At 43.9% G+C, this 57671-nt stretch carries 48 protein-coding genes, 2 tRNA genes and 2 riboswitches (2 of these 52 running past the window's edge); of the genes, 39 read left to right on the top strand and 11 right to left on the bottom strand.

The window, feature by feature from the left end:
* The 14 genes from tpiA to pnp form a co-directional block, all read left to right on the top strand.
* Nucleotides 1-283: the 3' portion of a triose-phosphate isomerase gene (tpiA, locus tag M917_RS07175; protein WP_021814139.1), read on the top strand. It extends 530 nt beyond the left edge of the window; 283 of the gene's 813 nt are visible here — the last part of the coding sequence; its start codon lies beyond the left edge, outside the window; it ends in the stop codon at nucleotides 281-283.
* A gap of 354 nt (nucleotides 284-637) precedes the next feature.
* Nucleotides 638-946: a preprotein translocase subunit SecG gene (secG, locus tag M917_RS07170; protein ID WP_021814138.1), complete on the top strand. Its 309-nt coding sequence runs from the start codon at nucleotides 638-640 to the stop codon at nucleotides 944-946.
* A gap of 141 nt (nucleotides 947-1087) precedes the next feature.
* A tRNA-Leu gene (locus M917_RS07165) sits at nucleotides 1088-1171 on the top strand.
* A gap of 125 nt (nucleotides 1172-1296) precedes the next feature.
* Nucleotides 1297-1373 (top strand) — tRNA-Met (locus M917_RS07160).
* A gap of 453 nt (nucleotides 1374-1826) precedes the next feature.
* A complete protein-coding gene (gene rimP, locus M917_RS07155) occupies nucleotides 1827-2327 on the top strand; it encodes a ribosome maturation factor RimP (RefSeq protein ID WP_021814136.1) in 501 nt (166 codons plus the stop codon).
* Nucleotides 2328-2463: 136 nt separating this feature from the next.
* Nucleotides 2464-3948, top strand: a complete 1485-nt coding sequence (nusA, locus tag M917_RS07150) for a transcription termination factor NusA (RefSeq protein ID WP_021814135.1) — start codon at nucleotides 2464-2466, stop codon at nucleotides 3946-3948.
* A 151-nt stretch (nucleotides 3949-4099) separates the two neighbouring features.
* Entirely contained in the window at nucleotides 4100-6829 is a 2730-nt protein-coding gene (gene infB / locus M917_RS07145) for a translation initiation factor IF-2 (protein ID WP_021814134.1), read from the top strand.
* Between the two features lie 215 nt (nucleotides 6830-7044).
* On the top strand, nucleotides 7045-7434 hold the full coding sequence (locus M917_RS07140) for a ribosome-binding factor A (protein WP_021814133.1): 390 nt from the start codon (nucleotides 7045-7047) through the stop codon (nucleotides 7432-7434).
* A 9-nt stretch (nucleotides 7435-7443) separates the two neighbouring features.
* Complete coding sequence (gene truB / locus M917_RS07135) at nucleotides 7444-8532, top strand: tRNA pseudouridine(55) synthase TruB (RefSeq protein WP_021814132.1); 1089 nt, start codon at nucleotides 7444-7446, stop codon at nucleotides 8530-8532.
* A 333-nt stretch (nucleotides 8533-8865) separates the two neighbouring features.
* Nucleotides 8866-9390: a type 1 glutamine amidotransferase domain-containing protein gene (locus tag M917_RS07130; protein ID WP_021814131.1), complete on the top strand. Its 525-nt coding sequence runs from the start codon at nucleotides 8866-8868 to the stop codon at nucleotides 9388-9390.
* A 77-nt stretch (nucleotides 9391-9467) separates the two neighbouring features.
* Nucleotides 9468-9629, top strand: a complete 162-nt coding sequence (locus tag M917_RS14215; protein WP_021814130.1) for a hypothetical protein — start codon at nucleotides 9468-9470, stop codon at nucleotides 9627-9629.
* A gap of 128 nt (nucleotides 9630-9757) precedes the next feature.
* A complete protein-coding gene (locus M917_RS14295; protein ID WP_021814129.1) occupies nucleotides 9758-9931 on the top strand; it encodes a hypothetical protein in 174 nt (57 codons plus the stop codon).
* 375 nt (nucleotides 9932-10306) lie between these two features.
* The gene (rpsO, locus tag M917_RS07125; RefSeq protein ID WP_025652581.1) at nucleotides 10307-10573 is read left to right on the top strand and encodes a 30S ribosomal protein S15; all 267 of its coding nucleotides are present in this window, start codon (nucleotides 10307-10309) and stop codon (nucleotides 10571-10573) included.
* Nucleotides 10574-11188: 615 nt separating this feature from the next.
* Nucleotides 11189-13291 (top strand): polyribonucleotide nucleotidyltransferase, encoded by a 2103-nt coding sequence (gene pnp / locus M917_RS07120; RefSeq protein WP_021814127.1) that lies wholly within the window; start codon nucleotides 11189-11191, stop codon nucleotides 13289-13291.
* 270 nt (nucleotides 13292-13561) lie between these two features.
* Here the strand turns inward: pnp and M917_RS07115 are convergent, their stop codons facing one another.
* The 4 genes from M917_RS07115 to M917_RS07100 form a co-directional block, all read right to left on the bottom strand.
* A complete protein-coding gene (locus M917_RS07115; protein ID WP_021814125.1) occupies nucleotides 13562-14137 on the bottom strand; it encodes a macro domain-containing protein in 576 nt (191 codons plus the stop codon).
* A 29-nt stretch (nucleotides 14138-14166) separates the two neighbouring features.
* Nucleotides 14167-14712: a hypothetical protein gene (locus M917_RS07110; RefSeq protein ID WP_021814124.1), complete on the bottom strand. Its 546-nt coding sequence runs from the start codon at nucleotides 14710-14712 to the stop codon at nucleotides 14167-14169.
* A gap of 113 nt (nucleotides 14713-14825) precedes the next feature.
* Entirely contained in the window at nucleotides 14826-15083 is a 258-nt protein-coding gene (locus M917_RS07105; RefSeq protein ID WP_021814123.1) for a YheV family putative metal-binding protein, read from the bottom strand.
* Entirely contained in the window at nucleotides 15084-17285 is a 2202-nt protein-coding gene (locus M917_RS07100; RefSeq protein WP_021814122.1) for a M3 family metallopeptidase, read from the bottom strand.
* 527 nt (nucleotides 17286-17812) lie between these two features.
* On the opposite strand from M917_RS07100, the gene M917_RS07095 reads away from it, so the two are divergent.
* From M917_RS07095 to M917_RS07050, 10 genes are all read left to right on the top strand, one after another.
* A complete protein-coding gene (locus tag M917_RS07095) occupies nucleotides 17813-18925 on the top strand; it encodes an AOC03_06830 family ribosome hibernation factor (protein WP_021814121.1) in 1113 nt (370 codons plus the stop codon).
* 532 nt (nucleotides 18926-19457) lie between these two features.
* Nucleotides 19458-19574, top strand: a riboswitch (guanidine-I (ykkC/yxkD leader).
* Nucleotides 19575-19619: 45 nt separating this feature from the next.
* Nucleotides 19620-20384, top strand: coding sequence for an urea amidolyase associated protein UAAP1 (locus M917_RS07090; protein WP_021814119.1), 765 nt, complete (start codon nucleotides 19620-19622; stop codon nucleotides 20382-20384).
* 64 nt (nucleotides 20385-20448) lie between these two features.
* The gene (locus M917_RS07085) at nucleotides 20449-21135 is read left to right on the top strand and encodes an urea amidolyase associated protein UAAP2 (protein ID WP_021814118.1); all 687 of its coding nucleotides are present in this window, start codon (nucleotides 20449-20451) and stop codon (nucleotides 21133-21135) included.
* A 59-nt stretch (nucleotides 21136-21194) separates the two neighbouring features.
* Complete coding sequence (gene uca, locus M917_RS07080; protein WP_021814117.1) at nucleotides 21195-24830, top strand: urea carboxylase; 3636 nt, start codon at nucleotides 21195-21197, stop codon at nucleotides 24828-24830.
* A gap of 107 nt (nucleotides 24831-24937) precedes the next feature.
* Nucleotides 24938-26740, top strand: coding sequence for an allophanate hydrolase (gene atzF / locus M917_RS07075; protein WP_227500825.1), 1803 nt, complete (start codon nucleotides 24938-24940; stop codon nucleotides 26738-26740).
* Nucleotides 26741-26852: 112 nt separating this feature from the next.
* Nucleotides 26853-27884 (top strand): ABC transporter substrate-binding protein, encoded by a 1032-nt coding sequence (locus M917_RS07070; RefSeq protein ID WP_021814115.1) that lies wholly within the window; start codon nucleotides 26853-26855, stop codon nucleotides 27882-27884.
* Nucleotides 27885-27950: 66 nt separating this feature from the next.
* Complete coding sequence (locus tag M917_RS07065) at nucleotides 27951-28892, top strand: ABC transporter permease (RefSeq protein ID WP_021814114.1); 942 nt, start codon at nucleotides 27951-27953, stop codon at nucleotides 28890-28892.
* On the top strand, nucleotides 28893-29819 hold the full coding sequence (locus tag M917_RS07060) for an ABC transporter ATP-binding protein (RefSeq protein ID WP_021814113.1): 927 nt from the start codon (nucleotides 28893-28895) through the stop codon (nucleotides 29817-29819).
* A gap of 265 nt (nucleotides 29820-30084) precedes the next feature.
* On the top strand, nucleotides 30085-30840 hold the full coding sequence (locus tag M917_RS07055; protein WP_021814112.1) for an endonuclease/exonuclease/phosphatase family protein: 756 nt from the start codon (nucleotides 30085-30087) through the stop codon (nucleotides 30838-30840).
* Nucleotides 30841-30891: 51 nt separating this feature from the next.
* Nucleotides 30892-31920 carry an NADP-dependent oxidoreductase gene (locus M917_RS07050; protein ID WP_021814111.1) on the top strand — a complete coding sequence of 343 codons (1029 nt, stop codon included), beginning with the start codon at nucleotides 30892-30894 and terminating at the stop codon, nucleotides 31918-31920.
* 6 nt (nucleotides 31921-31926) lie between these two features.
* On the opposite strand, the gene M917_RS07045 is transcribed toward M917_RS07050, so the two are convergent.
* Nucleotides 31927-32544 carry an alpha-ketoglutarate-dependent dioxygenase AlkB family protein gene (locus M917_RS07045; RefSeq protein ID WP_021814110.1) on the bottom strand — a complete coding sequence of 206 codons (618 nt, stop codon included), beginning with the start codon at nucleotides 32542-32544 and terminating at the stop codon, nucleotides 31927-31929.
* A 16-nt stretch (nucleotides 32545-32560) separates the two neighbouring features.
* Nucleotides 32561-34462 carry an ABC transporter ATP-binding protein gene (locus M917_RS07040; protein WP_021814109.1) on the bottom strand — a complete coding sequence of 634 codons (1902 nt, stop codon included), beginning with the start codon at nucleotides 34460-34462 and terminating at the stop codon, nucleotides 32561-32563.
* A gap of 421 nt (nucleotides 34463-34883) precedes the next feature.
* On the opposite strand from M917_RS07040, the gene M917_RS07035 reads away from it, so the two are divergent.
* The 3 genes from M917_RS07035 to M917_RS07025 all read left to right on the top strand — a co-directional run bounded on the left by M917_RS07035 (nucleotide 34884) and on the right by M917_RS07025 (nucleotide 38007).
* On the top strand, nucleotides 34884-35732 hold the full coding sequence (locus M917_RS07035) for a hypothetical protein (protein ID WP_021814108.1): 849 nt from the start codon (nucleotides 34884-34886) through the stop codon (nucleotides 35730-35732).
* Between the two features lie 337 nt (nucleotides 35733-36069).
* The gene (locus tag M917_RS07030) at nucleotides 36070-36960 is read left to right on the top strand and encodes a fructose bisphosphate aldolase (RefSeq protein WP_021814107.1); all 891 of its coding nucleotides are present in this window, start codon (nucleotides 36070-36072) and stop codon (nucleotides 36958-36960) included.
* 162 nt (nucleotides 36961-37122) lie between these two features.
* Nucleotides 37123-38007, top strand: coding sequence for a hypothetical protein (locus M917_RS07025; protein WP_021814106.1), 885 nt, complete (start codon nucleotides 37123-37125; stop codon nucleotides 38005-38007).
* A 103-nt stretch (nucleotides 38008-38110) separates the two neighbouring features.
* On the opposite strand, the gene thiC is transcribed toward M917_RS07025, so the two are convergent.
* Complete coding sequence (gene thiC, locus M917_RS07020; RefSeq protein WP_021814105.1) at nucleotides 38111-40240, bottom strand: phosphomethylpyrimidine synthase ThiC; 2130 nt, start codon at nucleotides 40238-40240, stop codon at nucleotides 38111-38113.
* Between the two features lie 241 nt (nucleotides 40241-40481).
* Nucleotides 40482-40612, bottom strand: a riboswitch (TPP riboswitch).
* A gap of 244 nt (nucleotides 40613-40856) precedes the next feature.
* On the opposite strand from thiC, the gene pstS reads away from it, so the two are divergent.
* The 5 genes from pstS (at nucleotide 40857) to phoU (ending at nucleotide 46050) form a co-directional block, all read left to right on the top strand.
* Nucleotides 40857-42032, top strand: coding sequence for a phosphate ABC transporter substrate-binding protein PstS (gene pstS / locus M917_RS07015; protein WP_021814104.1), 1176 nt, complete (start codon nucleotides 40857-40859; stop codon nucleotides 42030-42032).
* 180 nt (nucleotides 42033-42212) lie between these two features.
* Nucleotides 42213-43166, top strand: a complete 954-nt coding sequence (gene pstC, locus M917_RS07010) for a phosphate ABC transporter permease subunit PstC (protein WP_040642247.1) — start codon at nucleotides 42213-42215, stop codon at nucleotides 43164-43166.
* A 66-nt stretch (nucleotides 43167-43232) separates the two neighbouring features.
* Nucleotides 43233-44147, top strand: coding sequence for a phosphate ABC transporter permease PstA (pstA, locus tag M917_RS07005; protein WP_021814102.1), 915 nt, complete (start codon nucleotides 43233-43235; stop codon nucleotides 44145-44147).
* 79 nt (nucleotides 44148-44226) lie between these two features.
* A complete protein-coding gene (gene pstB, locus M917_RS07000; protein WP_021814101.1) occupies nucleotides 44227-45147 on the top strand; it encodes a phosphate ABC transporter ATP-binding protein PstB in 921 nt (306 codons plus the stop codon).
* A 117-nt stretch (nucleotides 45148-45264) separates the two neighbouring features.
* Complete coding sequence (phoU, locus tag M917_RS06995; protein ID WP_021814100.1) at nucleotides 45265-46050, top strand: phosphate signaling complex protein PhoU; 786 nt, start codon at nucleotides 45265-45267, stop codon at nucleotides 46048-46050.
* Nucleotides 46051-46141: 91 nt separating this feature from the next.
* Here phoU and M917_RS06990 read toward each other — a convergent pair whose 3' ends face one another.
* Together M917_RS06990 and argH are read right to left on the bottom strand one after the other, a co-directional pair.
* Nucleotides 46142-46432 (bottom strand): oxidative damage protection protein, encoded by a 291-nt coding sequence (locus tag M917_RS06990; protein ID WP_021814099.1) that lies wholly within the window; start codon nucleotides 46430-46432, stop codon nucleotides 46142-46144.
* Between the two features lie 183 nt (nucleotides 46433-46615).
* Complete coding sequence (gene argH / locus M917_RS06985; protein ID WP_021814098.1) at nucleotides 46616-47989, bottom strand: argininosuccinate lyase; 1374 nt, start codon at nucleotides 47987-47989, stop codon at nucleotides 46616-46618.
* A 257-nt stretch (nucleotides 47990-48246) separates the two neighbouring features.
* On the opposite strand from argH, the gene M917_RS06980 reads away from it, so the two are divergent.
* The 6 genes from M917_RS06980 to M917_RS06955 all read left to right on the top strand — a co-directional run bounded on the left by M917_RS06980 (nucleotide 48247) and on the right by M917_RS06955 (nucleotide 54171).
* The gene (locus M917_RS06980) at nucleotides 48247-49251 is read left to right on the top strand and encodes a histidine kinase (RefSeq protein ID WP_227500824.1); all 1005 of its coding nucleotides are present in this window, start codon (nucleotides 48247-48249) and stop codon (nucleotides 49249-49251) included.
* Nucleotides 49252-49381: 130 nt separating this feature from the next.
* Nucleotides 49382-50119: a LytR/AlgR family response regulator transcription factor gene (locus M917_RS06975; RefSeq protein ID WP_021814096.1), complete on the top strand. Its 738-nt coding sequence runs from the start codon at nucleotides 49382-49384 to the stop codon at nucleotides 50117-50119.
* Between the two features lie 299 nt (nucleotides 50120-50418).
* Nucleotides 50419-51453, top strand: a complete 1035-nt coding sequence (gene hemC, locus M917_RS06970; protein ID WP_021814095.1) for a hydroxymethylbilane synthase — start codon at nucleotides 50419-50421, stop codon at nucleotides 51451-51453.
* A 96-nt stretch (nucleotides 51454-51549) separates the two neighbouring features.
* Nucleotides 51550-52524, top strand: coding sequence for a uroporphyrinogen-III synthase (locus M917_RS06965; protein ID WP_021814094.1), 975 nt, complete (start codon nucleotides 51550-51552; stop codon nucleotides 52522-52524).
* 158 nt (nucleotides 52525-52682) lie between these two features.
* The gene (locus M917_RS06960) at nucleotides 52683-53627 is read left to right on the top strand and encodes a hypothetical protein (protein ID WP_021814093.1); all 945 of its coding nucleotides are present in this window, start codon (nucleotides 52683-52685) and stop codon (nucleotides 53625-53627) included.
* 52 nt (nucleotides 53628-53679) lie between these two features.
* On the top strand, nucleotides 53680-54171 hold the full coding sequence (locus tag M917_RS06955) for an acyl-CoA thioesterase (RefSeq protein ID WP_021814092.1): 492 nt from the start codon (nucleotides 53680-53682) through the stop codon (nucleotides 54169-54171).
* Between the two features lie 108 nt (nucleotides 54172-54279).
* Here the strand turns inward: M917_RS06955 and ribBA are convergent, their stop codons facing one another.
* Both ribBA and M917_RS06945 read right to left on the bottom strand, forming a co-directional pair.
* Nucleotides 54280-55392, bottom strand: coding sequence for a bifunctional 3,4-dihydroxy-2-butanone-4-phosphate synthase/GTP cyclohydrolase II (gene ribBA / locus M917_RS06950; protein ID WP_021814091.1), 1113 nt, complete (start codon nucleotides 55390-55392; stop codon nucleotides 54280-54282).
* 374 nt (nucleotides 55393-55766) lie between these two features.
* Complete coding sequence (locus M917_RS06945; protein WP_021814089.1) at nucleotides 55767-57056, bottom strand: replication-associated recombination protein A; 1290 nt, start codon at nucleotides 57054-57056, stop codon at nucleotides 55767-55769.
* 372 nt (nucleotides 57057-57428) lie between these two features.
* Here M917_RS06945 and M917_RS06940 point away from each other — a divergent pair, with 372 nt between their 5' ends.
* On the top strand, nucleotides 57429-57671 hold the 5' portion of the coding sequence (locus M917_RS06940; protein WP_021814087.1) for a hypothetical protein. It continues 267 nt past the right edge of the window; 243 of the gene's 510 nt are visible here — the first part of the coding sequence; the start codon lies at nucleotides 57429-57431; the stop codon falls past the right edge of the window.

Here is a 57671-nt window from a genome sequence, read left to right as displayed (position 1 = left end):
GCACTTAATCATCGCTTATGAGCCGGTATGGGCGATTGGCACGGGCAAAGTACCAACTGTGACAGAAGTCAGCAACACGCACCAGCATATTAAGCAAACAGTGGCAGGCTTTGCTGAAACATTAGATGCAATGACGGTCTTGTATGGTGGGAGTGTCAATGCCGATAATGCGGACAGCTTTGCGGCAGATCCTATGATTGATGGTGCCTTGGTTGGCGGCGCTTCATTAAAAGCAGACAGCTTTCTAGCGATTGCCAATGCCTTTAATCGTGCAAATGCTTAGTTGGTATAAATAAAGCTCAACCATAGTCATGTAGATATAAAAAAGAGTCAGCGAGACTTGGATAAATTTTTTGTAGCCTCTGGCAGCAACGGCACAGCAAGCAAGAAAAATTTATCCAAGTCTCGCGTTATCGTATCGTGTATCCATTTTATTTGGTATCAACTATATTAAATACTTGCTTTGCCTATGAATTGTCTTTATCAGTTGGCAAAAGTAGGTTTAACAGTGCCCTTGCAATCGTGTACAATGCGCCTTATTTAGTACAATCAATTTGACGTGATTGCACGTGCTTATCAACCATTATTAAGATTTATTTTCCGTTATCGTCGTCATTACGCGGCAAAAGAGGCCACCATGTTTACGTTTATATTAGCCCTGCACATTATCGTGGCGATTGCCATGATCGGCTTGATTTTGATACAGCATGGTAAAGGGGCAGACGCCGGAGCCTCTTTTGGTGCTGGCTCGTCAGGTACGGTATTTGGTGCGGCAGGTACTGCCAACTTTTTAACGCGTGCGACGGCCGTGTTGACGGTCATATTTTTTATTACGAGTATGACCTTGGCGGTACATGCACGTAAGCAGGCCGAGGATCAGTTTCGTTTAGATGCACCAGTGTCAGCCCCACAAACGCCGAGACCATTGACTCAAAACCCTGAGTAAGTGTCTTTTGGTCATGCAGCGCTTGCTATTTTGGTACGTTAGATTTACAATGCGTTTCTGTTTTTACAAGTCTGCTTCTATCGATGCCTACCTTAAGCATCATTACGGATAGATTGGATATTGAGAACAGAGTAGTAAAATGCGATTGTGGTGGAATGGTAGACACGCCATCTTGAGGGGGTGGTGGCGCAAGCTGTGGGGGTTCAAGTCCCCCCAATCGCACCAAGTTTTTATTACGCGGCACAGCGTAAGGTTCTGTTTTATAGTTGTTAATGAGTTCATTTAAATTTTATTTAAAATAAACGTTGACACTTCTAGTAAACCTACCTATAATGTGCGTTCTAGATTGATGCGGGGTGGAGCAGTCTGGTAGCTCGTCGGGCTCATAACCCGAAGGTCGTTGGTTCAAATCCAGCCCCCGCTACCACTTTTTATACTGATGTTTTGTATACTAAATTTGTCAGTAACGATTAGCCCACCATTATGCTTGTGGGTTTTTTTTGTATCTGATGGTCTGTGTTATCGCGGTATCTATCCTACTTGTGCTAAGCTCTAAGTCTATAGAGTACAATACTCTTTGTCACTTGCCGTGACTGGCTTGATTTTCTGAAGCAACACTATCTTTTATTCCTAACTCTTTTATCGATAGTACGGCTTTATGAATAATAAAGGCATTGTCTGGCTGAGCTTGATGTTTTTTGCGCTCATCCCTATATAAATGCACAACACATAAGGATTGTGGTTTAAGATATTGATAGTGACTATCTCTAAGCAAGAGGCAATATCAATAAGAGACAGTTTATAATTAAAAGACAATCAAAAACGTTGATATGGTCTACCAAGTACGATAGACAAGTGAATAGGAAAATATAAATAGATTATGAAGCTTTCGACCAAAGTTGCAGAACTGACTAATATCATTGCCCCTGCCGTAGCTGCTTGCGATGTAGCGTTATGGGGTATAGAATTTGCGCCGCAAGGCCGTCGCTCTTTACTACGTATCTATATCGAGGCATTGCCAGAAGAGCAAGCTCAAGATAAACAAGTGACGATTGAAAACTGTGCAGCGGTGAATCACCAAGTCAGCGGTATTCTAGAAGTTCATGATCCCATCGCTGGTGAGTATATTTTAGAAGTGTCTTCACCAGGTTTTGATCGTGCATTTTTCTCAGATGAGCAAATGCATGGATATGTTGGTCAAAAAGTCAGCTTACGTTTGATTCAAGCCATTGGTGAGGGCGATCAAAAACGCCGCAAAGCAACAGGCACTCTAGACAGTATCGATGCACACTCTTTACATCTGACATCAATTGATGGTGAGCAGTTTGAGATTGCACTAAGTAATATTGATAAAGCCAATTTAGTCTATGAAGATGCTTAATTTTATAAAATTAGGGAACCGCTTATAAATAAGAGGTTTGATCTTAAAATAGCTTATATGGCTTATAGTAAAATATAATACCCATACACAAACTATAAAATTTAAGTCAATTAAAAAATGATAGGACAGGTATAGCATGAGTCGTGAAATCTTAACGGTAGTAGAAACTGTCAGTAATGAAAAGGGCTTAAATCCTGAAGATATCTTTGAAGCCATTGAAGACGCTTTGGTGGTATCGACTAAGAAAAAAGTATACACCGAACAGCCAGAAGTGGCCGTACGAGTTGCTATTGATCGTACAACGGGTGACTACGATACTTATCGTTACTGGACAGTGGTTGCAGACGAAGACCATGAAATGCCCGCTTGTCAGCTTGCTATCACAGACCTTGACCAAGAAGAATGGTCAATTGGCGATATTAAAGAAGAGCAGATTGAGTCGATTGAATTCGGTCGTATTGCTGCCACACAAGCCAAACAAGTTATTATCCAAAAAATCCGTGAAGCTGAACGTGCGCTAGTCGCCGATGCCTTTGAGCCACGTATTGGTGAGATGATGTACGGCGAGGTCAAAAAACAGACCCGTGATGGTTACATTATCGATTTAGGTGATAACGCAGAAGGTTATTTATCACGTGATCAAATGCTGCCACGTGAGCAACTACGGGCAAAATCACGTATCAATGCTATTTTATATCATGTGAATCGTGAAAACCGCGGCGCACAGTTATTACTCTCTCGCACCCATCCTGAAATGCTCTCAGCCTTGATGCAAAAAGAAGTGCCTGAGATTGCAGAACAAATCATTGAAATTCGTAATGTCGCTCGCTTGCCGGGCACGCGTGCTAAAATAGCAGTGAAGACAAACGATCATCGTATTGATCCGGTAGGTGCTTGTATTGGTATGCGTGGTACGCGTATTCAAGCAGTACAACAAGAGCTGGATGGTGAGCGTATTGATGTGGTGGTTTGGTCAGATGATCCTGCTCAATTTATCATCAGTGCGCTAGAGCCAGCTGATGTTAGCAGTATTATCCTAGATGAAGATATGCAAACCGCTGATATTATTTTTAGCACCAACGATCAGTTGGCACGTGCCATTGGCTCACAAGGTCAAAACGTCCGTCTGGCTTCTGAGCTGACAGGCTATAAGCTGAATATGATGCTAGAAGAAGAGTATCAGCAACGTCAGCAAAACGAATCCAAAGCATTCATTGAGTTATTTTATGAACGCCTAGAAGTGGATAAAGACCTAGCTCAGGCCCTTGTCGATATTGGTTTTACCAGTATTGAAGAAGTGGCTTACGTGCCAGTTGAAACCTTCTATGATATTGAAGGGCTCGACGACGAAGCGATTGAGATGATTCAAGAGCGTGCTAAAGAAGTGGTCATCGCTGATGAGCTGGTCAAACAACAAAACATGAAAGAGCCAAGTCAAGAGCTACAAGAGCTTGAAGGTATGACAGTTAGCTGGGCCTATAAAATGGCACAAAAAGACATCATTACCGTTGACGATTTGGCAGAACAAGCCGTCTTCGATCTCGAAGATATCGAAGGTTTAGACTCTGAAACCGCAGGAAAACTCATCATGAAAGCTCGGGAATCTTGGTTCAATGAATAAGCGGTAACTGCATATCGCTGTCTTTTGGTGATATGCTATCGATAATAAAGTGCCGGTATGAACGCAACACAAATACTGGCCTTACCCCAATCATTTGTAGCCAACAACTGAATTGAACATATAGCAAATAATAGACAGTAGGTGATAATAAATGGCAGATAAGACCGTCAAAGAACTGGCAGATATGGTAGGCAAAACCGCAAGTGCTGTAAAGCAGCAACTGGTAGATGCTGGACTGCCTGCTCGCGCAGAGGATGACCTAGTCACCGAGCTTGAGCAAGAGAAGTTGGTGACGTATTTAAAGCAAAGTCATGGTCAGCAGGAAAAACGTCGTATTAGTCTAAAATCTAAAACGACCAGTACTGCGCGCGTGACAGGCTCTTCAGGTAAATCTAAGAGCGTCAATGTTGAAGTACGTAAAAAGAAAGTATTCGAAAAGCCGGATCCAGAAAAGATGGCTGAAGAATTGGCTGCGCGTGAGCAAGCGATGATTGAATCGCAAGAGCGTGCTGCTAAAGATGCTGAAGAGCGTGCTGCGACTAAGAAAAAATCTGAAGAACGCCAAGCCGCTACCTTAGCAGCGATGCGTGCAAGCTTAGGCTCTAGCAAAAAGTCAGATGACAAGAATGACGACATCTCGACTTCAGTGGTTGTGAAAAAAGGTGGTAAGACCACTGTTGAGGTCAAGCCTAAAGAGCAACCAAAGAAAAAAGTGGCTGCGACAAAACCAAAAGTTGAAACGGCAGCAGAACGTAAAGCTCGCGAAGCGCGTGAGAAAGAAGAAGCCCGTTTACGCGAAATTGAAACAGAAACACGTCGTACTCAAGCTGAAGAAGCGCAAAAACGTACGCTCGAACAAATGCGTAAAATGGCAGGTCAATATACTGACCGTGAGCCAGTTGCTGAAGTTCGCAAAGATGAGCCATTGGCAGAAGGTCTGGTCGGTGACGCATTAGAAGAATCTTTCGAAAAAGAACGTCGTGAAATCAAACGCGGTACTAGCACCACGAGTGCTCGTGGTCGTGGTCGTCGTAAAAATCAAGATGAGCGTGAGATCAAAAACCGTAAAAATGGTTTGCGCTCAACGCAAGCATCACAACATAAATTTGAAAAACCTGTTGAAAAAATCGTTTATGATGTTGAGATTAGCGAGCATATTACTGTAGCTGATCTAGCACAACGTATGGCAGTTAAAGCTCGTGAAGTGACCAAGTTGCTTATGAAGATGGGCGAGATGGCACGTGAGTCAGATACCATTGATCAAGCGACCGCAAGTTTACTTGTTGAAGAAATGGGTCATAACCCTGTCCCAGTCAGTGATACAAAAGTTGAAGACGATTTACAAGATGCGGTTAATGAACGCAGCAGTAACGTACAAACACGTCCACCAGTCGTGACGATTATGGGTCATGTTGACCATGGTAAAACCTCACTATTGGACAAAATCCGTGAAACGAAAGTTGCCACGGGCGAAGCGGGCGGTATTACTCAGCATATCGGCGCTTACCATGTAAAAACCGAGCGCGGTGTTATTACCTTCCTTGATACCCCTGGTCACGCCGCTTTTAGTGCGATGCGTTCACGTGGTGCTCAAGCGACGGATATCGTTGTATTGGTTGTTGCCGCTGATGACGGTATGATGCCACAAACCGTAGAAGCGATTGATCATGCGCGTGCGGCTGGAACGCCAATTATCGTTGCAATTAACAAAATGGATAAGCCTGGTGCTGATCCTGATCGTGTTCTTAATGAGTTGACTACCAAAGAAGTGGTATCAGAAGCGTGGGGCGGTGATACGCCAATGGCTCGTATCTCAGCCAAAACGGGTGAAGGTATCGACGAGTTATTAGAGTTTATCAGTCTGCAAGCGGAACTGATGGAACTAGAAGCGCCATTAGATGGTGCTGCACAAGGTGTTGTTATCGAGTCAAGACTTGAGAAAGGCCGTGGCCCAGTCGTTAGTGTGCTAGTGAAAAAAGGTACATTGAAGCAAGGCGATTTGGTCTTAGCGGGCGAACACTATGGTAAAGTTCGAGCGTTGACAGATGAGCATGGTAAGCGAGTTCAATCAGCGGGCCCTTCTATTCCTGTAGAGATTTTAGGTTTGCCTGAAACCCCAGCAGCTGGTAGCGAGTTCTTAGTCGTGACTGATGAGAAAAAAGCGCGTGAAGTTGCTGACTTTAGAACCAACCGCGAGCGTGAGCGTCAACTTGAACGTCAAAATGCCATGCGTTTAGAGAGCATGTTTGATCAGATGGAACAAGGCAATGTCTCATTCTTGAATATCGTGTTAAAAACCGATGTTCGTGGTTCACTTGAAGCATTATTAGCGGCATTGAATGAGTTATCAACTGACGAAGTAAAAGTTCGAGTAATTAGTTCAGGTGTTGGCCCTATTTCTGAGTCTGATGTGACACTTGCAGAGTCTAGCGAAGCGGTATTGTTAGGTTTCAACGTCCGTGCAGATGCAACCGCACGCCGTAAAGCAGATGCTGCTAATATGGATATTCGCTATTATAGTGTTATCTATGGCTTGATCGATGATGTGAAAGCAGCGATGAGTGGTATGCTCGCTCCTGAACATCGTGAGAAAATTCTTGGTGTGGCAGACGTTCGCGAAGTATTCCGCTCTAGTAAGTTTGGTGCTGCGGCTGGTTGTATGGTGGTTGAAGGTACAATCTATCGCAACAAACCTATCCGCGTATTGCGTGACGACCAAGTTATCTTTACAGGTCAATTGCAATCATTGCGTCGTTATAAAGAAGACGTTAATGAAGTACGTACTGGTATGGAATGTGGTCTGGCTGTTCGTGGCTATGATGTTGAAGCTGGTGATAAAATCGAAGTCTTTGAAATTCAAGAGTTCGCACGTACTATCTAAAGTTACCATTGGATGCAGATTATCTAATTATACAATACGCTTACTCAGCTGAGTATATTAGACGGTTTTTTCATATCTAGTTGTACTTAGGCCTAACAGGTACATCCTGCTAGGCCTTTTTTAACAAATATCAGTCCATTAATTCAGCTTTCTCTTTTATATTGACCTAACCATATATCAATAAAAATAAGCCATATTTAAACAAAGGTAATAACATGAACCAACGATTACAACGCTTATCCGATCAAATTCAGCGTGAGCTTGCGGTACTTATTCGTGATGCAGTCAATGACCCTCGTTTGACCGGCTTTGTCACTATCTCTAGTGTCAAGGTTAGTCCAGACTTAGGGTATGCCGATATCTATGTCACCATTATGGAGCCTGAGCTCAACGATGCCATGACCAAGACCAATCACGAAGAGAGTATCAAAGTACTAAACAAAGCGGCAGGTTTTTTACGTACTGAGCTAAGCCACAGTCTAAAAACACGTACCACGCCGCGCCTACGTTTTCATTATGATGAAGTGACCGCTCGTGGCAATTATATGATGGATTTGATTAACCAAGCTGTCACTAAGACCGAAAAAAATGAAAATGAAGAGTAAGCGACTATTATGCCTACACCACCTAAGCAAACCGACAAAATAAAAGTCTCAGGTGTTATCTTAGTGGATAAGCCTAAAGGCATGACCTCGCAGCAAGTGGTGTCAAAGGTGAAATATCTGTTTAAATCACCGAACCACGACAGTAAAAAAGCAGGTCATACTGGTACGCTTGATCCAATGGCAACGGGTCTATTACCTATTTGCATGGGCGAAGCAACCAAATTCAGTCATTATCAACTAGATGCGGACAAATCTTACCAAGCCACTATCTTACTCGGTAGTCAGACAGATACAGGGGATGCAGACGGTCAAATAGTGGCCCAAGCACCTATTCCGAAGTTTGATGATAGCCTATTGGCTGACATTGCCCAGCAATTTTTAGGCGCTCAGCAGCAGATACCACCGATGTATTCTGCTTTAAAAAAAGATGGCAAAAAACTGTACGAATATGCCCGTGCTGGTATTGAAGTAGAACGCTCGCCAAGAGATATTGTTGTTAAGGCAATTGATATTAGTTCGATTGATGCTGAACAAATCCAAGTGACGGTGACTTGTACGAAAGGCACTTACGTGCGCGTATTGGGTGAAGACATCGCTAAGGCAATGGGCACATTAGGGCATTTGACAGCGTTACGACGCACGCAAGTGGGTAACTTTACTATCGATGATGCAATTGCCTTATCAGAATTAGAAGAGATAACTTTAGATACTCGGCAGGCACATTTGATGCCAGTAGATGCTTGCATCGATATCGAAGCTGAGCTGACCTTAACGACTGAACAGTGTACTCGTGTACACATGGGTCAACGCTTAAATGTATTTGAACAGCTAACCGATGATCTTAAAGATTATGTGTCAGATAACATTGCGAATCAATCAGTTATCGGTGAAGATGAGACGACAATCAGCCATCAGATCACTCATCTTAATACAGTCACTAATGATAGTTCTGCTAATAATCATTCCTACAAAATACCGCTGGCAGAGCATGAGATACCAGTGGATATACGTTTGGTAGATGAGAACGGTTTATTTCTTGGACTGGGTGCTGTCAGTCTCAATGGTCGATTACAGCCCAAAAAGCTCATTCAACGCTAATCTTCAGTTCACTTACTAACAGTTTACACTAATCACATATCGTCACATTTTATTGCAGGTTTCGCCTATGGTGAAACCTGTTTTTTTTGTACATTAGTTATACCAGCTAGGGAAAGCCAATGAGAAAAATAATTTGAAAGAGTAATAAAATAATAAGCAGAATAATAAAAACTATAAAAACTATAAAAAATTATTAGATAATAAAAAATAGATATAATGATTGTCAAATATGAATATAACTAAAAAAACTAAGATTTTCTATATATTATAATTATAAATAAAAAAATAGTCAGAACACTTTACCAATAATTCATTAATAGAAGAAGATATATTATGAAAACGATCGCTTTTTTATTACACAATAACTTTGAACAAGCAGAGTATGAAGACGTCAATAATCAGTTAAAAGATAAAGGTTATAAGACCATTCTTATTACTACTAATAAAGAAAAAGAAGTTCAGGCAATGAAGCAAGACGTAGATAAAGGCGATACCTTTACTGCTGATATCTTTGCAACAGAGGCAAAGTCTAATGATTATGACGCGTTAGTATTGCCGGGTGGCACTGTCAATGCTGATACAATTCGCGATAATGAACAAGCACATAGCCTTGTTAAGGCTATTTATGAAGCAGGCAAACCGTTGGCTGCGATTTGTCATGCGCCTTGGATACTTATCAATGCAGGGATTGCTAAAGGCAAAACATTGACGGCCTATAACTCTCTTCAAACTGATTTAGAAAATGCTGGGGCAACTTTTATAAATAAGACTGTACAAGTAGATGGTAATTTAATTACATCACGCAATCCAGACGATATCAAAAACTTTGTTGAAGCTATCGACAAAGCGTTATCATAATTTATTATTATTATTTTACAAGCAACAAGATAGCGTATTATTTTAATTTATTAATAATCAAAACTAAGGACAATATCATGGCAAACTCTAATCCAAACGATACCAAAATTGAACAACAGCGTTCTGAGTCAGCAAAAGCTGCACTTGAGAGCCAAACTGAAAATAATCACACAGAGAATTCTGAAGCTGCAGCAGATCGTCTCGTTGATAATTTAGAAAATGAAAAAAAAGATAAATAACGTATTTTGTAAAAGAATAACTTTTGGCTAATTGTTAGTGTGCTTTTGAAATAAAACCACGCATTTGTATCGGTTATATAAACGATAGAGTGACCGATATAAGAATCGAATAAAAAACAGGGGTTACTATGAGCAATTTATCAAACAATAAAGACGAGCAAGAACAAAAGATCGAGAGGCTTGCAGAATCTATCAATCCTAGTGAGGATGTGAGTCCTGATAGCTTAGCTGAAGCAACGACAGCGCCTCTTGCTGATGATGCGCTTGGTGGTAACGCTAATGAAGACGACGTCAAAAAATAAATCATTATGTGTGGCATTGTGATTCAAATCTTTGATGACCGCTAACATTATCCGTAAGACTATTACGAAAAACTGCTGCTAGTTCAGCAGTTTTTTGTTATAATGCCATCATCTTTAAATTGGGTTTTAGATTAAGCTTTTTAGTTCGTTTCATTGCATCAAGCAGATGGGCGGATGAATGGTGTTTTGCTTGTCTCTGTCCTATTTTTAAATGATTGTTACAACAACTGATTAAGCTTGTCGTACACTAGGTCAACTCTAGTAATGCAGGGTTGTCCTGAATGACGTCTAAGTTACTCTATTTATTATTCTACTGTTTTTAAGGCTGCTCATTTGGGTTATACCTTAGAACTTTTAGCATTGCCGGAGATATTTATGCTAACTAATACTGATCGTGAACAAATCATTTCTCAATACCAGCGCGGCGAAAACGACACTGGTTCTCCAGAAGTTCAAGTGGCTCTGTTGAGTGCTCGTATCAATGATTTGCAGAACCATTTTAAAGCGCACAAAGCTGACCATCATAGCCGTCGTGGTCTTATCCGTATGGTTAACACTCGTCGTAAATTGCTTGATTACCTAAAAGGTAAAGACCTTGGTCGTTATACCACCCTTATTAGCCAGTTAGGTCTACGTCGTTAATTTAGCGACAATAGTGCGAGTGGTTGTTAAAACAAAAGATGCCGTTATATGGCATTGTCTCGTAGTTTTTGCTAGACCACTTGGAACTTGCTTGCTGATACTGAGAAAATAGATTTCTTCTAAAAACGGTGTGGAATAGTTTCACGCCGTTTTTTTATGCTTATTAATATTGACGATGATTTCCCTAAAAAATAAGGGCTAGAGTTTGATATGGCAGTAATTTGTAATTCATTGGTCAATGCTTACAAATCACTGTAAAATAATATCTCGCGATTTTTGCAACAAGGTCATTGTTTAGATAATGATTAACTATAAAGTAGTAGCGAAAAACATCACTATTTTTAGACGTCAGAGACACCATATGTGTATGACTTTTGCTATGTGACAGATGTATAGTGAAACCGATATTGAGCAATTAGATATATACAATAGCAAGATACCTCCTACAGATAAAAAGTTACAGAGACAAAGATAAATCATAATATTGATCGTAATTGACATGATTTTTAGCAGAAAGCGTATCGATTAGCGATTATATACAAAGAATTTTAATGACAGATATCAGCTTTTTATGACGCTGATATTACTTTTGTCAGTCAACATTAGGAATATTATATGACAATGTTTAATACCATCAAACGTGAATTTCAATATGGCAATCAGCAGGTTGTTATCGAAACAGGCCGTATCGCTCGTCAAGCCAACTCTATTTTAGTGCATATGGGCGGTGTAACAGTGCTAGTAGCGGCGGTTGTAAAATCAGACGCTAAAGAAGGTCAAAATTTCTTTCCGCTAACGGTCAACTATCAAGAAAAAATGTACGCTGCGGGTAAAATCCCAGGTGCTTACGGCAAACGTGAAGGCCGTGCAAGTGAGTTCGAAACATTAACCTCACGCTTGATTGACCGCCCGATTCGTCCGCTATTCCCTGAAGGCTATGTCAATGAAATCCAAATTACGGCAACGGTTGTGTCATCAGACAAAACCCAGTCTGCAGATATCGCTGCTCTAATCGGTGCTTCAGCAGCGCTAGCTATTTCTGATGCGCCATTCAATGGCCCTGTTGCTGCTGCGCGTGTTGGCTTTATTAATGGTGAATATATCTTGAACCCGACGATTGAGCAGCTCAAAGAGAGCGACCTTGATTTGGTTGTGGCTGGTACTAAATCTGCCGTATTGATGGTTGAATCTGAAGCAGCAGAGCTATCAGAAGATCAAATGCTAGGTGCCGTACTATATGGTCATCAGCAACAGCAAATCGTCATTGATAACATTGCTTCAATGGCAGAAGAAATTGGTACTGCTAAGCAGCAATTTAGTGTACCTGAACGTGATAAAGCGCTTGCAAGCAGCATGAAAGAGCAGTTTGGCGAGCAAGTTGCTGACGCTTATACAATTACTGATAAGCAAGATCGTTATACTAAGCTTGATGAGATTAAGCAATCCATTATCGATGCACTGGCTGGTGATGCTGAATCAGAAAACTATGCTGATACCGTATCTGAGCTCAAAGAAATCTATAACGACCTTAAGTATCGTACGGTTCGTGACAACATCTTGTCAGGTAAGCCACGTATTGATGGTCGTGACCTTGAGACTGTTCGTGCCCTTGACGTACAAGTTGGCGTATTGCCATATACGCATGGTTCAGCGCTATTCACTCGCGGTGAGACGCAAGCATTGGTTACAACCACGCTTGGTAATAGCCGTGACGTCAATATGATTGACTCGCTGGGTGGTACGATCCGTGACCATTTCATGCTGCATTATAACTTCCCGCATTTCTCTGTCGGTGAAACAGGTCGTGAAGGTATTCCAAAGCGTCGTGAAATTGGCCATGGTCGTCTAGCACGCCGCGGTGTACAAGCGATGCTCCCAGACAGCGAACGCTTCCCGTATGTCATCCGTGTGGTATCAGAGATTACTGAATCAAATGGTTCATCTTCTATGGCGTCTGTTTGTGGTGCAAGCTTGGCATTGATGGATGCTGGTGTACCATTAAAAGCACCAGTTGCTGGTATTGCGATGGGTCTGGTTAAAGAAGGCGAGCGTTTTGCGGTATTGTCAGATATCTTGGGTGATGAAGATCATCTTGGCGATATGGACTTTAAAGTTGCTGGTTCTAAAGACGGTATTACTGCGCTTCAGATGGACATTAAAATCGAAGGTATTACGCCTGATATCATGGAGCAAGCGCTTAAGCAAGCCCATGCTGGCCGTATCCATATCTTAGATGCGATGAACAAAGTATTGCCATCAAGCCGTACTGAAATCAACGCTCATGCCCCTAACTATGCGGTTATCGAAATCAATCCGGACAAAATCCGTGACGTAATCGGTAAAGGCGGTGCGATGATTCGCCAGCTAACGGAAGAAACTGGTGCGGTTATCGATATCGATGATGGTGGCACGATTCGTATCTTTGGTGAAAACAAAGCGGCTACTAAAGCGGCTATCGGCAGAATCGAAGCATTGACTGCTGAAGTTGAAGTCGGCAAAACGTATGAAGGTACCGTCGCTCGTATCGTAGATTTTGGCGCTTTTGTTAACGTCTTGCCCAATACTGATGGCCTAGTACATATCTCACAAATCGCAGAAGAGCGCGTAGAAAATGTATCAGACTATCTAAAAGAAGGTCAGATCGTGAAAGTATTCGTTCAAGACGTCGACAACCGTGGTCGCATTAAATTGACTATGAAAGGTATCGAGCAGAACTAATTTTTATCTATTAGTTTGGTCTAGATATGAAAAAACCGCTTTGAGACGCTCATTATGAGTACTCAAGGCGGTTTTTTTATGCACTAAAAAAGTTGAAATAAGCGCTTGGTTTATATAGTTAGGTCAATATAAAACAGATTCAGCGAAACTGGGATAAATTTTGCTTGCTTGCTTGCTTGCTTGCTTGCTGTGCCTGCGCAGCTCGATGCTACAAAAAATTTATCCCAGTCTCGCATCATGATGTCGTGTATCCATTTTATTTGGTATCGGCTATATAGTGATGTCTTTAGGCAGGTGAATATTGATATGAAGCTTGGGTACGTCTTGCAGCTGCTGCGTCAACAAAGGGGAGACGTCAGCATACCAATCCAAATGAACCACTTTTGTTGTTGTATTGGCACTATCGTCATTGGCGTTGGCATTGTTTTGCGAATCATGAAAAATAAGTGGGCGTGCGAGTAGGGCTGCTCTGCGGATACCTTGATAGCGAATGAGCGGGACAAGTTGTTGTTGCAAATCTATTAAAGCACTATTAAGCCCGCGTAATCGTACTGGATGATAAGGATGATCTGAGACAACAAGATTAGCAATATAAACTGGTTGGTTGCCATTACTACTGATACCAAGGCCTGCTTGTTCAAGCGCACGTTTATGCAATAAACAACTGCCCACGTTTAGACTGCCATCACGGCAAGCGCGATAATAACGTTGATAATTATCAGGAAATAAAGTCTTAGCGCGTATCAGCACAGAATCTAGAACCACACCTGCGGTATTAACTGGCAGGATAAGTAGCTGTGCGCTACTGTTTAATATAGGGGTGTGTGTTAGTTGCAGAGTTGCCATCACTGGCCCCTTTATAAAAAAGAATACGTTTATTCCACCGAAGTCTGACTAGTATTATTCGTTTCTAATTGTGCAATTTTTTTTTCTAGTAAGGCAATTTGTTCGGCCTTCATATCGGTCAGCTCTTTATTCATAGCCAATTGTTCAGCCGCCAGTTTCTCTTGTTCGGCCAAGCGCTTACGCTCATCTTCTAAGCGATCAATCTCTTCTTTGGCGAGGCTGTCTGTTTCTGGCAAAGGAGCATTTATGATGGTCTTAGGATCTAGTGTCTGAGTGTTTGAAGCAGTTGAAGGATCTGTGCCTTCGTTTAACGCGTTTTCATTTAACGTGCTTTGATTTAGTGTCGTATCATTTGTCTCATTATTTAATGGCACCGAAGCAGATGGTTCGGCAGTGATTGGTTTTGTTATCGTTGGCGGGTTTTGGGTCTCTGTATCAGGGGAGATATTTCTCCAAACCAAGTAACCAATCAATAGCGCTGCCAAAATAACAACTAACCACCATTTTTGGTAGAATTTAGCAGACTGCTTTTTTGATGATTTGGTGGATAAAGGACGCATTTTTTTACGATTCATACGAGGGTCAATTTATGTCAGAAATATAAGTATTCCTACTATAACAAACTCAAAATAAAAAGCCTATCTATTGATAGATAGGCTTTCTTTTGGATAAGTGACATTGCTGATTTTTAGGGTTTGAACTTTACTGTACCACTGGTGCCAGTAATCATCGCGTCACGAATCAGCTCGTCCTCAAGATGGTTTTTGGCACTGATCGCATCAGGGTCAGGGCGATGCTCTGTATGTCCACACTGGGTACATTCGATATATTCATCAGGCGCTGGCGTGACAACATTCACTTGCACTACTGCATCCATCGTCTGACATTTGGGGCAGCGAACCCCTGCTAAGAATTGCCGCTTGGGACGTGACGACTGATAACGCATTTAAATCACCTCATGCGTCGTTTGCGCATTTGCTGCATCGACCTTTTTAGTATTAGCAAAACCACTGTGGCGCAATAGGGCATCGATACTGGCACTACGACCACGGAAGTTTTCAAAGTTGGTCTTGGCTGGAAAACTACCACCAACTGAGAGAATAGTGTCACGAAACGCTTTACCCGTTACTGGGTTAAAAATACCGTCTTCTTCAAACTTACTAAAGGCGTCTGCAGACAGTAGCTCTGCCCATTTATAAGAGTAATAACCTGCGGCATAGCCTCCAGCAAAAATATGGCTAAAGCCATTGGCAAAGCGGTTATAGTCGGGCGTCTGCATAATGGCGACATCGCTACGTACTGTGTTTAAGGTCGCTAAAATACCTTCGTAATCAAGCGCTGGCGTATGTGCGTGAATCAATAAGTCAAACAAGGCGAGCTCGATTTGACGCAGCGTTTGCATGCCACTTTGGAAGTTTTTCACCGCCAATAGTGCATCGAGCTTGTCTTTAGGCAATGCTTCACCGGTTTCGACATGACTGCTGATAAGGGCAATACCTTCAGCATCCCATGCCCAGTTTTCCATAAATTGACTGGGCAGCTCGACCGCATCCCACTCGACACCGTTAACACCAGCGACATCACCGACGGTCACTTGCGTCAGTAAATGATGCAGACCGTGACCGAATTCATGGAACAAGGTCAGCACCTCATCGTGCGTCAATAAGCTTGGTTTGCCATCTAGTGCTGGCGTAAAGTTGCCAACCATAAAGCAAACAGGCAGTTGCTGATGCGCTTGTTCGTCATAACTATAACGCGACTGAAAGCCATTCATCCATGCGCCGCCCCGTTTACCACTACGGGCAAATAAATCAAAGTAAAAACCACCGAGCAGGTTATCGTCAGCATCAAACAATTGATAAAAGCTTACGTCGTCATGCCAGTGTGATACAGGTTGGCTATTCGCATTATCATTGGTTTGTTCTTTCACCTTGATATCGTATAGACGCTCTACAATCGCAAACAAGCCATTAATGACTTTTGGCAAGGGAAAGTAAGGACGGATTTCTTCTTGCGACAAGTTAAATTCACTTTGCTTTACTTTTTCAGCGATATAAGCGCTATCCCACGGTTGCAATTCATCGATGCCGTAAGCGTTTGCATACTGTTGCAGTTGCGCCAAATCTCGCTCAGCTGTGGGCGTAGCTTGCGCTGCTAAATCACGCAAAAAGGTTTCAACTTCTGCCACACTATCTGCCATTTTTTTTGATAGTGATACGGCTGCATAATCAGTAAAACCTAATAGCTTGGCTTTTTGCTCACGCAATTGCAGGATTTGGCTCATGATATCGGCGTTATTTAATGACTCACCTTTGGCATTGGTATGTGTATCGAACTCAGAGGCACGGGTGACATAAGCGCGGTACAGTGTCTCACGCAGTCTGCGATCGTCTGCATAGGTCATGACAGCCAAATAAACTGGTATGTTTAAACTGGCGACATAATAAGGGGTCGGTAATGCATCAATGTCTTCTTGCGTGAGTGAACCGCTGGCAAGCGTGCGCGCTTTGTATTGTGCGCCTGCATCTGCTAAGAGTGCCAGACCACTTTCTGTCAAACCTGTCAACTGTTTATCGTTCAGCGGTAACGCATGGGCTTGGGTGGCATCCAAAATATGATCAGAAAAAGTCGCTGATAAAGTAGACAGCTCGCTTTGAATCGCTGCAAACTTTTCTTGTTCAGCTTTGGCTAATGCCACGCCCGACAACTCAAAGCTTCGTAGCGCAAGCTCAATAGCACGTGCCCGCGCAGGTTCAAGTCTGGCAAAAAATGCCTCATCATTTACGATAGTTTGGTACCGACTAAATAGCGGCTGATGCTGTCCCACTCGCGTGCCATAAGCGGAGAGCTTAGGCAGCAGTTCATGATGGACATGACGAATCTCATCGTTGCTCGTTACGCTATTTAAATGCGACAAAATACCCCAACTACGATCCAGTGCCAAGTTCATGTGGTCAAACGCCATCACATCTGCCAAGGCTTGTTCGGCGCTCATATCAACAGAATGACCATTGTTGTCTGTTGTCGTGGTCATGTCATCTAAAAATGCATTGGCAGTATTGATAGCGTTCAGGATTTCAATTTGTAAAGTACTTGGCGCTGCACTGGCAAAGTCAGCAAGGTGTAAATCTGGAGAAATAGAGGTCATAAGGATATCCAATTTGAATGAATGATTGTTGGGCAAGTGAGGTGTTATACAGAGTGTTAGTTTGCTGCTGAAACAGACGATTTAGGGTAATTTTAATGTTTGAAGTATTTTACGGTTTTATATGAGATATCTAAAAGATGGGTTCATTTGGTAAAAATGCAACCTGATTTGTGACTGTCTGGTGATAGAGTGATTGTCCTAGCAAACTCAGAAAAGATAAAACGACTTTTTAGCAATATAAAGCGTTTTACTTACAAAGCGCTATCATTTGCTTGCAAATTAACCCTACAGGAGGCTAGGTTCAACTGATAGCATCATTGTAATGGAATAGAAAAAGTCTTATGTAAATTGACAGTTTCTCTAGTATTAAAGTTATTCTCTATGATTAAAGTCGTAAATAACTTGTCGATGCTAAAACTTGTCGATGCTAAAAATAAAAAAGATAACAGTCGTTAGTTTTTTTAATGAACAGATTGATTAACAAATGCCAAATTAACAGTAAATGATAATAAAACAAGGAACAATATATGAAAGCGACTCTCAAAAGTTTACGCGCAACCAAAGCCAATCCTGCGGTGAGTATCTTCGTTAAGACGCATCGTGCGCATCCTGCTAACGATCAAGATCCTATTGCCCTAAAAAACCAATTAAAAGTAGTTGAAGAACGCTTAACCAATGAATATGATAAGCGTACCGCGACTACTATTTTGGACAATATTCATGCCAAAACCAATGAGCTTAATCACAACTATAATCTTGATACCTTAGCGATATTTGCTAGTACTGACGACGTACAGATCATTCGTATGCCGATTGATACGACAGAACGTGTGGTTATCTCGAATAGATTTGCGACCCGTGATTTGGTTCGTGATATGGCCAGCGCAGTGCATTATTATACTGTCGTGCTTACTCGTGATAGCGCTCGTTTGATCGAAGCCTCTAATGATCGTGTTGTCAAAGAATTTGATAAAGATGATGATGGCCAAAACAATATGGACAACATTCCTTTCCCTATCGAAAATAACGGTCTGTATACCACTGGTGATGGTGGTTCGGATCGTTCATCAAACAATGAAAGCAGCTACCTAAAAGAGTTCTTTAACCAAGTAGACAAAAGTGTCCAAGAGCTATGGGGTGAGCATAAAATGCCACTGGTTATCGTGGGTGATGCTAAAAATATTGGCTACTACAAAGAAGTTTGTGATCGTCCAGACAACATTATTGCGACGGTCTCAAATGCGACTAATCTAGATGATGGCAGTGCTCAGCATATTGTCGACAGCGTGCAAGAAGCAGTGGAAGAGTATCGTACGTCGCTACATCAAGCTGCCCTAAGCGAAATTGATAGCGCGCGCGGTGCTAATATGCTACAGACTGATTTGCAAGAAGTCTATCGCAGTGCCTTCCAAGGTGCAGGTGAGACACTCTATGTCCGTCGGGGTTACATGCAATCTGCTAAGATTGATGAGCAAGCGCAAACGTTAAGTATTGCCAATGATGCTGCCGCAGAAGGTGTGACTGATGACGCCATTGGCGAAATCATTGAACATGTGATTCATAATGGTGGTAAAGCAGTATTTATGCCACAAGACATCATGGCTGAAGATCAGCCGATTGCTCTGGTGACTCGCTACTGATTGATGAATGCTGTCTGTTGATCATAGTGATTTACAGATGAGGCCTTAATAGAAAATAGTTAAACATATTGTAAAAGCATTGATTCTTAGCGAATCAATGCTTTTTTTTGGTTATTCATATTTGGTCATAAACATATGATGCATATTTAGCAATAGTGAGCGGTTCAGAATAGGGCAGTGTTTATCATTGTGGTGCATGATGTTCTACGATAGTGCGCTTGCCAATTTGATTAACAGGCACTTCAAAAGTTATTTGTATTGCTGTGACATGCCCTAACGGTAATCAGTGTGAAGAGAGATACTGGTTTTATTGAAATTCACTACAGCCTATGCCTATCGGTGGATGTAGTGAATGATTCAATTACCTTTTATAAAGAATTAAACGGCTATTATCTTTACTGTTTTTACGGGCAGATTTTATTTTTAGCGAAGTATCAGCCATCAATCACTTGTAATAATCTTTGGCTGGCATAAGGCTTGCACCACGGTTAGTACACGGTTAACTACCGTCATATTACTAATCTAAGAGCTAAAAAATGCTGTCTAGGGTTCCGGTATAGTAGAGGAAAAAAGCATCCTTATACTATATGACTGGTCCGAGAGATGGCGGTTCGAAAGAACTACACGGAGGGATAAAAGCCCGGGAGACTCTAAGTGACACTGCTCACTTAAGCTCGTAACTGTGGAGTTTTTTATGTCATCTGTTTCAATTACCCCTTTAGATAATTCTTCTTCAGCGCACTTCACCATACCTCTACCCGGTGGTCATCATTGGTGCGGCCGAATCAACAAACACCATGTGCTAACACTCAAGTCACTCGCCGCCAATGCCAATGCCAGTCTATATGTGGTCAATGCTGATGAGAAGCTTGAACGTTTCAATATGCCAGACAGCCTAAAAGCGCAACACACATTATATCTGTCCAAAGGTCACGTGCTCTATTCCGATATGGGCCGAGTGTTGGCTTCTATTATCAGCGATGACCATGGCTGGAATGATGCCATTTGTGGCCCTAGTAATGCTGCTATGGTCAGCACTCAGTACGGCAAAAAAACTTTTCAAGATGCTCGTAATGATCGTTATCAAAACGGTCTTGATGGGTTACTCACCGAAATGTCGAAGTTTGCTCTAAATACCAGTGATCTGACCGCAACCCTTAATCTATTCTCCAAAGTCACCCCTGATGTACAAGGGCAGCTGTTTTATGTGACTGCCGACAATACCGACCAATCTGTTTCCTTACGCTTTGAGATGAATTGCTTAGTGTTCATTTGCAATGCGCCGCATCCGCTTGACCCATCAGAAATTTACGATCCGGCTGACATTGAGTTAACCGTTCAGGCTGCAGCGCCGATTGTGCCAAAGACGGAGTTTGATGTCTGCCGTGATTCTTGTGAGCAAAACCAGCGCGGTTTTGAGAACAATGCTCGCTATTTTGGTGACTACGCAAACGTATAAATAACGTTTGATCGTCGCAGATGCTTATCAAGAGATGCCTCATTTTAATCAAGGGAACCAGATCATGACTATCAATAATGAAGTTCAAAAAACAGATAACCACGTAGATAATGTAGATTCAATCGATTCTAAAAATATTCAGTTGCGCGAGGTGTGTGCGGCTGGAGAAGGATGGATGGCCGAAATCAAAAAAGGTCAGACGTTACGCATTATAGATAGCGAAGGCAATCAGGCAGTCGATACCTTGTTTATCAGCTGTGCTGACATTGCTGAACGTTATAGCGCAACCGATACATTGGCGCAGAATCAGAAGCTATTTTTAGAGATGGGCAGCCAGCTCTTTACGAATAAAGGCCGTGTCATCGCCACTATCACAGAAGATACCTGTGGTCGCCATGACACGTTGGGCGGAGCATGTTCGTGCGAGAGCAATACCGTGCGTTATGCGCACGATACCTATCCCATGCACAGCTGTCGAAACAACTTTATGCACACACTAGCGACGCATCCGATAGCACAAAAGCATGATTTGACACTGCGTCATATCGGACCAAATATCAATTTCTTTATGAATGTCCCCGTCACACCTGATGGCAGTTTGGCATTTGATGATGGCATTTCAGCTCCCGGCAAGTATGTCGATATCACCGCCCAAATGGACATGATTGTCCTTATATCGAATTGTCCTCAGCTCAACAATCCCTGCAATGGCTACAATCCCACGCCGATTGAGCTTGTGATCTATGAGTAAGTGAGACATTTTTAGATAAAACGACACTGCCTATTAATAAGAAATTTGAGGAAATTGTGATGTTCAAAAAAGTATTGATTGCCAATCGCGGTGCGATTGCTTGTCGAATTATACGTACTTTAAAACAAATGGGTGTGGCTTCAGTTGCCGTTTATACCGATGTCGATCGTGGATCACTGCATGTCAGTCAAGCAGATGAAGCCATAAAAATAGGCTCAGGTCCTGCTAGTGATAGCTATCTGAACATGGATAAAGTGTTGCAAGCCGCTATTGATTCGGGTGCTGAGGCAATTCATCCGGGTTATGGATTTTTGTCAGAAAATGCCGCATTTTGTGAGCGCTGTGCAGCGGCTGGTATTGCGTTTATTGGCCCGATTTCTGAGCAGCTGCTCAGCTTTGGACTCAAACACACGGCTCGTAAGCTGGCCATCGAAAGCCAAGTCCCGCTATTACCTGGTAGCGAGTTACTACAAGACGTTGATGAAGCGCTGCGTGAGGCTGAGCGTATTGGCTATCCCGTCATGCTAAAAAGTACGGCAGGCGGCGGCGGTATCGGCATGCGCCTAGTATGGAACGAGGCCGAATTGGAAGATGCTTATGAATCCGTGCATCATTTGGCACAAAGTAACTTTAGTGATGCAGGTCTGTATCTCGAAAAATTCGTAGAGCATGCCCGTCATATCGAAGTACAAGTATTCGGTGACGGTAAGGGCAATATCATCACTTTAGGGGAGCGTGACTGTTCGATTCAACGGCGTAATCAAAAAGTCATCGAAGAGACACCAGCACCACTGTTATCAGATGCTCAAAGACAGAACTTACAGCAGGTAGCAACTAAATTGATGCAACAAGTCAATTACCGATCTGCGGGTACGGTCGAGTTTGTGATGGACGTGTCAACGCAAGCATTTTATTTTTTGGAGGTCAATACACGCCTGCAAGTTGAGCATGGCGTTACCGAAGAAATCTATCAGGTAGATTTGGTGCGCTGGATGATCGAATTGGCTGCGGATGAGTTCGTATTACCAGCGTTGCCACTACAGGCATCAGGGCATTCGATCCAAGTGCGTTTATATGCTGAAGACCCTGTTAAAAACTTTCAGCCAAGTACTGGGATTTTGACGGATGCGTATTTTGCTCAAGAGGCACGCGTTGAGACATGGATAGAAACAGGCAGTGAGATATCTGCTTTTTATGATCCGATGCTGGCAAAAATTATTGTCACTGCGCCTGATCGTGTTCAGGCATTGACAAAAATGAGCCAAAGTTTAGCAGTGTCGCGTATGGCAGGTCTCGAAACCAACCTCGAATATTTACAGCAGATAGTGGCTTCAGATACCTTTCATCAAGGCACACAGACCACAAGATTTTTGAATACCTTTACATGGCTTAGCCAAAAGATTGAAGTAATACAGTCAGGTGTACAGACTGCGGTACAAGATGTGCTCGGTCGACAAGGCTATTGGGATGTGGGTGTGCCACCATCTGGCGCGATGGATGGCCTGAGTCTCAATACAGCCAATCAGCTTTTGGGCAATCCGTTCAACACAGCAGGTCTGGAATGTGTGGTCACAGGGCCGACGTTACTGTTTCATTGTGATAGTCAAATTGCCATTACTGGCGGCACAATGGTTTGCAAACTGGATGGCGACATCCAACCGATGTGGCAAACCATCACCGTTCGTAAAGGTCAGACGCTTGTTTGTGGCAATATCACCTTAGGATGCCGAAGTTATATCGCCATCAAAGGCGGGATAGATGTCCCTACTTATCTGGGCAGTCAAGCGACCTTTAGCTTAGGTCAATTTGGCGGTCACGCGGGTCGTAACTTATTAATCGGAGACATGCTACCGATCACGCAATGCGATATATCTAGCACGACTAAAATTTTACCTATTGCTCAGCGCCCAGAATTTAGCGGATTGTGGCAAATAGCGGTTATGTATGGCCCACATGGCGCACCAGATTTTTTTACTGAATCTGATGTGTCGCAGTTCTTTGACCATGAATGGGAAGTTCATCATAACTCCAGTCGTACGGGTATTCGTCTGGTCGGACCCAAGCCTAAGTGGGCGCGTGAAGACGGCGGCGAAGCAGGCTTACACCCATCAAATATTCATGACAATGCCTATGCTGTTGGGGCGATTGATTTCACTGGTGATATGCCGATTATTTTGGGGCCTGATGGACCAAGCTTAGGGGGCTTTGTCTGCTTGAGCGTCATCGTCGCTGGTGAGCGTTGGAAAATGGGACAGCTCAAAGCAGGTGATCGGGTTCAATTTGTACCCGTCAGCTACGATCAAGCGGCGCAATTACATCAGCGTTACGATGATATGTTGCGAGCGGACGACTGCCATTTGGTTGATTATAGCTTACCAATCAATACAGACACGGCTACTTTGCAGACGGCCATATTGGATACGTTACCCATTAATGATGTCCATCCAAAAGTGGTGTATCGCCCAGCTGGAGACAGTTACATATTAATTGAATATGGTGAGCAGGTGCTGGATTTGCAACTGCGCTTTCGTGTTCAAGCATTGATGGAGTGGTTACAGACTCAGCAGATCGATGCCATCATCGATTTGACACCCGGTATTCGCTCGCTATTAGTGCATTACCATTCATTAAAGCTATCACAGCCAACCCTGCTAGCGATGCTCAAGCAAGCCGAAAGCGCTTTGCCTGATATCAAACACATGCAAGTGCCTTCTAGAATTGTTCATTTACCCATGGCATGGGCGGATTCACAAACCAAGCTCGCGACAGAAAAGTATCAGCAGTTGGTACGTCCTGATGCTCCTTGGTGTCCTGATAATATCGAATTTATCAGACGTATCAATGGTTTGGCTTCGACCCAAGCGGTCAAAGACATCGTTTATGACGCCAGTTATTTGGTCATGGGACTGGGTGATGTGTATTTGGGCGCGCCCGTTGCCACGCCACTTGATCCGAGACATCGCTTGGTCACCACCAAATACAATCCTGCCAGAACATGGACACCAGAGAATGCCGTGGGCATCGGCGGCGCTTATATGTGCATCTATGGTATGGAAGGCCCAGGCGGTTATCAGTTTGTTGGCAGAACGCTACAAATTTGGAATCGTTATCGCTCGCATCCGAGTTTTGAAGCGGAAAAACCATGGTTGCTACGATTCTTTGATCAGATTCGCTTTTATGAAGTCAGTGAGGACGAGCTGCTATCTATGCGAACCGCCTTCAAAGCAGGCGAGTTGTCGATTGAGGTCGAGGACACGGTATTAAATCTCGCTGATTACTACGACATGCTGAATGAAAACAAAGACAGCATCCAAACCTTTAAGGAGCAGCAACAGGCCAACTTTGAGGCTGAGCGACAACGCTGGAAGCAGCAAGGCCTAGATCAGTATGTTGGTGAAGACATTGATGCGGTAGAGGTACAGTCAGATATCAAAGTGCCTGAAGGCGGTGTGGTCGTCAAAGCGCACATGATGGGCAGTGTCTGGAAGATTTCTTGTGCCGTCGGTAATGTGGTCGATGAAGGACAGACGCTGGCGATTATAGAAGCAATGAAAATTGAAATACCCATTATGTCGCCAGTGGCGATGCAGGTGGTAAGTATTGAGATTGAAATTGGCATGACGGTCAAATCTGAGCAGCCTCTATTTGTCCTAGCACCAATTACCGTTAGTGAATCAACGACGACAATAAAGTAAAAAATCAATATCACAAAATCAGGTCATTAGACGCTTTTATTAGCACATGACTTCTATTAGCACGTGACTTTATTTTAAAAATGGTGATAAAAACGATAGAGAGAGCGATTATGCAGATGAATTGGACAATCAAAGATTGGCAAAACGCTTACGCTGAGGGAGATATTCAGCTAAATGATCTACTGAGTTATGTTGCGGGTATTGGCAATGACAATCATGCATGGATTGAGATTGCTACTTTTGAACAAGTAACCCAACAACTCGAAATCATCAACGCCCAAAACCCCGAAGACTTGCCGCTCTATGGCATTCCATTTGCGGTGAAAGACAATATCGATGTGGCAGGCTTTCATACCACAGCGGCTTGCTCAGCCCCTTTATATTTGGCTACAACAGACGCGTATGTGATTGCCAAGCTCAAGTCAGCTGGGGCTGTGGTCATTGGTAAAACCAATCTTGATCAATTTGCGACAGGACTGGTGGGAACGCGATCGCCTTATGGCGCGGTGACCAATAGTTTCAATCCCGATTATATCAGTGGCGGCTCAAGCTCAGGCTCTGCTGTGATTGTTGCCAATGGTACGGTGCCGTTTGCGCTTGGGACAGATACGGCAGGATCTGGGCGAGTGCCTGCCGCCCATAACAATATAGTGGGTTTGAAGCCGACGAAAGGTTGGTTATCCACTACGGGTCTCATTCCTGCTTGCCGTTTACATGACGTGATTTCTATTTTTACGCTTGGTGTTGATGAGGCGTGGCAAGTGGCTCAAGTCATGAAAGGCTATGATGCAAAGGACGACTATAGTCGCGCTCATCCGAACACTGCACCAGTCGCCTTTAGTCTTGGCAAAATCGCTATCCCTGATACCTTGGAATTCTATGGTGATACCCAATCAGAACAGGCTTTTGAGGTGGCACTTACACAACTTGAGGCTATGGGCTATGACGTCACACCGATAGATTTTACCGTTTTTAATCAGCTGGCAGAGACACTTTACAACGACAGCTGGGTCAGTGAGCGCGCATTTGCTATCGATCAGCTCGTAGAGCGTGATGACGTCTTGTCCATCACTCGTCAGATTATCAGCCAAGCTGACAATTATAGTGCCATCGATGCGATGAGCGCTGAGTATGCGCGCGCTGCACTCAGCCGCCAAATTCAGCACGTGCTATCTGAGTTTGATGCGCTGATGGTACCAACAGCGCCGACTATTTATACCATTGACGCTGTCAATGCCGACCCATTGACCAAAAACAGTCACATGGGCGCCTATACCAACTTTGTGAATTTAGCAGATCTGTCCGCATTGGCCTTACCAAATGTAATCGCTGATGATGGCTTACCGCGCGGCGTGACCTTTATTGCCATGACTTGGCACGATGAAGCTTTGGCCAATTTTGGTCATCAATGGCAAGCCACTTTGAAAACACCAATGGGAACGTCACAGCATCATTATCAATCTGACAAATCGCAATCGCTGATTCCTCTTAGCACAAAGTTTGACAGTGATAGTAGCGTTGAGCTGGCTGTGGTTGGCGCGCATTTAAGCGGTATGCCACTTAATTATCAGCTGACGGATCGAGGTGGCGTATTGTCCGAAAAAACTCAAACGGCAGCGACCTATCAGCTCTTTGCATTGGCAGGATCAACGCCCGCCAAACCGGGGCTGAGGCGCCAGAGTGGCGGGCGCGCTATTGCGGTAGAAGTCTGGCGTATTCCTAAAGCAAGATTTGGTGAAATCGTCAACGAAGTGCCGTCCCCATTAGGCATTGGCAATGTTGAATTGGCAGATGGGCGCTGGGTTAAGAGCTTTATTTGCGAAGAGTATGGGTTTGCAGACAGTACAGATGTCACACATTTTGGTGGCTGGAAAGCGTACATAGACTCGCAGTCATCGCCAAAAATTTAAACCAGTATCTAGAAATAATGACGCGAGCAATGCCTTTTATTCTATGGTATTGCGCAACAATAATCAGCAGACACTCCCATAACGGGCTGTCTATATTCACGGAGTAAGACTCATGAATCGACGCTTATTTACTTTTGCGATTTTTTCAAGCTTTATGCTGTTTGGCTGTGACAATACCGCCACAGTCCCGATGCCTGAAGGGGAGGCGACAACAGAGAAAGCCGCGGCTGCAAACGATGAGCCAATTTCTATCGGTTACAGTGATTGGCCGGGCTGGGTGGCTTGGCAGATTGCAATTGACAAAGGCTGGTTTGAGGAAGCAGGTGTGAATGTCGAGTTTAAGTGGTTTGACTATTCTGCGTCCTTATCTGCTTTTGCTTCCAATCAATTAGATGCCATTTCTGTGACGAATGGCGACAATTTGGTCAACGCTGCGGGCGGTAGTGAAGGCATCATTATTTTGGTTAATGATTATTCTTCAGGAAACGATCAAATCATTGCCAAGCCCGGTATGACTAGTGTCGCGGATTTAAAAGGCAAGTCGATTGGGGTCGAAAAAGGACTGGTCGATCATCTTTTGCTCAATAGTGCGCTGGCTGATAACGGCTTGAGCGAAGCGGATGTGACCTTGGTAAATGCCACCACCAATGAGCTGCCGCAAGTGTTTACCAATGATAGCATTGACGCCGTTGCTATTTGGCAACCCAATGCCAACCAAGCTTTAAAAAATGTGCCCAGTGCAAAAGCCATTTATACCTCAGCGGACAAACCCGGTCTGATTTATGACACGTTAGCCGTCAGTCCTGCTAGCCTATCTGCTCACAAGGCCGAGTATGCCAAAATTATTCAGGTTTGGGGCAAAGTCGTCAACTACATCAATGATCCTGCGACCCGAGACGATGCCATTAGCATCATGTCTAATAAGGTAAATGTCCCCGCAGATCAATATAGTACCTTTTTGAATGGCACCAAATTGATGAGTTTAGAAGACAACAAAAAGGTCTTTGCCAAATCTGACGAGCTGAGCTCTATTTATGGGTCGAGCTACCATGTCAATCAGTTCAATATCGACAATCAAATTTATACGCAAACAATTGATATCGATAAATTAATCTACCCTGATTTGATTAATCAGAACGATTAATAGCAACTGTTTTCATTGCAAAGACAAAGGTTGTAGCGTCTTTATCACCATTTTAGAGAGAAGCCTATGAGTCATATCAATCAGTATTTAACCAAAAAGACCACCATTGGGTTAAATGTACTTTCATTTTTGATTCCGATCTTAATATGGTGTGCGGTGAGCTATCTGCCTTTTATTTGGCATCCACAAGTTGAGATTACTGATGCAGGAAGTAGTACCTATCTACAAGAAGGCAGTCGCATTGAAAAGGCGGTATTTTATCAAGAAGCGCAGGATGCTATGGCATCAAATGCTGTACCGCCGCAAGGAAAATTGGTCAATCCAATCTACTTGCCAGCGCCTGATGAGGTGGCGGCAGCGATGGTCACCGCTTTTGTCACACCGCCTGCGCAAGCTGATGGCCCATGGTTGCATGAGAGTCTGTGGCAAAGCGTTCGCACCGTATTTATTGCGTTCTTTATCTCATCGATTATCGGTATACCGCTAGGATTGTTATGCGGATTTTCTCAAAAAATCGCGCAAATTACGCAGCCGTTTGTGGAGTTTTTTCGTTACTTACCCGCGCCAGCCTTTGGCCCTTTGGTTGTGGCGGTACTGGGTATTTATGATGGGCCAAAAATTGCCATTATCGTGATTGGTACTTTGTTTCAACAAATTCTAATCATTGCCAATACCACGCGCACGATGGATTTGGGGCTCATTGAGGCAGGATATACTTTAGGCACCAATAAGCTCAAAAGCTTCTTTTATGTGTTGTTGCCTGCTGTCTTGCCTGATGTCTATCGAGATTTGCGGGTTTTATTGGGCTGGGCATGGACGTATTTGATTGTTGCTGAACTCATCGGCACCACCTCAGGCATCACTTGGTTTATTGTGCAACAAGCCCGTTACCAGCATTTTGATAATGTCTACGCTGGGATTCTTCTCATTGGGTTTATCGGGTTGGGAACAGACATTTTGCTGTACCAACTGGGTAAAAAACTCTTTAAATGGAAAGCGAGTATTTAAATGATGACTCATGATATTGCCTCTTCAGTCGCTGTAAACAGTGCTCATACCGACCATCAGCAAGTCATTGATGATTACTTCAAAGCATTGTATCAACGAAATGTGGTGCTAAAAGTGGATAATTTGACACAATCGTTTGACCAAGGCGGTAGCCGAAAAGTCATACTAAAAGAGGTCAGCCTACAAATTCATGAACGCGAGTTTGTCTGTGTGATCGGGCCGTCTGGTTGCGGCAAATCGACATTGGGACGTATTATTGCAGGCTTAGATGCTTATCCGAGCGGTGAGGTCATCGTTGATAACGAACGAGTGAAAGGCCCAAGTGCCAGTCGCGGCATGGTTTTTCAGGGCTATACTTTGTTTCCTTGGAAAACCGTCAAAGAAAACGTCATGTTTGGTCCCATCATGGAAGGTCGTAGTAAGTCGAATGCTGAGCGTAGCGCCCGTGAGTGGCTCGATATCGTCGGTCTGAGCAAATACGAAAACCATTATCCGCATCAGCTGTCAGGTGGCATGAAGCAGCGGGTAGCCATTGCAAGAGCACTGATTAATGAGCCCAAAGTATTGATTATGGATGAACCCTTTGGCGCGCTTGATCCTTATACCCGTCAAAAAATGCAAAAGCATTTGCTGGATTTGTGGCGCAATATTGACATCACTATTGTGTTTATTACGCACGATATGGATGAGGCGGTACTGCTCTCAGACCGCATCGTCGTTCTCAAAGCCAATCCTGGTGAGGTTCAAGATATTATTGAAGTGCCACTTGCACGGCCTCGTCATCCTGACATCGTGACGGACAGTCAGTTTTTGCAATTAAAAGCGCGCATCAATAGTATCGTTCACAACCCACAACCTGAGATTGATCCTGCCTTGGTTGAGATGCCAGACATTCCACGTATGACACCTTTAGACACCTATAAATAAATATCTAATCATCAATAAAAGAGAGTCAGTAAGACTGGTACAAATTTTTCGTAGCTTGTTTTCCGTAACTTCTTTTTCGTAGCCGCTAGTAGTAACGGCACAGCAAGCACCGAAAATTTTTACCAGTCCCACGCCTCATAACGTGTCAATCTTCTGCCCTTCATATCACACCCATTACCGATTAAATGCTGCTGATAAATACGACTGCTGTTATACTCAATAGCGTATTCCTCTGTATACCGATCTTTTTATGACTAATAAAATTATGACCACATCTTCCTTTATTTTGACCAGCTACAACATTCATAAAGGCATGTCGCCTTTAAATCGCCAAGTAAAAATGCAGGGTATTGCCCAAGCACTCGATATCATTGGCTCAGACGTGCTGTGTCTGCAAGAAGTACAAGGTCAAAACCTCAGGCGCAATTTGCAGTATAACGAATACCCCGACCAATCACAGCATGAGTGGTTTGGCGAATATCTACAGCTGCAAAACAGTTATGGCAAAAACTCAGAATATGAAAATGGGCATCATGGCAATGCGGTACTTAGCCGATTTCCACTGGATCCAAAACACAATGTGAATATTACGGTCAATAAACTTGAGCAGCGCGGCGTGTTGCACTGCGAAGTACAGCCAGCAGGTTGGGAGATGCCCGTTGTCGTGTTATGCGCCCATCTGAACTTGTTTGAGCGCGATCGTATCAAACAATACGAAGCGATCGCTAATTATGTCCGCCATGAAATTGCCTCGGATCAGCCCTTGATTTTGGCTGGGGATTTTAATGATTGGAAAAAAATGTCTTGCGATAAGCTTGCTACCAGTTTAGGTATGATTGAGGCCTTTAAGCACTGCCACGGCAAGCTGATGCCAACGTTCCCAGCCAAAATGCCTGTGCTCAGTTTAGATCGTATTTATGTACGTAATTTAAAGATTAAAGACGCTTGGGTACATACGGGCAAACCATGGTCAACATTATCAGATCATTTGCCCATCAGTGCAGAGCTGATGTTGCCGTGATATATTGACCACTACAAGTGAGTAATCAACCAAATATAAGGATATTCTACTATGGTGATGTCATCTACTACTGCTCAGACTGAGCAAGCCACTGCCCAACTGCCAACTGCCCAACATGCTGTCCTCATACGCGAATTTGGCGAACCTGAAGTAATGAAATATCAGGATGGGGTCGATATGCCCAAGTTACAGGACGATCAGGTATTGGTAAAAGTTGCCTACGCTGGCATCAATCCTGTCGATTACAAAACCCGTCAGGGCAAAGGCTGGGGCGCAGAAAATATTCGTCAAGAAAAATTCGACAACGACCAACCAGCAATTTTGGGGTTTGACGTATCCGGTGAAGTGGTCGCCAGTCATAGCGATCAATTTGCTATTGGTGATAATGTCGCGGCTTTGACTTTTAATGGCGGCTGCTATGCAGAGTACGTGGTGGTCGATGCCAAACTGCTGGCGAAAGTGCCAGCGGCTGTTACTTTAGAGCAGGCAGGGGCGTTGCCTTGTATCGGACAAACCGCGATCCAGTTTGCGGAGTTTGCCGATATTAAAGAGGGCGAGCATGTGGTCATCAATGCGCCAGCGGGCGGTGTCGGTCACTTATTGATTCAGCTATTAATGAAGAAAGTAACAGCAAATAATATCAAGGTAACGGTTATTTGTTCGCCAGAAAAATATGCCAAGCTCGATGAGCTGATAGATATCAGTAAACTGGCTGGTTGGATTGATTATACCAAAGATGAGGATTTTACTGAGCTGCAAGCCGATGTGTTGCTTGATTTGGTTGGAGATGAAGCGGGCGTACGCGCGCTGAGTGTACTCAAATCTGGTGGGCGAGTAAATGTGCTACCCACTATTTGGGTTGATAAACTAAAAGAAGCAGGCGAGCAAAAAAGCTTGGAAGTAGCCGGTTATAAAGCGCAGCGTAGTGGTGAAGACATGGCGCGAGTTTTACAGCTCGTGGCTGATGGCGAGCTGACTTTACGTATTCAGCAGACATACCCATTAGCAGAAGTGGTTGCTGCGCATCATGAGCTACAAAAAGGCGATGCTTTTGGTAAGATTGTTTTAAAAGTAAGCTAACAGGCGTTAATTGGCTGGCATGTGCCGAAACGTTAGGCTAATGCGCCCATCTGAGATGGTTTTCGTCTTAGTGATGGTATGTTTCCAAAAGGTTTGTGTGTCGCCATGCATGACAACAAGCTGACCTGACTCAAGATAAAGCGCGACTTTATCTTGAGTTTTTTTGTGTTTGAAGACAAACTTTCGTGTGGCACCGAGCGAGAGGGAGGCGATGATTGGCTGATGCCCAAGCTCTTTTTCATCGTCAGCGTGATAGCCCATACCGTCAGCGCCAGACGGATAGTAATTGAGCAAGCAAGTATTGAAATCAACGATGATGCCGATACTTTTCAACGCTAGCTCGACAGATTGTTTCACGTGAAACACCGCATCTGACCATGGAATAGCCTGACGCGTCTGTCCTGAATAGTGGTAGGGAGTATTGTTTTCACCCATCCAGACGATCTGGCGAGTAGTGATGTGAGTTTGTCCAAACAGCGTCACGATATCAGACTGCCAAGGTAGCTCTGCGAAAAGGGTTTCGTACTGTTCATTAGGGTTATCAATAATGATACCCAAGTCATTCACCTTACCATCGTAAGGCAATAAATTATCTGTAGGCGCTGGGGCGAAGAGATCGGTCATGGTTGCGCCTATTTATTTAACTGTCTTCACCCAAGAATCCACCACTTTGACGATGCCACAATCTTGCATAGACGCCGTGTAGTGCCAGTAGTTCGTCATGGCTGCCTTGTTCGATAATCTGACCTCGGTCCATGACCACCAAGCGATCTAGTGCTGCAATGGTAGAGAGGCGATGCGCAATTGCGATGACGGTTTTGCCTGTCATGATGTCATTCAAGCTTTCTGTAATGGCAAACTCAATTTCTGAGTCAAGCGCACTGGTTGCTTCGTCTAATAGCAAAATGGGCGCATTTTTTAGCATGACACGTGAGATAGCGATACGCTGACGTTGCCCGCCAGAGAGCTTGACGCCGCGCTCACCCACTTGCGTGTCAAGACCTTTATTGCCTTTATCATCATACAAGTCTTTGATAAAGTCCCAGGCTTGCGCTTGCTTCGCCGCCGTCATAATCTCTTCATCGGTAGCATTTGGGCGACCGTATGCGATATTCTCACGTACCGTACGATGTAATAAAGAAGTGTCTTGGGTCACCATACCGATCTGTTGGCGTAAAGACTCTTGCGTAACGTCGTCAATGGCTTGTCCATCAATCAAGATTTTGCCGCTATCCACATCAAAAAAGCGTAATAACAAGTTCACTAAGGTTGATTTACCTGCACCTGAGCGCCCAACCAAGCCTATTTTTTCGCCCGGCTTGATATCTAAATAGAAGTCATCGAGCAGTTTGATGGTAGAAGGTGCTGGCGCGTTTATTTCGTCTATATTTTTACCTTCAATATCGTCGTTATCATTTTCATAGCTAAAATCAACATGATCGAATACGATACGTCCTTCGGTAACTTTTAAGGCAGGGGCATTTGGTTTATCAATGATCTTTTGTGGCGCTGATAACGTGCGCATACCGTCTTGTACCGTACCGATACTTTCAAATAGACTGGCAGTTTGCCACATAATCCAGTGAGTCAGACCATTTAAACGCAGTGCCATCGCGGTTGCAGCAGCAATTGCACCAACACCAACGGCGCCTTGTTGCCATAAATACAAACCTATACCAGCCGTGCTGCTGACTAAAATAATACTAATAAGATGAGTCGATACTTCTAAATAGCTGACCCAGCGCATTTGCGCGTGTACTGTACCCAAAAATTGACCCATGGCATTTTTGGCGTAGCTCAGCTCACGGCGCGAATGGCTGAACAGCTTGACGGTCATGATATTGGCGTAAGCGTCTGTAATGCGGCCCGTCATGAGCGCCCGTGCATCCGCTTGCACAACGGCCGTTAGTTTGAGTTTGGGAATAAAGTACCAAATGGCCAGTGTAACCAAGACCAGCCAAATAACAAATGGAATCAGCAATAGGCTGTCTAGGTTAAATAGAATAATACCTGAGGTTATAAAATAAACGGCGACATACATAAACATGTCGGTGACGGTCATGACGGTATCACGCACTGCCAGCGCAGTTTGCATCACCTTTGCAGAGACGCGTCCTGAAAACTCATCTTGATAAAATTGCATCGATTGCCCAAGCATGCGTTGATGAAAGCGCCAGCGCATTTGCATCGGAAACACGCCTTGCAAGGTCTGAAAATGAACAAGCGATGACAGCGCAATCCATACGGGACTCACTATCATAACTGCCAGCATTAAGAGCAGCATGTCGCCCTTTTCTAACCATAAATTCTCTGGCGTATAAACGCCCAACCAATCGACGATATTGCCAATCCAAGCAAACAGCATGGCCTCGTAGATACCGATGCCTGCTGATAGAATCATAAACAGCAGTAACCAGCCGCGCAGACCATAGGTACACGCCCACATAAATTTAAGCATGCCATCACGTGGTGAGGGCAGCGGCATAGGCGTCTCAGGAAAAGCGGGTAGGCGAGTTTCGAAAAAGCGAAATAGAGCATTCATAGGCAGTCATAAAACATCAATAGCAGTACGCCAAAACCAACGATATCACTCGTTATTTTGAATCTTTACTGTTGTTATTAGGAGTGCGCACTATTTTAACAAACTTCACCATGAGAGCTGCATGCTAATTGTAATTTCACCGTCACAGGGGCTATTTATGACTTGTTGTATAGTCAATTTCAAATGAAACAGACCTATTATGTTGCAACGCGGAAATGGTATAAATTTTTCTGGCTTGCTATGCCTTCGCAGTCTCGATGCTACGAAACTTCTCGTTTAAAGATAAGCATTCCAGTCCCGCTGGCTCGTTTTTATGCTGAACTCACTATATTATTGGTCTATCATAAAGCCATTTAATTTCTTACTTTTGCTGTATAAATAGCAGCCATATAAAAGTCGCAAGCTAAAAAGGTAGACGTGCATGATGTATTTAACGATTGCGGTGCTTTGTAGTGTCGCCGTTTCAGTATTGCTCAAGGTATTACGACAAAAAAATATAGACATTCGCCAAACCATCGTTGCTGGTTATCCAGTGGCATTTTTCCTGACTTGGGTTTTGCTAAAGCCAGAGATCAGTGAAGTGAGTACGCTCAATGACGAATGGGGAATCATTATCGCGCTTGGTGTGCTCTTGCCAGCCGTATTTATTTTACTTGGGCGGGCCATTGAAGCGGTCGGTATGGTCGCCACCGATGCTGCTCAACGTTTGTCATTAATCATTCCAATCGTCGCCGCTTTTTTATTATTCGGTGAAGTGCTAACGGGTATGCGCATATTTGGATTGGCATTGGGATTTTTGGCGTTGGCGGCTTTGATTTATCGTTCACAGCCCGCTGATGTTAGTAAACAAACCCAGCTGACGCCTCTTTGGTTATTTGGTGTGTGGGCAGGTTATGGCATTATCGACATCTTATTTAAGCAAGTGGCCAAACATGGTACTGCCTTTCCACTCACGTTATTTGTCAGTTTTGGTTTGGCAGGATTGTTGTTATTTATCTATCTGCTGGTCACGCGAGTGCGCTGGCAGGGCAATGCGCTGATGGCAGGATTGTTATTGGGTGCGCTGAATATGGGAAATATCTATGCGTATGTGCGCGCGCATCAAGTGTTATCGGACTCGCCAAGTATTGTCTTTACGGGTATGAATGTCGGCGTCATCGCTGTTGCTACATTGATCGGGGTCGGTGTGTTCAAAGAGCCACTTAATCGCATGAATATATTGGGTTTATTATTAGCGATTGGTTGTGTGGCAGTGTTGTTTTTGACGTGAGTTTTTGACCAAAAGAGTGACTTGTAATGAGGATTTACAAAAGCTTTAACGTATTGTATATAGGCAGGTCAAGTCTCCTATGATAAGGTTATCTACGAGCAGCAACGCTTATATAGTCGATTTTAAATAAAACAGAACCATTATATTGCAACGCGGAACTGGTATAAATTTTTCTGGCTTGCTGTCTACGCAGCTCGATGCGGCGAAACTTCTCGTTTAAAGATCAGCATTCCAGTCCCGCTGATTCGTTTTATACTGAACGCACTATATAAACGAGTAAAAAGCGATTTACTTTGTGATATTTGACTTTAATAAATAAAAATAGGAAGCCCTTTCAATGGAATACAACAAGCAATTACAACGCATAAAAAACAGTTCAGGTTTCATTGCCGCATTGGATCAAAGTGGTGGTAGCACGCCAAAAGCACTAGAGAACTATGGCATTTATGCAGATGACTATGACAGTGATGAATCCATGTTTGATTTGGTGCATGAGATGCGTGCGCGTATCATGACTTGTGAGGCTTTTGATAGTGAGCGGGTGCTGGGAGCGATTTTATTTGAAGACACAATGGAACGTGAGGTCAACGGGAAATCTACAGCCAACTATCTTTGGGAAGATAAAAATATCGTCCCATTTTTGAAAGTAGATAAGGGTTTGGCGGAGCAAATGAGCGGTGTGCAAGTCATGCGTCCCATTCCAGATTTAGATGTGTTATTAGATAAGGCGAAAAACTATCCCGTATTTGGCACCAAGATGCGCTCCGTTATTTATGAGCCAAACGTCGATGGTATTGAGCTGGTTGTACAGCAGCAGTTTGACGTGGCCAAGCAAATCATATCAAAAGGGCTGATGCCAATCGTTGAGCCAGAAGTGGATATCAATAGTAGCAAAAAGCATGAGTGTGAGCTGATACTCAAAACCAGTATTTTGCATAATTTGGATCGTTTAACTGACGATCAGCAAGTGATGCTAAAACTGACCTTGCCGGAAGAGGCAGGCTTTTATCAAGAACTGATCGATCATCCAAAAGTATTAAAAGTCGTGGCATTATCGGGCGGTTATAGTCGTAGTGAAGCGTGCGCCAAGCTCAAACAAAACCCAGGTATGATTGCCAGCTTCTCACGTGCTTTCACTGAGGGCTTGAGTCGTCAGCAAAGCGATGAAGCGTTTGCTGATATGATTGATGCGTCAATTGAAGAAATTTATAAGGCGTCGAAGGTATAAGGGCGTTTGACTAGTTTATCTATTTTTAAGATTCTGCTTCATGAACCTAGCAAACAAATGTGTCTGCTAGGTTTTTTATTTTTGTTGCTATAATATTACAATTAGAATACATTCTCGAATTAAGTTTGTTTTAAATATTTTTTAATATTGGGATATATACTAATGGATATACGTTACTCAAGTTTGCTCTTAGCTTCTATATTGGCATTATCTGGTTGCGGTAGTGATAGTGATAGCAACGCAAGCGTCAACGAACCGACGATACCTGAACAACCCAATCCAGAACAGCCGTTACCTGAAGAGACACAGAATCAAGTATTTGGTTTTGCGTTTGATGGCACGACAGATTTAAGTAATATATATGGCACAGATGCTGTGGTACAGCGGTTAGTGGTAGACACTAGTGGTGAATATTGGCTAATCAATAATAATACAATTGATGCCAATGGCGAACAGCTTGATCCATTACCTAGCAAATCAGTCATCGGTCTCACTCATGGTAAGTTTGGTGAAGAAATGGTAGATGGTTACTATCCATCACTCTCCACAGATTTTATAACGGACTTCACTGCTTTTAACAGTATGCGGAGTGTATTTAACTTAGGTGCAAAAGCGGTTAATGATGATACTCTGAAAATGATGTACCAATATAGTAGTGGAAACTCTACAACTATCAATAGCAATGCGTCATTGATGAAAAATGATATACCAATGAAAGAGTCCATTGAGCAGCAAATTGGACAGTATACAGGCACATTAACTGGTGCATCTGATGGACGTTTTGGACTTGGTTTAGGTACGCTGACAATCAATGCTAATGGCACATTTAGTATCATCGATACGAGACAGTGTATGATTCAAGGTACTTTAGATAATAGTACGGTCTCTAAATTTACTGTTGTTAATGCGACTATCGATGCTAGTTCAGAAAGATGTCCACTAGAAAATGGTGAAGCAGAAGGCATACGATTGATCGATAAGGAAGGCGGTACTATTGTATTTACCACACCAAATGACAATAATGGCTATATTTTCAATTATGCATAATTGTCGATAATTTTTTATAAATACAGAGACACGCTTCGATAAGTACAACAAAGCCCAAACCTGATAGTCAGGTTTGGGCTTTTTTTAGTAAGTCTAAAAAAGCCTATACCTCTTTATACAACTGACGTCCTTCCTTGTTGTATTTTTCCATCATCTCAGCCATCCCTTGACGAACTTCCTCAGCACTGGCTTCTCCAACTTGTCCGACCAGTTCTGTATCCACCTCTTTAATGACATGACCGGCATGAGTTAAATCGCCCGTCTTTGACGTGACTTTTTTGTTGGCCATTTTTTGATTAGCTGTACCTTTATCCAGTCCTGCTGCATACTCACGCACATTTTGCGTGATTTTCATCGAACAAAATTTTGGTCCACACATAGAGCAAAAGTGGGCAGATTTGTGCGCGTCTTTTGGTAGCGTTTCGTCATGAAATTCACGTGCTGTATCAGGATCAAGCGCCAGATTGAATTGATCGTCCCAGCGGAATTCAAAACGGGCTTTGGATAACGCATTATCACGCGCCTGCGCACCCGGATGGCCTTTGGCAAGGTCGGCGGCGTGTGCGGCAATCTTATAGGTAATGATGCCATCTTTGACATCTTTTTTGTTCGGTAGGCCTAAGTGCTCTTTTGGTGTGACATAGCACAGCATTGCGGTGCCAAACCAGCCAATCATCGCCGCACCAATGGCGCTAGTGATATGGTCATAGCCAGGTGCAATGTCGGTCGTTAAGGGCCCTAATGTATAAAACGGCGCATCCGCACACAGCTCAAGCTGCAAATCCATATTTTCTTTGATGCGGTTCATCGCCACGTGTCCAGGTCCTTCAATCATCACCTGCACATCGTGTTGCCAAGCCACTTGCGTCAACTCACCAAGTGTACGTAGCTCCCCAAATTGCGCTTCATCATTGGCATCTTGCAAGCAACCGGGACGCAAACCGTCGCCTAAGCTAAACGCCACATCATACTGCTTCATAATCTCGCAAATGTCTTCGAAATGTGTGTATAAAAAGCTTTCTTTATGATGCGCAAGACACCACTGTGCCATGATAGAACCACCGCGTGACACGATACCCGTCAAGCGATTCGCGGTCAGGGGCACATAGCGGAGCAACACACCGGCATGGATGGTGAAGTAATCAACGCCTTGTTCTGCTTGCTCAATCAAAGTATCACGGAATATCTCCCATGTGAGATCCTCTGCCACACCATCGACTTTTTCGAGCGCTTGATAAATCGGTACAGTGCCAATCGGCACGGGCGAGTTACGAATGAGCCATTCGCGCGTTTCGTGGATATGATTGCCCGTTGATAAATCCATGATGGTATCACCGCCCCAACGCGTCGCCCACGTCATTTTTGACACCTCTTCATCGATAGATGAGCCGAGCGCTGAGTTACCGATATTGGCATTGATTTTTACCAAAAAATTACGACCGATAATCATCGGTTCGGACTCAGGGTGATTGATGTTGTTAGGAATGATGGCGCGTCCAGCAGCAACTTCACTGCGCACAAATTCAGGCGTGATGATTATTGGTGTATTAGCGCCAAAATTTTCACCTTCATGTTGGCGTATATCTGTCAGCTCATGCTGCTTTTGTGTTTCACGAATGGCGATATATTCCATCTCAGGGGTGATGATACCGCGACGCGCATAATGCATTTGCGTGACATTTCCTGAGAAACCATTGCCCGACTTAGCGCGACGTGGCTTATCGATATGAGCAAATCTGAGATTGGCAGTACTGATATCGCGGGCGCGCGCTTGTCCGTATGAGCTGGACAGGCCGCTTAGTTGCTCGGTATCACCACGCTCAGCGATCCAGTTTTCACGCAATTTTGGCAGTCCGCGTGTGAGGTCGATATCGACATTGGGGTCGGTATAAACGCCTGAAGTGTCATAAACATAAAATGGCGGATTTTGTTCCCAGTCTGCTTCATCGACCCCTTGAATAGGCGTGTTTGCTAAACTGATTTCGCGCATCGGTACTTGAATATCAGCGCGCGAGCCTTCGATATAGACTTTTTTGGAAGCGGGAAGGATACGATGTAGGTCACGAGCGTCTTCTTCAAAACGCGCGTCACCTGCTGCACGGTGGGCAGGGGTTTTTAGAGCCTCTGATTTTTTGTCCGCTTTACTGCTCGTTGTATCAGCAGATTTTGGAATAGCAGGCGTGTCATTATCTGGAGTATAGGTTTGGGTGGTTTGTACGTTTGAGATGGTCATATGCTGTCCTAGCGTGTTGGTTTTTGAATAAAATCAACACCGCCAGTAGCTGCGGGGGTGGCACTATGAGATACGAACAAATGCAATTATAAAGCAGACGAGCTATCGCTATTGAAAGTGATAAATCATCTTTAAATGATTGCTGGGCACAGCTAATTATTAAAGCAATATATCCGCAGACAAAAAGTCTGCAAGACGTTGGCAATTATAAAAAGGCATTTCTGCGCGCCCTTTGTAAATAAACATAGGCTCAAGACTTCCCTGCGTCGGTACTAACCGCATCAGGTTCGGCGGGTGATCTCTCAGCGAATGTATCAAAGCGACTACTTTAAAAAAGTAAGTCAATAATACACCGCACCCCGAGTCTGTCAGTGTTGTAAATCTTCTTTATACTAGCAAAATTCTACACTGACGGCTAACGATATTTCGGCATGAGTAGCACGTTTTAAAGATGATGGTTGTATGCACTCCGCTTTTTTTCAAAATAATTCGTTAGCAGTCGTTGAAAACGAAAGATTAAGAGTGCTGTCATTAAACTGTCATAAAAACTTGTCAATATAGCTCGCATGTCACAAACAATGTTTTTTGTATCGTTGTTAAACTTCAGGAGTCTTACATGCGTTATTCGTTATTAGCAGTGGCCGTCAGCTGTACCTTAGTACTTACGGCGTGTAATAAATCGACCGACACGGCAGAGCCAGCTGCGGATAGCAGTAGCGCTGTCACAACTACTGAAACAGCCGGTAATGCTACTACCAGTACCACCCCTGCTGCTGGCACAGGTTTTACCTCTGCTGAAAATATCGCCATGAACATCACTGGTGCGGGTGCATCGTTCCCGCAACCTATCTACGCTAAGTGGTCTGCTGATTATAATGCTGACACTGGTGGTCAAGTCAACTACCAATCAATCGGTTCTTCTGGTGGTATCAAACAGATTCAGTCAAAAACTGTAGACTTTGGTGCTTCTGATGCGCCTTTGACGCCTGAAGAGCTTGAAGAGTTTGGTCTTATTCAGTTTCCGACCGTTATTGGCGGCGTCGTACCTATTGTCAACATTGACGGTATCGAGCCAGGTGCGTTGAAATTGGATGGTGAAACCTTAGCTAATATTTATTTAGGTAAAATCAGTAACTGGAATGATCCTGCTATCAAAGCAATGAATCCAGACTTGACCCTACCTGATGCTCAAATCACCACCGTATTCCGCTCAGACGGTTCAGGTACTACTTTTAACTTCACTGATTATCTAGCTAAAGTGTCAACTGACTGGAAAGATACAGTTGGTGTTGATAAAACCGTCAAATGGCCAACGTCTGCCACTGGTGCAGGTGGTAAAGGTAACGAAGGCGTTTCAAGCTACGTTAACCGTATGAAAAACTCTATCGGCTATGTTGAATACGCTTACGCTAAACAGAACAACATGTCACACACCGCACTTAAGAACGCGGCTGGTAACTTCGTACAGCCTTCTGCAGAGACATTTGCAGCGGCAGGTGATATCGACTGGTCACAGCAAGAAGGTTTTTACAAAGTTATTACTGACTCTGAGACTGAGCAAGCATGGCCAATCGCTGCTGCAACATTCATCTTAGTACACAAGCAACCAGAAAATCCTCAGCAAGTGGCTGGCGTACTAAACTTCTTTGACTGGGCTTATAGCCAAGGTGATGAAGATGCTATGGCACTAGATTACGTTCCTTTCTCTGATACTGCAGTAGCATTATTCAAAGAAAAATGGAATGAAGTAAAAGGTAGCGATGGACAACCTGTTTATAAGGCTGCGCAGTAATTGGTTTATTTCAGCCACTGATTAGTCGTTTTCCAATTACCCTCTCAAATCACTATTCTCCGGTAGTGGTTTGAGAGGTTTTATCACAACAAATTTAAAGGTCATTTTAAGTTTGTTGTGATGAAACCGCATTCACGCTTCTAATATTTTGACTTGATTCTATTCAACGCTGAGACACTTATGAATGACTTAAGGTCCCAACTGGCTAAACAAAAACGTTATGATGCCCTGTTTGTTAATGCAACCAAGGCTTTTTCCATTCTTGTTCTTCTGTCCTTGGGCGGTATTTTAGTCTCATTAATCATTGGGGCTTGGCCGAGTATCCAAGAATTTGGCTTGGGCTTTTATACCAGCAATAACTGGGATACGGTCGCCAATGAATACGGTGCGCTAGCGCCTATCTACGGCACGCTAGTGACATCGTTTATTGCCATTATGATTGCCGTACCGGTCAGCTTTGGTATCGCGATATTTTTGACTGAGATGTGCCCAAAGTTTTTAAAGAAACCACTTGGCATCGCTATCGAATTGTTGGCGGGCATTCCCTCTATCATTTATGGTATGTGGGGATTGTTTGTGTTTGCGCCTTTTTTTGGTGATCACATTCAGCCATGGTTTATTGAGCATGTGGGCCCTTTACCTATTATCGGTAAACTGTTTACAGGTGCACCAATGGGGCTGGGTATGTTTACAGCCTCGCTGGTACTTGCCATCATGATTATCCCTTTCATCGCTGCTACCATGCGAGATGTTTTTTCTGTCGTACCCGACCTGCTGAAAGAATCGGCTTATGGTATGGGCGCTACGACATGGGAAGTCATGTTTAAGATCATCTTGCCTTATACCAAAGCGGGTGTCGTCGGTGGTGTCATCTTGGGGTTAGGTCGCGCACTGGGTGAGACGATGGCGGTTACTTTCTTAATTGGTAACGCCTTTAATATCAATCCAAGTCTATTTACGTCTGGCGTCACGATTACCTCGGCCTTAGCCAATGAATTTGCGGAAGCCTCGAGTGAGCTACATTTAGCTTCTTTATTACATTTAGGCTTAATCCTATTTGTCATTACTTTCATTGTGTTATCTCTGGCTAAGCTGATGCTGATGCGTATGGATCAAAAAGCAGGCAATCGATAGCTGTTCGGTTACCTCGGTAAATTTTGATGGTTATGGGTACTGATAAAAATACGGGAAACAAGTTTTATGCCTTCTAACAATGCTACCAACGCAATCAATGCGCCGTTACCAGCGAAGACGAACTTTGAAGGTCGTTATAACCAAAGCCTATATAACAAACGCCGCTGGGCCAATAAGCTTGGCCTAGGGTTTGCGATGTCAGCGATGGTTTTTGGTTTGTTTTGGTTGTTTTGGATTTTGTTTACACTGTTTATCGAAGGCTTCCAAGGCATCGTGCAACTGCCTGTATTTACGGCCGATACACCACCGCCTATGAGCGTAGGTGGTTTGCGAAATGCGATTGTCGGTTCGGTGATGTTGGCATTTTCAGGATTATTTATCGGAGCGCCAATCGGTCTGATGACGGGTATTTACTTGTCTGAGTTCTCTCAGGGTAGTATGCTTGGTAAAGTAACACGTTTTTTGAATGACATTTTGCTGTCTGCACCATCGATTGTTATTGGTCTATTTATTTATGCGCTGATGGTCAAAGGTGAAAGCTTCTCTGGTTGGGCGGGCGCGTTGGCTTTGGCATTAATTGTTATTCCTGTGGTTGTGCGTACGACCGAAAATATGCTCAATCTAGTTCCCAATAGTATTCGCGAAGCCGCTTACGCATTAGGTACGCCTAAGTGGAAAATGGTGACGCAAGTGACTATTAAGGCGGCAAAAGCGGGGCTTACGACAGGGGTTTTATTGGCCTTCGCCAGAATCACAGGTGAGACGGCACCGTTGCTATTTACGGCGCTGAACAATCAGTACTTCAGTACCGATATGAGTCAACCAATTGCTAACTTACCCAATACCATCTATCAGTTTGCGATGAGCCCTTATGATAACTGGCATGCTCTGGCATGGGCCGCGGCACTTCTTATCACTAGCTCTGTCTTGGTATTGAATATTTTGGCCAGATTCATTGGCGGTAGAGGTCAGCCCAAATAAAGGCTGACGTCAAAGCACATCACATCAAGCGTTTACTTAAACGCACATGAATTTTAATTAAGCTAGGTTGGATAACACTATGAATGACGTTATAAGCAAAGTCCGCAAGAAAAAGACTGTTGATAACTTCAAAGAGACCACAGATAGTCTATTGAATAGACCTATGTCTACTAGCACGCAGATGGGACAACCAGATACTGCTACTCTGACCAAGCAAACGCGCGATGATATTCCGAAAAACATGCCAGCGGCAAAAATGGAAATTCGCGACCTAAGTTTTTATTATGGTGATTTTCAGGCGCTAAAAAACATCAATATTGATATCCCTGATAAAAAAGTCACTGCCTTTATCGGTCCTTCAGGGTGCGGCAAATCTACACTACTGCGTACTTTTAACCGTATGTACGATTTATATCCAGGTATGCGTGCAGAAGGCAATATCAGCCTTGATGGCAAAAATATCTTGGGCAAAGACGTCGATGTCAATTTGCTACGCGCCCAAGTAGGTATGGTATTCCAAAAGCCCACGCCGTTTCCAATGTCGATTTATGACAATGTCGCTTTTGGTGTACGTTTGTATGAAAAAATGTCCAAGGCAGAGCTTGATAACCGTGTGGAATGGGCGCTAAAAAAAGCAGCGTTGTGGCCAGAAGTCAAAGACAAGTTAAAAGCATCTGGATTGTCGTTGTCAGGTGGACAGCAGCAGCGTCTTTGTATCGCGCGTAGTGTCGCAACCAAGCCTGAAGTATTGCTGCTTGATGAGCCAACCTCAGCACTCGACCCTATCTCAACGGGCGCTATTGAAGATCTGATTGAAGATTTAAAAAACGACTATACCATTGCCATTGTCACTCACAACATGCAACAAGCAGCACGGGTATCAGATTATACGGTTTATATGTATTTGGGCGATATGATTGAGATGGGTGAGACGGATCAGATATTTACCAAACCAGCACAAACAGCGACGGAAGACTATATTACTGGTCGTTATGGCTAAGGCGAGGATTGAGCAGACGCGGAATGCTCGATACGTTTAAACATATCTCATGCGCCGATTCGTTCGGTTCAAAAAGCACGACGCGCTACAAAAATTGTATTTCAGGGAATACCTCTTATGCCAAGTGATAAGCATACCTCCAAAAGTTTCGATCAAGATCTTGCTGAAGCCATCCGCCTATTTTTATATATGGGTGATAACGCTGCCAACCAAGTTGCTAAAGCCATTCATGCGCTTATTGATCAAGATGAGATACTGGCACAAGAGGTTATCGATCTGGATTTCGAGATCAATCGAATGGAAGTAGAGTTGGATGAGCATATTTTACTATTGGTCGCCAAACGCCAGCCAACTGCCAACGATTTGCGTTTGGTCATGTCCATTAGTAAAGGCGTGGTTGATTTAGAGCGTATTGGTGATGAAGCGGTCAAAATCGCTCAGATGGCAAGTAAAATTGCAGCACAAGGCAAGTTATCGTACGGCTATGCAGAAGTTCAACACCTAAGCAATCAAGTGCGTCTGATGTTACATAATGCGCTAGAGGCTTTTAATCAATCGAATGCTGAGCAAGCGTTTGAGGTTATGCGTAACGATAACGTGGTCAACGATGAATACCAATCAGCGATTCGGGCTTTGATGACCTATATCATGGAAGATTCGCGGCATGTATCGAAAGTGATTAATATCATGTGGGTGCTGCGTGCGCTTGAGCGTATTGGCGATCATGCCCAAAATGTGGCCGAGCTGGTGATTAATTATATCAGCGGTCAAGATGTGCGTCATTCAGACTACACAATGGTTGAAAAAGCGGTACAAGAAGCCAATGATCGCATGGCAGCTCGTCAAGTTAGTGCTATGTCAGTTACTGATTTTGAAGCATTAGACCGTGATGAAGACCAGTAAAAATTAACGTATTTAAAACCAATTATCAATAAAAACGCGCTATATTGACATAGCGCGTTTTTATTAAGTGTTAGACAAAGAAAAATGACGACTAGCCTTCAGGCGTCCAGCCTTGCGCACGCTCATAGTCTTCGTTATCCAAAAACTTATCACGCTGCTCAGTCAAGAACTTTTTGGCGGCAGGATCCATCATGCTCAGGTGATTTTCATTAATGAGCATGGTTTGGTGTTCAATCCACTCTTTCCACGCTTTATCAGAGACCGTTTCTTGCAGCTCTTGACCTTTTTTGTTTGGGAAAGGCGGATGCGGCATTTTTGGCAATTCTTGCTGATATTTACGGCAAAATACAGTATTGGCTTGCGGGTTAAATGTCTCAGTCATCAGACGTTCCTTATTCATTATAGTAAGTTGTTAAATCGACTAGTCATATCAACCTATGATAACGGTCTTGGTCAATTTAGCAAAGGATATCTGGTATACAGTTTACAGGTGCTACGCCAAATAAAAAACACCCGTCTAAGCAGCGGGTGTTAAATAAACAGTAATAAACGTAAACCAAACTTATTACGCAAAGGCCTTTAAGCGCGCTCGACCATTGACCACCGCTTGCTTGACTTGATTGGGGGCAGTGCCGCCCAAATGGTCACGGGCGGCCAACGAGCCTTCTAGTGTGAGATAATCGAAGACGTCATCACCGATAGCATCGCTGAACTGTTTCAGCTGTGCCAAAGATAAGTCGCTTAAATCAACGCCTTCTTTGATGCCTAAAGCGACCGCATTGCCGACCACTTCATGAGCATCACGGAACGCTACGCCATTGCGTACCAGATAATCGGCCAAATCTGTCGCAGTGGCATAGCCTTTCATGGTGGCAGCTCGCATTTTTTCCTTATTTGGGGTGATGTTTGGTAGCATGTCAGCAAAGGCCAATAGCGAACCTGTCAAGGTATCGACGCAATCAAAAAGCGGCTCTTTGTCTTCTTGATTGTCTTTGTTATACGCCAGTGGCTGACTTTTCATTAAGCTAAGCAAGGTCATGAGCTGACCAAACACGCGAGCCGCTTTACCGCGGACTAGCTCAGGTACATCAGGGTTTTTCTTTTGCGGCATGATAGAAGAACCGGTACAGAAACGATCTGGTATTTGCACAAAGTTAAACTGCGCTGACATCCAAAGAATAATCTCTTCGCTCATACGTGACATGTGCATCATGAGAATAGATGCGGCAGAGGTAAACTCAATCGCAAAGTCACGGTCTGACACCGCGTCCAGTGAGTTTTGGCAAATACCTTCGAAGCCTAATAGTTCGGCGGTAATAGTACGATCGATGGGGAAAGTCGTGCCAGCGAGAGCGGCACTACCAAGCGGCATCTGATTGATACGGCGGCGTGCATCGACCAAACGTTCAGTATCGCGATACAACATTTCAAACCATGCCATGACGTGATGACCAAAGCTCACGGGCTGCGCAGTTTGCAAATGCGTAAAGCCTGGCATGATGGTATCGGTGTGTTGCTCCGCCAAATCCAGCAAGCCGCTTTGTAAGCGTACCAACAAGGTGATAATGTTGTCCGTTTCTTCACGTAACCAGAGACGAATGTCGGTGGCGACCTGATCGTTACGGCTACGTCCTGTATGCAACTTTTTACCAACCGCGCCTACAATGTCAGTGAGGCGTGATTCTACATTCATGTGCACGTCTTCAAGGGCGATTGACCAGTTGAAATCACCTGCTTCAATTTCGCCCAGCACTTGCTGAAGCCCATCGACGATAGTGGCAACTTCATCAGCAGTTAAAATGTCACACTTTTCAAGCATGGTTGCATGAGCAATCGAGCCTTGAATGTCATGACGTGCAAAACGTTGATCGAAACCAACTGACGCAGTAAAAGCAGCAACGAAGCTATCGGTCGCTTCACTAAATCGTCCGCCCCACATCTGCTGACCCTGACTGCCTGTAGGGCTATGAGTAGCGTTGTTTGTTATAGAAACATCTGTGCTAGAATCAGAGGCAGATGAATTCATATTTGATTCGGGATTACTAGAATTTGAAAAATTGGCGTTCATATCGGTACAAGACAAGTCAAAAGAATAAGAGCTCAAGTATAGCAAAGGATGAGGTTGCCTTACTAGCAGAGCGCTTAGAGTTTTTTATACCCAAGCTCATGGAAGTCCTGAAGCCTTGGCAGTGGATATTGTACATTTTTTTTTGGTCACTGTTTTTGACGGTGATAGAGCGCCACGGCTTAGCAGCTTGGTCAGACTTTCTGACTCGGTTGTTTAGCAGCTTTGTCCAAAACATGCTGACCGTTATACCTTCGTTGTACCTGGTGGATTATCTACGACCTATTTTTAAAAACGCTAGTATCTCAAGTGTAAGCGTGCGTATTGTAATGATGATGATGTTTGCCTCTGTCGTCTCTATGACTCTGGTGATGCTCATCATGGTCAATGTTGGCTGGATTGAGTACGACCATCATGCGTTTGTAGCAGACTTACTGTTTGATACGTTGAAGACAGGCGGATTTACGCTGATATTTTTACTGTATTTTTTGCGCCATCACCGCGAGCTCAATGCCCTTAAATCATCGTTTGAGTACAAGTTAATGGCAGAAAACGATATGATCAAGGCGCGTATGGCTCCGCATTTTTTCTTTAATACTCTGAATACGCTTGTCTCACTTATTGAGTCCAATCCGCCAAAAGCCGCCTCTTTATTGCAGCACATTTCCGCGCTATTTCGTGCCAGTTTTAATGGGGCGCATGAGATTAGTTTTGAAGAAGAGATTGCGCTTTGTGAGCATTATTTGGCAATTGAGACTAGTCGTTTAGCGGACAAGCTTGAGGTGAGTTGGCAGCTGCCTGACGAAGACATCATGTATGACATGGTGATTACTGCTTTCACTTTACAAAGCGTATTGGAAAGGATGCTACTGAATGTGGTCGAGATGACCACCGAAACGATTCATGTCACTATCAAAGTGACTTGGCAACAGCATTGGGTAGCGATTACCGTTGATATTGCGCTTCCTAAAAACACCTTGATAATCAATCATGATTTGCGTCAGCATATGGATTTCCATATTCAGGCGGAGCGTTTACGAGCCTATTTTGGGCAAAGCGCTGATATTAAAAGTAAAGTGACCCGTACTCAGGCTGTGACCACCATCCATTACTCACTTTATGATGCAGGTTCATAACAGCTTTTTTCATCGTAAGCCTTTTTTGCTTATCGTATTATTTTCGTTCCCTTTTTTAAATAAACAAGCATGGCATACTTATTGCATTCTACTAAAAATATATCAAGTCTGTCCTAACATGGGAGGTTGCATGCGTATTGTAGTTTGTGATGATGAGCCACTCGCACGCGAGCGTTTGGTCAGAATTGTACAAGAATCAGGTCATCAGGTAGTGGCGCAAGCCACAACAGGCGAAGAAGCTATCGTCGCTGTGAAAATGCAGCAGCCAGATATTATTTTGTTAGACATTCGGATGCCTGAGATGGATGGGGTACGCTGTGCCCAAGAGCTTGCCAAACTTGAGCATCCACCAGCGATTATATTTGTCACCGCTTATGACCACTATGCAATAGCGGCGCTAAAGGCCAACGCGATTGGCTATTTATTGAAGCCTGCCAATAAAGATGAGTTATTAGAAGCACTAGATAAAGCAAAGAGCCTAAATGCTGCGCAGTTAAATGAGATCCGTAAGCTTGAAGATCCGACCGCTCGGCCAGTACGCGAACACATCGCTGCTCGTACACACCGTGGTGTTGAGCTGATTAAACTCAAAGACATCTATTATTTTACGGCAGATCAAAAGTATGTCAAAGTGCGCCACAAAGATGGCATTGTACTTATCGATGACACACTAAAAGAGCTTGAGCAAGAGTTTGGCGATCGCCTCTTTCGTGTGCATCGTAATGCAATCATCAACCTCAGCTTTCTAGACTTTTTAGAGACGTTAGATGCTGGACAGTATCAGGTACGTTTTAAAGGTATTACTGAGATATTGGCGGTTAGCCGTCGTCACTTGCCAGCATTACGTGATAAGATTCAAAGCATGTAGCCTGCTGTGTCGTGCTGAACGCAAAATAATCACGCCATATCATCAAACCCTTATTTATGCTTAAATAGGGGTATTTTTTTGCGTCAGTATGGACTATACGTCATTTGTATCGCCCATTTCTTATGGTCAATCCACTATGAAACAAAGACAGTGCTGCTAGGATAAATTTTTGTATCATCGAGCGGCGCAGGCACAGCAAGCAAGAAACTATTATCCTAGCAGTACGTTATTATGGTTGTCCTGCTTTTATTTAGAATCAACTATATTAAATATAGTATCGAACTTACCGAGGCCTTTTTATGAGCAATCTGCAGCAACCTGCTTTGACTACTTTAACCATCGCCACGCGTCAGAGTCCTTTGGCGCTATGGCAAGCTGAACATATTCGTGCTCGCCTACTGGATCTATATCCTGAATTGACGATTCACTTGCTAAAAATTGTCACTAAAGGTGACAAGATTTTGGACACACCTTTGGCAAAAATCGGTGGTAAAGGGTTGTTTGTTAAAGAACTTGAGCAGGCGCTGTATGACAAACAAGCAGACATTGCGGTACATTCATTAAAAGATGTACCGATGCAATTGCCGGAAGGTTTGACGCTTGGCGTTTATTGCAAACGCGCTGCACCGACGGATGCTTTTGTCTCTAATACGTATCATAGTATGGATGAGTTGCCCCAAGGCGCGGTCGTTGGAACCTCAAGTCTGCGCCGTCAGTGCCAAATCAAAGCGTATCGCCCAGATCTACAAATCAAAACCTTGCGCGGCAACGTTGGCACTCGTTTGGGTAAGCTGGATGCGGGCGAGTATGATGCCATTATTTTGGCGACCAGTGGCTTACAGCGTATTGAGCTGGATGCGCGCATACGCGGTGAGCTGGATATTGATGCTTGTTTACCAGCGGTTGGCCAAGGCGCATTGGCGATCGAATGCCGTGAAGGCGATGACGAGGTGTTAAAGTTATTGGCACCGCTCAATGATGATAAAGCGCGTATTCGTCTCATCGCTGAGCGTGCCCTAAACCGTCACTTAGATGGCGGTTGCCAAGTGCCTATCGCTGCGTATGCCGTTTTGCAAATGGCAGATGAAACAGCAACCAACAATGACAACAACGGCGACCATGGCAATAACGATAATGGCAACGTCTTATGGCTACGTGGCCGAGTGGGTCAAGCCGATGGTAGCAAACTGTTAAAAGCAGAAAAACGGGTGACGTTGCTTGGCACACAAGATGAGAAAGAAGCACAGGCCAATCAACTTGGTATCGATGTTGCAAAAATGCTGTTAACCGATGGTGCTGGTGCTATTTTAGCTGCGATTTATCATCCTGAATAATGCAAGAGCGGTAAAATTATTTGCGTGATAAAACAATAGTTACCCATATTCATCTATCACTCAGCTAGCTTATAAGCCTTTTGCCATGGTAATACTATGTCATCATCGACAGATTTTAACGCGACTGATAAAAATAAACCTGCGGATAATGGTGCCTCGCTACCGCAAATCGTCATCAATACTCGGCCAGTAGAGCGCGCCGCGCCGCTAACTCAGCACCTACAAGCAGCAGGTCTGATAGTGGTTGAGATGCCAATGTTATCACTGCAATCACGGCAAGTGACTGATGCTGATAGGGTATTGATGCGCCAATGGCTAGCAGGTGATTATAAGGCGCTGGTGATCGTTAGCCCAACTGCTGCCGCTTCAGGCTTGGCAGTTTGGCAAGCGCTTGCGCATAAGCATGAAGCGCAGAGCAGTAATAATGAGCAAACAAAAACAGTATTTAAGTCTTTGAAGGTGCCAAGTGCGCTCGTTGCGGTCGGTGATGCAACCGCTGCGGCATTGAATAATGTCAAATTAGATACAGCACGCTATCAAGTACGTCAGCCCAAAACAGCCAATAACGAAGGTATGCTAGCAATGCCTGAAATTGAGGATTTGCAAGCAGGTGATAAGTTATTGATATGGCGTGGCCTTGGTGGGCGACGGCTATTGGTCGATACGTTACAAGCGCGCGGTGTCCATATCGATAGTATTGCTTGGTACGAGCGCACAATGCCCAGCGATGCACTAACGCAGTATCAGCAATGGTTAAAATATTTTTTAGCGCGAAATGCTACTTGGAATAAAACACCCTCAAAACCAATCGTTGTAATCAGTAGTGGAGCGGCTTTTGAGCATTGGACGAATATCGTCAAAGAAGTATCAAAGCAAACTTTAACGTCAATGGCAGATAGTTTGACAGCGAGCAGGATAAACAATTCTATGACGCTTGCATTGTCAGACTTTTCCTATGTCGTATTGGGTGAGCGCTTAACCAATATGGTGGCAGAGCAGCAGCTAAACTACTGGCGTGTGGATGACTTGGCCCCCGAAACCATTCTTGCTGCTATTGGCTCGAAAACTTAGTATCGTCAGGTCAATATAAACAAGAGTCAGCGAGACGGGTACAAATTTTTCGCAGCCTCTGTCTGCGCAGGCACAACAAGTCAGAAAAATTTGTAGCAGGCCCTTGCCCTAGCATCTACTATAACTATGTTCAAACCTACCAATAATGGTACTGTCTTATGTCAATAAATTCTGAATCATTATCTGAAGGCCCTTCTGCTCTCCAGCAACGCAGGCAAGCAACAGTGTTTTTGTTGCGATTGCAGTGGCTGGTGATTTTTTTGCTTATCGTTGCATTATTATGGGTGTACATCAGTCAGCAGCGGTTTCAGCATCACGTTAACGAGCGTTTGCAAAGCCATGAGCAAGTCGTTAGCCGACTGGATGAGATGGACGATCGTTTGTTTGCGCTGAGTCAACAGACACTACCAGAGCCTAGCTCTGCCGCCAGTAGCCAAAGCCAAGCCCAAAACCAGCTGGATTTATTGCGTCTTCAAATGCAAGCGGCTGGCAGGTTGTTGGCAGACAATAATGATAGCGCAGCCATTGATTTATTGAGAGGTCTACATTGGCAGCTGTCACAAAGCAGTAATGAGATTGCCCCAGCACTCACTCTCGTGATTAAACAAAACTTGGTGAAAGACATTGAACGCTTGCAGGCAAGAAGCGCTCAGCCCAGTCCTTGGCAGCTACAAAACTTGGCCATTCAAAACATTCAAGATTTTTTGCACAGCCATGAGCAGGCCATGAATGCTAGCGCACAGAGCAAAAATTCCAGTTTGACGCGTAGACAACTCGCGATTCACGAAGTCATCATGACATTGAATTTAGCGAGTCAAGCCAGCAACATGCGTGAGCAAGAGCAATTGATTGGTTATCTGAGACAAGCACGAGAACAGCTGCAAACCTTGATCCCACAAACATTGACACCGCAAACATTATCACCACAAGAATCAGCATCACAAGCTGCCACAGCACAAACGTCTACTGACAATAATGTACAAACTAAATCATCTCCTACAAACATAACAGAAGTCATAGACCGGCTAGATCGACTGATTGCCAATGCACCAAAACCCACGCCATTGTTAACCACTCAGATTTTAGATAGGCCTCAACGTTAATGGCCGTTTTTCAAAAGATTTATTGATCCAAAAAAATAAGAGAAATTAAGTTATGGATAGTTCTAGTCAACCATCAAATTTAACACCTGCTATCTCAGATACCACGCGCCCTGACGCATTGGCTAACTATTCCATTATTCATCATCAGCCGATTCATTGGGGTGAGATGGATGCTTTCAATCACTTGAACAATGTGGTTTATTATCGTTATGCTGAGTCAGCGCGAATTGGCTATTTGCAGGCATTAGGAATGTTTGATGGCAGTATGGTCACGGTATTGGCACAATCAAGCTGCCAATATTTACGTCCAGTGACTTACCCTGACACCTTATTATTAGGCGTGCGTTGCCAGCGTTTGGGTAATACCAGTATCGTTATGGAGTATAGCTATTATAGCACCGCACAAAATGCCATTGTCGCGACGGCTGAAGCAGTGGTGGTACGTTTAGCCAGCAATGGCAAAGACAAACTGCCGTGGACAGAGGAAGAACGTAAGCGCTTGTTGGCATTAGAAGCAAAAGTGGCTCATGTGCCTAAATGGTGAGCATGAGGCACGTTATAATGGTTGTAACGCTTTTATTTAGTTAAAATCTACTATAGTTTGTGGTTAAAAAAGAGGCACGCTAACATGATGCTAGCGTGCCTCTTTTATTTAGTCTTGCGTTGGCGCATGAACGAAATCGACAACGTTTAGTTCAAAGCCTGATAACGCATAAAATTTCATCGGTGATGACAATAGACGCATATCCCGCACCCCTAAATGGCGCAATATCTGAGCACCCACACCAATACTGCGGTACGGTTGCTGGGTGATTGTCGATAGCGACTGATTGTCTGAGGCTTTATCTAACGCATCGCCCAAATCTACCGGTTGATGACTGCCAACCCAGACCAAGACACCGCGATCTGCGGCGCTAATCTCTTCTAATGCTGATTGCACGCTCCAGCCACCACGTCCCGTAGTGTCATTTTTGGCAGCGAATAAATCGCGCAAGGGATGGAAGCCATGGACACGTACAGTACTGACACCTTCGCTCACATCGCCTTTGACCAATGCCAAATGCGTTTCCTCAGCACCAAACTCACGGAAGCGATGAAGCGTAAAGGTGCCGTACTCAGTCTCAAAAGGACGCGTCTCAATTTCTTCTACCGTTTGCTCATTGGCGATACGATAGTTAATGAGATCAGCAATCGTACCCATTTTGATACCATGCTCTTTCGCAAATATCTCAAGATCATCACGGCGCGCCATCGTGCCATCAGCATTGATGATTTCTACAATAACCGCTGCTGGCTCTAGGCCTGCCAGTCGTGCCAAATCGCAACCAGCTTCTGTGTGACCGGCACGGTGAAGGACACCGCCATTTTGTGCCATGATAGGAAAAATATGCCCCGGCTGCACAATGTCTTCTGGTTTTGCTGAAGCAGAAACCGCTGCTTGAATGGTACGAGCACGATCGGCGGCAGAGATACCCGTAGTAACACCTTCAGCAGCTTCGATAGATACCGTAAAGTTAGTACTGAATTTTGCTTCATTGCGATCTGACATCAGCGGTAGCGCTAGTTGTTGGCAACGCGCTTGTGACAAAGTTAGGCATACCAAACCGCGAGCGTGAGTAATCATAAAGTTAATATCATCAGGGCGGACATGGGTCGCTGCCATGATGATATCGCCTTCATTTTCGCGGTCTTCATCATCCATCAAGATGACCATTTTGCCAGCACGAATGTCTTCGATAATCTCAGGAATGGTGTTTAAACTCATAGTAAGTCTCAATGTTTTATTATTTATAGATAAGTGTCATTTGCAATATAACGTATTATTTGCCTATTGTAGCAGCAGATGGCACAAAGCGTTGTTGTGGTTAAGCAAAGTGTACTCTGATCAAAACAAGCAACTGCAATAACCAGCGTTATAAATTATTCGCTTATTGCTCGTATATATCATGATGGGGATATTTTAACGCTTTTCACTCAACTATGCTGCCTCATCTCTACACTATAGAGATTAGTCTTTCAAAAACAGGCATAAGTTTTATCAATGATCCGTTCGGCTGTCTTTGGTTGAATAGCAACTTCTTTCCGCACTATCGTTTTTATACTAAATGCGCTATCTGTTTGAACAACGGGTTTCATGATTTAGTCATTACTTGCCGCTTGGTTTTTTAGCCAATCCATAAACTGCTTACTGTGTTGTTCCCGCTGATTGTCTGCAAACTCGTAAAAGCTTGTGCCTGATAAGGTATCAGGTAAGTAACTTTGCGGGTAATAATGATTGGGATAATCGTGTGGATAATTATAGTCTTGACCGTAACCTTGAGTGCGCATCAATTTGGTCACACCATTGCGCAGATGTAGTGGAACGGGGGACGCGTCTTTTTCTGCCAGCGCCATCGCTGCATTAATGGCTTTATAAGTGCTATTGCTTTTGGCACTGGTGGCAAGATAAACCACCACTTGTCCCAAAATAATACGCGCTTCTGGCATGCCAATTGCTTGTACGCTACGTAATGCAGCATCGGCAAGCAGCAGAGCATTGGGATTGGCATTACCGATATCTTCACTGGCTAAAATGACCAAACGCCGCGCGATAAAATCAGCAGGCTCACCGCCCACCAGCATTCGCGCCATCCAATATAGCGCGGCATCAGGGTCTGAGCCGCGTACGGACTTTATCATGGCCGAGACGATATCATAGTGCTGCTCCCCATCTTTGTCGTAACGTATCAAAGCGGTCTGCGCGACACGACCAATCAGCTCATCATCAATGATAATGGGTGATTGCTTGGCGTCGGCAGTTTGAATGGCAAGCTCCAACAAATTCAGTGCTTTTCTTGCATCACCATGCGCCAATTGACTGATGGTTGCTTGCGCTTGTAAGTCGATGCTTAGTTTTTTCAGTACCTTGTCTTCCAAGATGGCTCGCTGTAGTACCGTATTGATTTGTTCAGGCGTTAGCGGTTCCAAACGATACACTTGGCAACGGGACAACAGCGCATTATTGACACTAAAGGACGGATTTTCGGTCGTAGCACCAATTAAGGTAATATCACCAGACTCTACCGCCCCCAATAGTGCATCCTGCTGGGCTTTATTAAAACGGTGAATCTCATCGATAAAAACCACAGGCGACTCAAAGCTGAGCGAATCTTTATTGTCAAGCACTTCGCGTAATTGCTTGACGCCAGTATTTAGCGCTGACAGCGCATGGAAAGGTCGCCCAACAGCCTCAGCCAACAGCATGGCAATGGTCGTTTTGCCGATCCCTGCTTCACCATGCAAAATAATCGAGGACAGATGTCCTTGTTCCACCAAACGTCGTAATGGTGCACCAGCAGCTAATAGATGCTCTTGACCAATAATGGCGGCAAGTGTGGTAGGGCGCATACGCTGTGCAAGCGGGGTATCGGCATGAAAATTGGGCGGCATAGGACTCTCTATTATAAAATGAAATTGCTATCAATCTGTCATAGCAGTCGTGCTTGAAAAAAGCGCCTGAGTAAAAGCAGAATCGCTCGATAATGAGTATTAGACATCAGTGGTAAAAGTACGCTAATTTATATATACACTAGTTTATACAAATGAACCGCAATAGCCATTATACAAGCTAGGCTAACGCAAATCGGCGTTAATAAAAGTCAACGAAATGTACAACTTATGTCTTAATGGCTTTGGTTTTTGAATTTTTATCCCTATTAATGGCTCATCACCATTAACAAACATCATTCATCAAGTGCCTTTTATCGAGTGCTGTAGTGAGTGATGACAAACCGTTATTCAGCATAAGGTAAGACGTAAATAATGTCTCAATCGATTTTTAAGCAGTTAGCAAATCGCTATCTACCTATTAATAGCGCAAAGCCGCAATCACGCTTACTTACGGCTGGTGAGGTAGCATTGGCACGTTCAGTGTTTGGTGACAGTATCCGTCTTGATGAGGCTCGATTAAAAACAGCGTGGTGGGTGCTAAAAAACTACGCCGTTAGTCCCAATGGCAATATTTATTTTCATCCAGCAGATTGGCTCACGGATTTTAGCCACGCG

The organism is Psychrobacter aquaticus CMS 56 (assembly GCF_000471625.1).
GTDB lineage: Bacteria > Pseudomonadota > Gammaproteobacteria > Pseudomonadales > Moraxellaceae > Psychrobacter > Psychrobacter aquaticus.
The sequence above is the reverse complement of the archived record's forward strand: the minus strand, read 5'-3'. Positions and strand labels throughout refer to the sequence as shown.

Excerpts from the sequence above, each read along its gene's own strand:
- secG (WP_021814138.1), top strand. The coding sequence starts at position 638 with ATGTTTACGTTTATATTAGCCCTGCACATTATCGTGGCGATTGCCATG.
- rimP (WP_021814136.1), top strand. The coding sequence starts at position 1,827 with ATGAAGCTTTCGACCAAAGTTGCAGAACTGACTAATATCATTGCCCCT.
- nusA (WP_021814135.1), top strand. The coding sequence starts at position 2,464 with ATGAGTCGTGAAATCTTAACGGTAGTAGAAACTGTCAGTAATGAAAAG.
- infB (WP_021814134.1), top strand. The coding sequence starts at position 4,100 with ATGGCAGATAAGACCGTCAAAGAACTGGCAGATATGGTAGGCAAAACC.
- M917_RS07140 (WP_021814133.1), top strand. The coding sequence starts at position 7,045 with ATGAACCAACGATTACAACGCTTATCCGATCAAATTCAGCGTGAGCTT.
- truB (WP_021814132.1), top strand. The coding sequence starts at position 7,444 with ATGCCTACACCACCTAAGCAAACCGACAAAATAAAAGTCTCAGGTGTT.
- M917_RS07130 (WP_021814131.1), top strand. The coding sequence starts at position 8,866 with ATGAAAACGATCGCTTTTTTATTACACAATAACTTTGAACAAGCAGAG.
- M917_RS14215 (WP_021814130.1), top strand. The coding sequence starts at position 9,468 with ATGGCAAACTCTAATCCAAACGATACCAAAATTGAACAACAGCGTTCT.
- M917_RS14295 (WP_021814129.1), top strand. The coding sequence starts at position 9,758 with ATGAGCAATTTATCAAACAATAAAGACGAGCAAGAACAAAAGATCGAG.
- rpsO (WP_025652581.1), top strand. The coding sequence starts at position 10,307 with ATGCTAACTAATACTGATCGTGAACAAATCATTTCTCAATACCAGCGC.
- pnp (WP_021814127.1), top strand. The coding sequence starts at position 11,189 with ATGACAATGTTTAATACCATCAAACGTGAATTTCAATATGGCAATCAG.
- M917_RS07115 (WP_021814125.1), bottom strand. The coding sequence starts at position 14,137 with ATGGCAACTCTGCAACTAACACACACCCCTATATTAAACAGTAGCGCA.
- M917_RS07110 (WP_021814124.1), bottom strand. The coding sequence starts at position 14,712 with ATGAATCGTAAAAAAATGCGTCCTTTATCCACCAAATCATCAAAAAAG.
- M917_RS07105 (WP_021814123.1), bottom strand. The coding sequence starts at position 15,083 with ATGCGTTATCAGTCGTCACGTCCCAAGCGGCAATTCTTAGCAGGGGTT.
- M917_RS07100 (WP_021814122.1), bottom strand. The coding sequence starts at position 17,285 with ATGACCTCTATTTCTCCAGATTTACACCTTGCTGACTTTGCCAGTGCA.
- M917_RS07095 (WP_021814121.1), top strand. The coding sequence starts at position 17,813 with ATGAAAGCGACTCTCAAAAGTTTACGCGCAACCAAAGCCAATCCTGCG.
- M917_RS07090 (WP_021814119.1), top strand. The coding sequence starts at position 19,620 with ATGTCATCTGTTTCAATTACCCCTTTAGATAATTCTTCTTCAGCGCAC.
- M917_RS07085 (WP_021814118.1), top strand. The coding sequence starts at position 20,449 with ATGACTATCAATAATGAAGTTCAAAAAACAGATAACCACGTAGATAAT.
- uca (WP_021814117.1), top strand. The coding sequence starts at position 21,195 with ATGTTCAAAAAAGTATTGATTGCCAATCGCGGTGCGATTGCTTGTCGA.
- M917_RS07070 (WP_021814115.1), top strand. The coding sequence starts at position 26,853 with ATGAATCGACGCTTATTTACTTTTGCGATTTTTTCAAGCTTTATGCTG.
- M917_RS07065 (WP_021814114.1), top strand. The coding sequence starts at position 27,951 with ATGAGTCATATCAATCAGTATTTAACCAAAAAGACCACCATTGGGTTA.
- M917_RS07060 (WP_021814113.1), top strand. The coding sequence starts at position 28,893 with ATGATGACTCATGATATTGCCTCTTCAGTCGCTGTAAACAGTGCTCAT.
- M917_RS07055 (WP_021814112.1), top strand. The coding sequence starts at position 30,085 with ATGACCACATCTTCCTTTATTTTGACCAGCTACAACATTCATAAAGGC.
- M917_RS07050 (WP_021814111.1), top strand. The coding sequence starts at position 30,892 with ATGGTGATGTCATCTACTACTGCTCAGACTGAGCAAGCCACTGCCCAA.
- M917_RS07045 (WP_021814110.1), bottom strand. The coding sequence starts at position 32,544 with ATGACCGATCTCTTCGCCCCAGCGCCTACAGATAATTTATTGCCTTAC.
- M917_RS07040 (WP_021814109.1), bottom strand. The coding sequence starts at position 34,462 with ATGAATGCTCTATTTCGCTTTTTCGAAACTCGCCTACCCGCTTTTCCT.
- M917_RS07035 (WP_021814108.1), top strand. The coding sequence starts at position 34,884 with ATGATGTATTTAACGATTGCGGTGCTTTGTAGTGTCGCCGTTTCAGTA.
- M917_RS07030 (WP_021814107.1), top strand. The coding sequence starts at position 36,070 with ATGGAATACAACAAGCAATTACAACGCATAAAAAACAGTTCAGGTTTC.
- M917_RS07025 (WP_021814106.1), top strand. The coding sequence starts at position 37,123 with ATGGATATACGTTACTCAAGTTTGCTCTTAGCTTCTATATTGGCATTA.
- thiC (WP_021814105.1), bottom strand. The coding sequence starts at position 40,240 with ATGACCATCTCAAACGTACAAACCACCCAAACCTATACTCCAGATAAT.
- pstS (WP_021814104.1), top strand. The coding sequence starts at position 40,857 with ATGCGTTATTCGTTATTAGCAGTGGCCGTCAGCTGTACCTTAGTACTT.
- pstC (WP_040642247.1), top strand. The coding sequence starts at position 42,213 with ATGAATGACTTAAGGTCCCAACTGGCTAAACAAAAACGTTATGATGCC.
- pstA (WP_021814102.1), top strand. The coding sequence starts at position 43,233 with ATGCCTTCTAACAATGCTACCAACGCAATCAATGCGCCGTTACCAGCG.
- pstB (WP_021814101.1), top strand. The coding sequence starts at position 44,227 with ATGAATGACGTTATAAGCAAAGTCCGCAAGAAAAAGACTGTTGATAAC.
- phoU (WP_021814100.1), top strand. The coding sequence starts at position 45,265 with ATGCCAAGTGATAAGCATACCTCCAAAAGTTTCGATCAAGATCTTGCT.
- M917_RS06990 (WP_021814099.1), bottom strand. The coding sequence starts at position 46,432 with ATGACTGAGACATTTAACCCGCAAGCCAATACTGTATTTTGCCGTAAA.
- argH (WP_021814098.1), bottom strand. The coding sequence starts at position 47,989 with ATGTGGGGCGGACGATTTAGTGAAGCGACCGATAGCTTCGTTGCTGCT.
- M917_RS06975 (WP_021814096.1), top strand. The coding sequence starts at position 49,382 with ATGCGTATTGTAGTTTGTGATGATGAGCCACTCGCACGCGAGCGTTTG.
- hemC (WP_021814095.1), top strand. The coding sequence starts at position 50,419 with ATGAGCAATCTGCAGCAACCTGCTTTGACTACTTTAACCATCGCCACG.
- M917_RS06965 (WP_021814094.1), top strand. The coding sequence starts at position 51,550 with ATGTCATCATCGACAGATTTTAACGCGACTGATAAAAATAAACCTGCG.
- M917_RS06960 (WP_021814093.1), top strand. The coding sequence starts at position 52,683 with ATGTCAATAAATTCTGAATCATTATCTGAAGGCCCTTCTGCTCTCCAG.
- M917_RS06955 (WP_021814092.1), top strand. The coding sequence starts at position 53,680 with ATGGATAGTTCTAGTCAACCATCAAATTTAACACCTGCTATCTCAGAT.
- ribBA (WP_021814091.1), bottom strand. The coding sequence starts at position 55,392 with ATGAGTTTAAACACCATTCCTGAGATTATCGAAGACATTCGTGCTGGC.
- M917_RS06945 (WP_021814089.1), bottom strand. The coding sequence starts at position 57,056 with ATGCCGCCCAATTTTCATGCCGATACCCCGCTTGCACAGCGTATGCGC.